Source organism: Actinoplanes philippinensis, assembly GCF_900113015.1.
GTDB lineage: Bacteria > Actinomycetota > Actinomycetes > Mycobacteriales > Micromonosporaceae > Actinoplanes > Actinoplanes philippinensis.
This window is the reverse complement of record NZ_FONV01000023.1, coordinates 1-55,171: the sequence shown is the minus strand read 5'-3', so window position 1 is coordinate 55,171 and position 55,171 is coordinate 1. Positions and strand designations below refer to the sequence as shown.

Annotated in this window: 58 protein-coding genes, 2 pseudogenes and 1 riboswitch; of the genes and pseudogenes, 35 read left to right on the top strand and 25 right to left on the bottom strand. The window is 71.5% G+C overall.

What is annotated here, in order from left to right:
• Positions 1 to 12: 12 nt before the first annotated feature.
• From BM290_RS41880 to BM290_RS50435, 4 genes and pseudogenes are all read left to right on the top strand, one after another.
• On the top strand, positions 13 to 780 hold the full coding sequence (locus tag BM290_RS41880) for a ComEA family DNA-binding protein (RefSeq protein WP_373871143.1): 768 nt from the start codon (positions 13 to 15) through the stop codon (positions 778 to 780).
• Positions 780 to 3,122 carry a ComEC/Rec2 family competence protein gene (locus BM290_RS41875; protein ID WP_093621543.1) on the top strand — a complete coding sequence of 781 codons (2,343 nt, stop codon included), beginning with the start codon at positions 780 to 782 and terminating at the stop codon, positions 3,120 to 3,122. Before BM290_RS41880 ends, BM290_RS41875 begins: the two co-directional genes overlap by 1 nt.
• 220 nt (positions 3,123 to 3,342) lie before the next feature.
• Positions 3,343 to 4,326, top strand: coding sequence for a DNA polymerase III subunit delta (holA, locus tag BM290_RS41870; protein WP_093621583.1), 984 nt, complete (start codon positions 3,343 to 3,345; stop codon positions 4,324 to 4,326).
• Positions 4,323 to 4,565: pseudogene (locus BM290_RS50435) on the top strand (hypothetical protein); the annotation flags it as partial. The gene holA and the pseudogene BM290_RS50435, both read left to right, overlap by 4 nt.
• A 1,369-nt stretch (positions 4,566 to 5,934) precedes the next feature.
• Here BM290_RS50435 and rpsT read toward each other — a convergent pair.
• Both rpsT and BM290_RS41855 read right to left on the bottom strand, forming a co-directional pair.
• The gene (rpsT, locus tag BM290_RS41860) at positions 5,935 to 6,201 is read right to left on the bottom strand and encodes a 30S ribosomal protein S20 (RefSeq protein WP_093621541.1); all 267 of its coding nucleotides are present in this window, start codon (positions 6,199 to 6,201) and stop codon (positions 5,935 to 5,937) included.
• A gap of 164 nt (positions 6,202 to 6,365) precedes the next feature.
• Positions 6,366 to 7,370, bottom strand: coding sequence for a phosphotransferase (locus tag BM290_RS41855; protein ID WP_093621540.1), 1,005 nt, complete (start codon positions 7,368 to 7,370; stop codon positions 6,366 to 6,368).
• Positions 7,371 to 7,423: 53 nt separating this feature from the next.
• On the opposite strand from BM290_RS41855, the gene BM290_RS41850 reads away from it, so the two are divergent.
• The 4 genes from BM290_RS41850 (at position 7,424) to BM290_RS41835 (ending at position 11,328) form a co-directional block, all read left to right on the top strand.
• The gene (locus BM290_RS41850; RefSeq protein ID WP_093621539.1) at positions 7,424 to 7,957 is read left to right on the top strand and encodes a DUF4240 domain-containing protein; all 534 of its coding nucleotides are present in this window, start codon (positions 7,424 to 7,426) and stop codon (positions 7,955 to 7,957) included.
• 88 nt (positions 7,958 to 8,045) lie between these two features.
• On the top strand, positions 8,046 to 8,996 hold the full coding sequence (locus tag BM290_RS41845; protein WP_093621538.1) for an MOSC domain-containing protein: 951 nt from the start codon (positions 8,046 to 8,048) through the stop codon (positions 8,994 to 8,996).
• Between the two features lie 88 nt (positions 8,997 to 9,084).
• A complete protein-coding gene (gene lepA / locus BM290_RS41840; RefSeq protein WP_093621537.1) occupies positions 9,085 to 10,965 on the top strand; it encodes a translation elongation factor 4 in 1,881 nt (626 codons plus the stop codon).
• Positions 10,966 to 11,046: 81 nt separating this feature from the next.
• Positions 11,047 to 11,328 carry a GlsB/YeaQ/YmgE family stress response membrane protein gene (locus tag BM290_RS41835; protein WP_093621536.1) on the top strand — a complete coding sequence of 94 codons (282 nt, stop codon included), beginning with the start codon at positions 11,047 to 11,049 and terminating at the stop codon, positions 11,326 to 11,328.
• A 103-nt stretch (positions 11,329 to 11,431) separates the two neighbouring features.
• Here BM290_RS41835 and BM290_RS41830 read toward each other — a convergent pair whose 3' ends face one another.
• The 3 genes from BM290_RS41830 to BM290_RS41820 all read right to left on the bottom strand — a co-directional run bounded on the left by BM290_RS41830 (position 11,432) and on the right by BM290_RS41820 (position 14,946).
• Positions 11,432 to 13,117 (bottom strand): PAS domain-containing protein, encoded by a 1,686-nt coding sequence (locus BM290_RS41830; RefSeq protein ID WP_093621535.1) that lies wholly within the window; start codon positions 13,115 to 13,117, stop codon positions 11,432 to 11,434.
• Positions 13,118 to 13,230: 113 nt separating this feature from the next.
• Positions 13,231 to 14,097, bottom strand: coding sequence for a hypothetical protein (locus BM290_RS41825; RefSeq protein ID WP_239144067.1), 867 nt, complete (start codon positions 14,095 to 14,097; stop codon positions 13,231 to 13,233).
• A gap of 84 nt (positions 14,098 to 14,181) precedes the next feature.
• Entirely contained in the window at positions 14,182 to 14,946 is a 765-nt protein-coding gene (locus BM290_RS41820) for an enoyl-CoA hydratase-related protein (RefSeq protein WP_093621534.1), read from the bottom strand.
• Positions 14,947 to 14,977: 31 nt separating this feature from the next.
• Here BM290_RS41820 and hemW point away from each other — a divergent pair, with 31 nt between their 5' ends.
• The 4 genes from hemW (at position 14,978) to BM290_RS41800 (ending at position 19,465) form a co-directional block, all read left to right on the top strand.
• Positions 14,978 to 16,177 carry a radical SAM family heme chaperone HemW gene (gene hemW / locus BM290_RS41815; protein ID WP_093621533.1) on the top strand — a complete coding sequence of 400 codons (1,200 nt, stop codon included), beginning with the start codon at positions 14,978 to 14,980 and terminating at the stop codon, positions 16,175 to 16,177.
• A 126-nt stretch (positions 16,178 to 16,303) separates the two neighbouring features.
• The gene (hrcA, locus tag BM290_RS41810) at positions 16,304 to 17,326 is read left to right on the top strand and encodes a heat-inducible transcriptional repressor HrcA (protein ID WP_093621532.1); all 1,023 of its coding nucleotides are present in this window, start codon (positions 16,304 to 16,306) and stop codon (positions 17,324 to 17,326) included.
• A gap of 34 nt (positions 17,327 to 17,360) precedes the next feature.
• Positions 17,361 to 18,497: a molecular chaperone DnaJ gene (gene dnaJ, locus BM290_RS41805; RefSeq protein ID WP_093621531.1), complete on the top strand. Its 1,137-nt coding sequence runs from the start codon at positions 17,361 to 17,363 to the stop codon at positions 18,495 to 18,497.
• 233 nt (positions 18,498 to 18,730) lie between these two features.
• Positions 18,731 to 19,465, top strand: coding sequence for a 16S rRNA (uracil(1498)-N(3))-methyltransferase (locus BM290_RS41800; protein ID WP_093621530.1), 735 nt, complete (start codon positions 18,731 to 18,733; stop codon positions 19,463 to 19,465).
• Positions 19,466 to 19,487: 22 nt separating this feature from the next.
• Here the strand turns inward: BM290_RS41800 and BM290_RS41795 are convergent, their stop codons facing one another.
• Both BM290_RS41795 and BM290_RS41790 read right to left on the bottom strand, forming a co-directional pair.
• On the bottom strand, positions 19,488 to 20,273 hold the full coding sequence (locus BM290_RS41795) for a class I SAM-dependent methyltransferase (protein ID WP_093621529.1): 786 nt from the start codon (positions 20,271 to 20,273) through the stop codon (positions 19,488 to 19,490).
• 51 nt (positions 20,274 to 20,324) lie between these two features.
• Positions 20,325 to 22,730, bottom strand: a complete 2,406-nt coding sequence (locus BM290_RS41790) for a beta-glucosidase (protein WP_093621528.1) — start codon at positions 22,728 to 22,730, stop codon at positions 20,325 to 20,327.
• Positions 22,731 to 22,804: 74 nt separating this feature from the next.
• On the opposite strand from BM290_RS41790, the gene BM290_RS41785 reads away from it, so the two are divergent.
• The 8 genes and pseudogenes from BM290_RS41785 to BM290_RS41750 all read left to right on the top strand — a co-directional run bounded on the left by BM290_RS41785 (position 22,805) and on the right by BM290_RS41750 (position 30,327).
• Complete coding sequence (locus tag BM290_RS41785; protein WP_093621527.1) at positions 22,805 to 23,152, top strand: HIT domain-containing protein; 348 nt, start codon at positions 22,805 to 22,807, stop codon at positions 23,150 to 23,152.
• Positions 23,149 to 24,531, top strand: coding sequence for a serine hydrolase domain-containing protein (locus tag BM290_RS41780; RefSeq protein ID WP_093621526.1), 1,383 nt, complete (start codon positions 23,149 to 23,151; stop codon positions 24,529 to 24,531). Before BM290_RS41785 ends, BM290_RS41780 begins: the two co-directional genes overlap by 4 nt.
• Positions 24,532 to 24,660: 129 nt before the next feature.
• Positions 24,661 to 25,740, top strand: a complete 1,080-nt coding sequence (locus tag BM290_RS41775) for a PhoH family protein (RefSeq protein ID WP_177320122.1) — start codon at positions 24,661 to 24,663, stop codon at positions 25,738 to 25,740.
• A 24-nt stretch (positions 25,741 to 25,764) separates the two neighbouring features.
• Complete coding sequence (gene ybeY / locus BM290_RS41770) at positions 25,765 to 26,235, top strand: rRNA maturation RNase YbeY (RefSeq protein ID WP_093621525.1); 471 nt, start codon at positions 25,765 to 25,767, stop codon at positions 26,233 to 26,235.
• A 32-nt stretch (positions 26,236 to 26,267) separates the two neighbouring features.
• The gene (locus BM290_RS41765) at positions 26,268 to 27,587 is read left to right on the top strand and encodes a hemolysin family protein (RefSeq protein ID WP_373871145.1); all 1,320 of its coding nucleotides are present in this window, start codon (positions 26,268 to 26,270) and stop codon (positions 27,585 to 27,587) included.
• Positions 27,580 to 27,936 carry a cytidine/deoxycytidylate deaminase family protein gene (locus BM290_RS41760; protein WP_093621523.1) on the top strand — a complete coding sequence of 119 codons (357 nt, stop codon included), beginning with the start codon at positions 27,580 to 27,582 and terminating at the stop codon, positions 27,934 to 27,936. The genes BM290_RS41765 and BM290_RS41760 overlap by 8 nt, the downstream gene beginning before the upstream one ends.
• A 380-nt stretch (positions 27,937 to 28,316) precedes the next feature.
• Positions 28,317 to 29,198, top strand: a pseudogene (era, locus tag BM290_RS50430) (GTPase Era); the annotation flags it as partial.
• A gap of 82 nt (positions 29,199 to 29,280) precedes the next feature.
• Complete coding sequence (locus tag BM290_RS41750; RefSeq protein ID WP_093621521.1) at positions 29,281 to 30,327, top strand: acyltransferase family protein; 1,047 nt, start codon at positions 29,281 to 29,283, stop codon at positions 30,325 to 30,327.
• On the opposite strand, the gene BM290_RS41745 is transcribed toward BM290_RS41750, so the two are convergent.
• Entirely contained in the window at positions 30,314 to 31,081 is a 768-nt protein-coding gene (locus BM290_RS41745; RefSeq protein WP_093621520.1) for a DUF4097 family beta strand repeat-containing protein, read from the bottom strand. The two genes, BM290_RS41750 and BM290_RS41745, sit on opposite strands and share 14 nt — an antisense overlap.
• A 107-nt stretch (positions 31,082 to 31,188) precedes the next feature.
• Here BM290_RS41745 and recO point away from each other — a divergent pair, with 107 nt between their 5' ends.
• From recO to BM290_RS41730, 3 genes are read left to right on the top strand one after another with little or no spacing between them, the layout of a single operon-like run.
• Positions 31,189 to 31,965: a DNA repair protein RecO gene (gene recO, locus BM290_RS41740; RefSeq protein ID WP_093621519.1), complete on the top strand. Its 777-nt coding sequence runs from the start codon at positions 31,189 to 31,191 to the stop codon at positions 31,963 to 31,965.
• Positions 31,902 to 32,744 carry an isoprenyl transferase gene (locus tag BM290_RS41735; RefSeq protein ID WP_373871144.1) on the top strand — a complete coding sequence of 281 codons (843 nt, stop codon included), beginning with the start codon at positions 31,902 to 31,904 and terminating at the stop codon, positions 32,742 to 32,744. The genes recO and BM290_RS41735 overlap by 64 nt, the downstream gene beginning before the upstream one ends.
• Positions 32,741 to 33,268 carry a histidine phosphatase family protein gene (locus tag BM290_RS41730; RefSeq protein WP_093621517.1) on the top strand — a complete coding sequence of 176 codons (528 nt, stop codon included), beginning with the start codon at positions 32,741 to 32,743 and terminating at the stop codon, positions 33,266 to 33,268. Before BM290_RS41735 ends, BM290_RS41730 begins: the two co-directional genes overlap by 4 nt.
• Positions 33,269 to 33,469: 201 nt before the next feature.
• Here the strand turns inward: BM290_RS41730 and BM290_RS41725 are convergent, their stop codons facing one another.
• Both BM290_RS41725 and BM290_RS41720 read right to left on the bottom strand, forming a co-directional pair.
• Positions 33,470 to 34,144 carry an HAD family hydrolase gene (locus BM290_RS41725; RefSeq protein ID WP_239144068.1) on the bottom strand — a complete coding sequence of 225 codons (675 nt, stop codon included), beginning with the start codon at positions 34,142 to 34,144 and terminating at the stop codon, positions 33,470 to 33,472.
• Entirely contained in the window at positions 34,141 to 34,434 is a 294-nt protein-coding gene (locus BM290_RS41720) for an MTH1187 family thiamine-binding protein (protein WP_093621579.1), read from the bottom strand. Before BM290_RS41720 ends, BM290_RS41725 begins: the two co-directional genes overlap by 4 nt.
• A gap of 114 nt (positions 34,435 to 34,548) precedes the next feature.
• On the opposite strand from BM290_RS41720, the gene BM290_RS41715 reads away from it, so the two are divergent.
• The 4 genes from BM290_RS41715 to BM290_RS41700 all read left to right on the top strand — a co-directional run bounded on the left by BM290_RS41715 (position 34,549) and on the right by BM290_RS41700 (position 36,381).
• Positions 34,549 to 34,773 carry a DUF2191 domain-containing protein gene (locus BM290_RS41715; protein WP_203779840.1) on the top strand — a complete coding sequence of 75 codons (225 nt, stop codon included), beginning with the start codon at positions 34,549 to 34,551 and terminating at the stop codon, positions 34,771 to 34,773.
• On the top strand, positions 34,770 to 35,192 hold the full coding sequence (locus BM290_RS41710) for a PIN domain nuclease (RefSeq protein ID WP_093621516.1): 423 nt from the start codon (positions 34,770 to 34,772) through the stop codon (positions 35,190 to 35,192). Before BM290_RS41715 ends, BM290_RS41710 begins: the two co-directional genes overlap by 4 nt.
• Complete coding sequence (locus BM290_RS41705; protein WP_093621515.1) at positions 35,193 to 35,387, top strand: hypothetical protein; 195 nt, start codon at positions 35,193 to 35,195, stop codon at positions 35,385 to 35,387.
• 67 nt (positions 35,388 to 35,454) lie between these two features.
• Positions 35,455 to 36,381, top strand: a complete 927-nt coding sequence (locus BM290_RS41700; protein ID WP_239144069.1) for an aldo/keto reductase — start codon at positions 35,455 to 35,457, stop codon at positions 36,379 to 36,381.
• Here the strand turns inward: BM290_RS41700 and BM290_RS41695 are convergent.
• From BM290_RS41695 to BM290_RS41670, 6 genes are all read right to left on the bottom strand, one after another.
• Positions 36,369 to 37,289, bottom strand: coding sequence for a methylenetetrahydrofolate reductase (locus BM290_RS41695; RefSeq protein ID WP_093621514.1), 921 nt, complete (start codon positions 37,287 to 37,289; stop codon positions 36,369 to 36,371). The genes BM290_RS41700 and BM290_RS41695 overlap by 13 nt on opposite strands.
• 425 nt (positions 37,290 to 37,714) lie before the next feature.
• A complete protein-coding gene (locus tag BM290_RS41690) occupies positions 37,715 to 38,404 on the bottom strand; it encodes a hypothetical protein (protein ID WP_239144070.1) in 690 nt (229 codons plus the stop codon).
• Positions 38,401 to 40,116, bottom strand: coding sequence for a CehA/McbA family metallohydrolase domain-containing protein (locus BM290_RS41685; protein WP_093621513.1), 1,716 nt, complete (start codon positions 40,114 to 40,116; stop codon positions 38,401 to 38,403). The genes BM290_RS41690 and BM290_RS41685 overlap by 4 nt, the downstream gene beginning before the upstream one ends.
• 67 nt (positions 40,117 to 40,183) lie before the next feature.
• A complete protein-coding gene (locus tag BM290_RS41680) occupies positions 40,184 to 40,978 on the bottom strand; it encodes an energy-coupling factor transporter transmembrane component T family protein (protein ID WP_093621575.1) in 795 nt (264 codons plus the stop codon).
• 2 nt (positions 40,979 to 40,980) lie between these two features.
• A complete protein-coding gene (locus BM290_RS41675; RefSeq protein ID WP_093621512.1) occupies positions 40,981 to 42,411 on the bottom strand; it encodes an ABC transporter ATP-binding protein in 1,431 nt (476 codons plus the stop codon).
• Between the two features lie 4 nt (positions 42,412 to 42,415).
• On the bottom strand, positions 42,416 to 43,003 hold the full coding sequence (locus BM290_RS41670; RefSeq protein WP_093621511.1) for an ECF transporter S component: 588 nt from the start codon (positions 43,001 to 43,003) through the stop codon (positions 42,416 to 42,418).
• A 74-nt stretch (positions 43,004 to 43,077) separates the two neighbouring features.
• A riboswitch (TPP riboswitch) is annotated at positions 43,078 to 43,181 on the bottom strand.
• A gap of 58 nt (positions 43,182 to 43,239) precedes the next feature.
• Between BM290_RS41670 and BM290_RS41665 the strand changes: the two genes are divergently transcribed.
• Positions 43,240 to 44,055, top strand: a complete 816-nt coding sequence (locus BM290_RS41665) for an alpha/beta fold hydrolase (RefSeq protein WP_177320123.1) — start codon at positions 43,240 to 43,242, stop codon at positions 44,053 to 44,055.
• A gap of 31 nt (positions 44,056 to 44,086) precedes the next feature.
• A complete protein-coding gene (locus tag BM290_RS41660; RefSeq protein ID WP_093621509.1) occupies positions 44,087 to 44,590 on the top strand; it encodes a DUF6328 family protein in 504 nt (167 codons plus the stop codon).
• A gap of 43 nt (positions 44,591 to 44,633) precedes the next feature.
• On the opposite strand, the gene BM290_RS41655 is transcribed toward BM290_RS41660, so the two are convergent.
• From BM290_RS41655 to BM290_RS41625, 7 genes are read right to left on the bottom strand one after another with little or no spacing between them, the layout of a single operon-like run.
• Complete coding sequence (locus BM290_RS41655; protein ID WP_093621508.1) at positions 44,634 to 45,236, bottom strand: hypothetical protein; 603 nt, start codon at positions 45,234 to 45,236, stop codon at positions 44,634 to 44,636.
• A 17-nt stretch (positions 45,237 to 45,253) separates the two neighbouring features.
• Positions 45,254 to 45,655 carry a Fur family transcriptional regulator gene (locus tag BM290_RS41650; RefSeq protein WP_093621507.1) on the bottom strand — a complete coding sequence of 134 codons (402 nt, stop codon included), beginning with the start codon at positions 45,653 to 45,655 and terminating at the stop codon, positions 45,254 to 45,256.
• A complete protein-coding gene (locus BM290_RS41645; protein WP_093621506.1) occupies positions 45,652 to 45,954 on the bottom strand; it encodes an ArsR/SmtB family transcription factor in 303 nt (100 codons plus the stop codon). The genes BM290_RS41650 and BM290_RS41645 overlap by 4 nt, the downstream gene beginning before the upstream one ends.
• A 30-nt stretch (positions 45,955 to 45,984) precedes the next feature.
• Positions 45,985 to 46,851, bottom strand: coding sequence for a metal ABC transporter permease (locus tag BM290_RS41640; RefSeq protein ID WP_093621574.1), 867 nt, complete (start codon positions 46,849 to 46,851; stop codon positions 45,985 to 45,987).
• Positions 46,851 to 47,633, bottom strand: a complete 783-nt coding sequence (locus BM290_RS41635; protein ID WP_177320121.1) for a metal ABC transporter ATP-binding protein — start codon at positions 47,631 to 47,633, stop codon at positions 46,851 to 46,853. Before BM290_RS41635 ends, BM290_RS41640 begins: the two co-directional genes overlap by 1 nt.
• Complete coding sequence (locus BM290_RS41630; RefSeq protein ID WP_093621504.1) at positions 47,630 to 48,547, bottom strand: metal ABC transporter substrate-binding protein; 918 nt, start codon at positions 48,545 to 48,547, stop codon at positions 47,630 to 47,632. Before BM290_RS41630 ends, BM290_RS41635 begins: the two co-directional genes overlap by 4 nt.
• Positions 48,548 to 48,596: 49 nt before the next feature.
• Positions 48,597 to 48,845, bottom strand: coding sequence for a DUF6703 family protein (locus BM290_RS41625; RefSeq protein WP_093621503.1), 249 nt, complete (start codon positions 48,843 to 48,845; stop codon positions 48,597 to 48,599).
• A gap of 35 nt (positions 48,846 to 48,880) precedes the next feature.
• Between BM290_RS41625 and BM290_RS41620 the strand changes: the two genes are divergently transcribed.
• The 4 genes from BM290_RS41620 (at position 48,881) to BM290_RS41605 (ending at position 51,945) form a co-directional block, all read left to right on the top strand.
• Positions 48,881 to 49,222: an antibiotic biosynthesis monooxygenase family protein gene (locus BM290_RS41620; RefSeq protein ID WP_093621502.1), complete on the top strand. Its 342-nt coding sequence runs from the start codon at positions 48,881 to 48,883 to the stop codon at positions 49,220 to 49,222.
• A gap of 16 nt (positions 49,223 to 49,238) precedes the next feature.
• A complete protein-coding gene (locus BM290_RS41615) occupies positions 49,239 to 49,730 on the top strand; it encodes a hypothetical protein (protein WP_093621501.1) in 492 nt (163 codons plus the stop codon).
• 70 nt (positions 49,731 to 49,800) lie between these two features.
• A complete protein-coding gene (locus tag BM290_RS41610; RefSeq protein WP_093621500.1) occupies positions 49,801 to 51,180 on the top strand; it encodes a glycine--tRNA ligase in 1,380 nt (459 codons plus the stop codon).
• 75 nt (positions 51,181 to 51,255) lie between these two features.
• Positions 51,256 to 51,945, top strand: a complete 690-nt coding sequence (locus BM290_RS41605; RefSeq protein WP_143134133.1) for a hypothetical protein — start codon at positions 51,256 to 51,258, stop codon at positions 51,943 to 51,945.
• A gap of 170 nt (positions 51,946 to 52,115) precedes the next feature.
• On the opposite strand, the gene BM290_RS41600 is transcribed toward BM290_RS41605, so the two are convergent.
• The gene (locus BM290_RS41600; protein WP_093621498.1) at positions 52,116 to 52,598 is read right to left on the bottom strand and encodes an XdhC family protein; all 483 of its coding nucleotides are present in this window, start codon (positions 52,596 to 52,598) and stop codon (positions 52,116 to 52,118) included.
• A 213-nt stretch (positions 52,599 to 52,811) separates the two neighbouring features.
• On the opposite strand from BM290_RS41600, the gene BM290_RS41595 reads away from it, so the two are divergent.
• Entirely contained in the window at positions 52,812 to 53,198 is a 387-nt protein-coding gene (locus BM290_RS41595) for a hypothetical protein (protein WP_093621497.1), read from the top strand.
• Between the two features lie 64 nt (positions 53,199 to 53,262).
• A complete protein-coding gene (gene dusB, locus BM290_RS41590) occupies positions 53,263 to 54,381 on the top strand; it encodes a tRNA dihydrouridine synthase DusB (RefSeq protein WP_093621496.1) in 1,119 nt (372 codons plus the stop codon).
• 257 nt (positions 54,382 to 54,638) lie between these two features.
• Here dusB and BM290_RS41585 read toward each other — a convergent pair.
• Positions 54,639 to 55,171, bottom strand: a 533-nt coding sequence (locus BM290_RS41585) for an RICIN domain-containing protein (RefSeq protein ID WP_143134132.1), incomplete at its 5' end; no start/stop codon positions are given.

Sequence of the window (55,171 nt, the reverse complement as noted above, 5' to 3'; positions counted from 1 at the left end):
GACTGGGCGGACATCGTTCCCGCGTGGTCGGATGAGGAGGACGATGTCTCCCCTTTAGGGGACGGCGCCCCCTCCGGTCGGGGCGGCGGCGGTTCGCGGGCGTCTTCGGTGCGGCCGCCGGAGGCCGGGCTCAGCGGGGACGGGGCGTTCGCGGACGGGCGGCGGCAGTGGCTGCACGCCTTCGATCCGGGGCGGCCGGGGGTCCGGGCGATGGCCGCGGTGGCGGTCGTGGTCGTGCTGGTGGCCGGGTTCCTCGCCTGGAAGTCCCGGCCAAAGGTCGACGAGGTCGTGACCCCGGCCGCGCCGGTGTCCACGACCGGCGTGGTCACCGGCCGGGTCCCGGCCTCCGCGGCGGGTGACCTCGTCGTCGCGGTCGGCGGCAAGGTGCGCAAACCAGGGCTGGTGCGGCTCGCCTCGGGGGCTCGCGTGGCCGACGCGCTGGACGCGGCCGGGGGAGCGGAGCCCGGCGTGGACGTGGCGATGCTCAACCTCGCCCGGAAGGTCGTCGACGGCGAGCTGATCATGGTGGGGGTCACGCCGCCGCCCGGAGCGATCGCCGGGCCGGCCACCCCCGGCGCGACAGCGGGCGGGCTGATCAACCTCAACACGGCGACTCTCGGGCAGCTGGACTCGCTGCCGGGGGTGGGGCCGGTGCTCGCCCAGCGGATCCTCGACGCGCGGGACGCGCAGGGCGGCTTCCGGGCCGTCACCGATCTGCGCAAGGTCGACGGGATCGGGGAGTCGCGGTACGAGCAGCTGAAAGACCTGGTGACGGTCTGATGGCCGGGGCGCCCGATCTGCGGCTGGCGGGATTCACGGTGGGGCTCTGGCTGGCGGCTCTCGGCGCTCTCCATCTGTCGGCCGGGTGGGGTCTCGCGGTCGGTCTCGGGGGACTGGCGGTCGCCGGGGTCCTCGGCGGGCTCCTGCGGGCCGGGCCCGTCGGCCCGTGGTGGGGTGAGGCGGCGCTGTGGATCGGGGTGGCCGTGGCGCTGGGGGCCGGGTGCGGGGCGGTGGCCACGGCGGCCCGGATCTCGGTGCGGGAGGCTCCCGCGCTGGCGGCGCTGGTCGGTGCGGACGCGGCCGTACGGGTGGAGGTGGTGGTCCGGGACGATCCGCGGCCACTGGCGAAGTCGTCCGGGCCGCCCACCTATCTGGTCGCGGTTGACCTGGAGTCGGTGACACCCGAGGACGCCGCCACGATCCGTCTGTCGGCACGGGCGCTCGTGCTCGGCGCTGATCCGGCCTGGCGGGGGCTGCTCCCGGGCCAGCGGGTGGCGACCACCGGACGGCTCCTGCCGCCACGACCGGGTGACCTGCGGGCCGCCGTCGTGTCGGCGCGGACACCACCCCGGCTGCTCGGGGAGCCGTCCTGGGCGCAGCAGGGTGCGGGCGTGCTGCGCACCGGTCTGCAACGGGCCTGCGATCCGCTCCCGGACGACTCCGGCGGCCTGCTCCCCGGCCTGGTCGTGGGCGACACCAGCCGTCTCGACCCGGCGCTGGACGAGGACTTCCGCACCACCGGGCTCACGCATCTGACCGCGGTGTCGGGCACCAACGTCGCGATCGTCCTGGGGGTGGTGCTCTTCGTGGTGCGGCGTGCCCGGGCCGGGCCGCTGGTCTGCGCGGTGCTGTGCGCGGTGGCGCTGGCCGGGTTCATCATCCTGGCCCGCCCGTCGCCGAGCGTGATCCGGGCCGGGGCGATGGGCGCCATCGGGCTGCTTGGGCTGGCCACCGGGCGCAGCCGGGCGGCGGTTCCGGCGCTGGCGGCGGGTGCGGCGGCGCTGCTGGTCGCCGATCCGGAGCTCGCCGCCGACGCCGGGTTCGCGCTGTCGGTGATGGCCACGGCCGGTCTGCTGCTGATCGCCCCGGTCTGGCGGGACGGGCTGCGCCGCCGCGGCTGCCCGGCCGGGGTGGCCGAGGCGCTCGCCGTGCCGGCCGCCGCCCACGTCGCCTGCGGGCCGGTGGTCGCGGCCATCTCCGGGACGGTCAGCCTGGTCGCGGTCCCGGCCAACCTGGTCGCGGTCCCGGCGATCGCCCCGGCCACGCTGTGCGGCGTCGCGGCGGCCGTGCTGTCGCCGTTCTGGCCGGCGGGCGCCGAGTTCGCGGCGTGGGCCGGGCACTGGCCCACCGAGTGGCTGGTGCTGGTCGCGCACACCGGGGCGCGGGTGCCGGCCGGCGCGCTGCCCTGGCCGGGCGGCGCCTTCGGCGGGGTGCTGCTCGCGGTGCTGACCGTCGCCTTCCTGGTCGCCGCGCGGCGGGTCGTCGTGCGCCGCCTGGCCACCGTGGTCGCCCTCGGCGCGATCCTCGGGGCCCTGCCGGTCCGGCTGCTCGCGCCCGGCTGGCCGCCGCCGGACTGGCTCGTGGTGGCGTGCGCCGTCGGTCAGGGCGACGCCGTGGTGCTCGCCGCCGGTCCGGGGCGGGCCGTGGTCGTCGACGCCGGGCCCGAGCCGGACGCGGTGGACCGGTGCCTGCGGCGTCTCGGCGTCGAGCAGGTCGCCGTGCTGGTGGTCAGCCACTTCCACGCCGACCACGTCGGCGGCGTCGCCGGAGTCTTCCGCGGGCGGGAGGTGGCCGCCGTCATCGGGCCGGACTGGCCGGAGCCGGCGAGCGGGCGCTCCGCGGTGGAGGACGCCGCAGCCGCCGCCGGGACTGTCGTGCAGCCGGTCGGGCCGGGCTGGTCCCATCCGGTCGGCGGCCTGAGCCTCGAGGTGCTCGGGCCGATCACCCCGATGCGAGGCACCAACTCCGACCCCAACAACAACTCACTGATCGTACGGGCCGTCACCGGGGGCCGGTCGGTGCTGCTGCTCGGCGACGCGGAGACCGAGGAGCAGGAGGACCTGGTGAGCGTGCTCGGCGCGCCGGCGCTGCGGGCGGACGTGCTGAAGGTGGCCCACCACGGGAGCGCGCTGCAGGCGACGTCACTGCTGGATGCGGCACGGCCGGCGGTGGCGCTGGTGTCGGTCGGGCGGGACAACGACTACGGGCACCCGAACGCGATGCTGCTGCGGCGGATCGCCGGGAACGGGGCACGGGTCCTGCGCACCGACGAGTCGGGGGACGTGGCCGTCATGGTGGTCGACGGGGGGCTCGCGGTCGCGGCGCGCGGGGCGGAATCGTGACACGCCCGGGTGAGGCATGAGGGTTGGCGAATCTTATGCCTATCGCCCTCAATTAGATGCGAAACGCGCAAATCGGATGGGTGGCATGTTGGGCCTGGGTTCAGCGACTGTACGGCGGTCAGGGCATGTTCGGTCGCCGATATGTCTGGTTTCGCGTTCGGTGATCAGCGGCCTGCGCTAACGAGTGAGGCTCGCGGAACTGTCGGTCCTCCGTGCGACGATGTTGCACGTGAATGCCGCGCCACCCCCCTCGTTGCTGCTCGTCCAAGGCGACGAGGAGCTTCTCGCCGCCCGTGCCGTCGCCGAGGCGGTCGAGGCCGCGCGAGCCGCCGATCCGGGCGCCGACGTCCGGGAGTATGAGGGCGGGGCGCTCGCCGCCGGTGAGGTCGCCGAGATGCTGAGCCCGTCACTCTTCGGCGGCCGGCGCGTTCTGGTGATCAGGAGTGGCCAGGATGCGCGAAAGGACCTCACCGCCGCGCTCCTGGCCTACGCGAAGAGTCCCGACCCCGAGGTCACCCTCGTCGTCACCCACGTCGGCGGGGCCAAGGGCAAGGCGTTCGCCGACGGGCTGCGTGCCGCCGGGGCCACCGTCGTGCCCGTGATGAAGCTCAAGAAGGACTCCGAGCGGATCGCGTTCGTCCGCAACGAGTTCCGCCGCCACGGCGCCCGGTGCGACGACTCCGCCGCGGCCGCCCTGCTCCAGGCCGTCGGCACCGACCTGCGCGAGATCGCCGCCGCCTGCTCCCAGCTGCTCGCCGACACCGACGGCAAGATCACCGAGGCGGTGGTCGCGCGGTACTACAAGGGCCGCGCCGAGGTCACCGGCTTCGCCGTCGCGGACGCCGCCATGGTCGGTGACCTGCCCGGCGCGCTGGAGGCGCTGCGGTGGGCGCTGCACGTCGGCGTCGACCCGGTGCCGATCGCGGACGCGCTGGCCGACGGGGTGCGGACGGTGGCGAAGGTCGCGTCGGCGGGGCGCGGCAACCCGTACCAGCTGGCGAGCAGCCTCGGCATGCCCGCCTGGAAGATCGAGAAGGCGCAGGCCCGCAGCCGCGGCTGGACCCCGGAGGGCCTGGTCGACGCGATGCGCGCGGCCGCCGACTGCAACGCCGCGGTCAAGGGCGGCGCCGAGGACCGGGGCTACGCGCTCGAACAGACGGTGTTCGCGATCGCCGCCGCCCGCCGGGACGGAGGGGCACGATGACGCGGACCAACCGGGCGGGCCGATCCGGGCCGGCGCATCAGCCGCTGTACGCGCGCATGCTGCGCCTTCGCCACCTCGCGCCCAGCGGGCTGCTCTGCTTCGTCTTCCTCGAGGGCGCCGTGGTCCTCGGGATCCTGCTGGCCCTTGCCGAGCTGGTCAGCTGGTGGGGTGTGGTCGTCCTGCCGGTGACCGTTGCGTTGATGGTCAAGTTCAACGATCTGGTCGCGGGGGCTGTCGTGCCCCGTCCGGTCGCCACCGAGGCGGCGCCGGGGCGGACCGCTGTGTTGCGGCCGGCCGCCATGCCGGCCGCCATGCCGGCGGCTTCTGCCGATGGCTTCACCTCCGCGGGCGGGGCGCGGATGCCTTCGGCCGAAGGGGCCGGGGTTTACGGGTCGGTCTCTGCCGGGCGTGGCCACCACGGCGGGCAGGGGGGCTTCACCTCGGGTTTTCATGGTGGGTCCTCCGCCGAGCGGCCGGGTTTCGAGGGGGAGCGACCACACGGCTATGGCGCCTACGGGTCTTCTGCCGGGCGGGGTGATGGCTTGGGCGTGCGTTCCGCGGGGGCGGGGCGGATGGCCGACGATCGGTTCGCTTCCTACGGGCCGGCCCGGCACGCCGAGGTGGGGCAGCCCGGTGAGTACACGCCGAGCCCCGCGCCGGTGACCGGCGGGTTCACGCCTGCGGTCATGCCGCTCGGGGGCGGCTGTGCGCCGATCGTCTCGCCGGAGCCGTCTGCGCTCGGGTATGACCCGGCCACCTCGCTAGACGGCATGTCCGAGGTGCCGGCGGTGGGGTATCCGGGGTCTTATTCGCGAGGCCTGTCCGGGACCGGTTCATCGGCCGGATCGTCGCCGAGCTCCTCGTCCAGCGCTGGATGGCACGGGGACGAGGGGCAGCGGCAGGTGCGCTCGGCTGCGGAACCAGTGGTGGAGGAACACCGGGGCAATCACGCGCCGATTCGACGGGCGTGGACTGACGAGCGGGACGTTCGGCAGCAGATGGCTCGGCAGGCGGCGTCTCGCCGCTACGAGTGACCTTGGCCGTTGTGCGAAGGCTGGGGTGTCGCCATCGGCTGTGGGCTGTCGCTCCAGGGATACTGCTCGGCCGCATCGGCTGCCCCAATGTCTTGCCTGCTTGAGCGGCTGACGCTGCCGGGAAGCCGACTTGATCTGGTGCTGCGGTCCGGTCGCATGGTGGCGTCCGTGAGGCGTGATCTCACGGGTAGAGACCTTCGACACGCCGTGCGAAAAAGCTGAGTGGGCGGCGTGCCGGTGGCCGGTGGCCTCCGGGCGGCGGTAGCGGTGGCCGGTGAGCCTCTGGGCGGCATAGCGAGGGCCGTGTGCGGGGTTGGGCGCTGCGGGGGCGTGTGTCGGGCGGGGCGGCGTGCCGCACGGGGCGGTGCGATGGCGGCGTGCCGGTGGCCGGTGGCTTTGGGGACCGCTTCGGGCGTACCGGATTAAGGAAAACGTCTGGGAAAACGAAACCGGGCACCGTCGCGAACCGTGAGGTCCGGCGGTGCCCGGGTTTGTCCGAGCCGACCCGCCTCAGAGGCGGGCGCGGGTCATCGGCCGCGTCCGTGCGGCCATGACCTGATCCAGAACGAGCGGATCAGGCGGACAGCGAGGCGATCTTCTTGGCGATGGCCGACTTGCGGTTGGCCGCCTGGTTCTTGTGAATGACGCCCTTGCTGACGGCCTTGTCCAGCTGGCGCGAAGCGTCACGCAGCAGCGCGGTGGCCGACTCGACGTTGCCCGAGTCACTCGCCTCGTGCAGCTTGCGGATCACGGTCTTCAGCGAAGACTTGACCGACTTGTTGCGCAGACGGGCCTTCTCGTTCTGCCGGTTGCGCTTGATCTGGGACTTGATGTTCGCCACGCGACAGCCTTGTCCTGACTAGTTCGGAAAAATGGTCTCAACGAGTGGTCACCGCGCGGCCGTCTCGGATCCCGGCGAGGCCGGTGCAGGAAACAACAGCGTGTCACCACACGCGAGGAACCAGGTTACCAGCACGCCAACGAGCCGCCAAAACGGCTCCGGTCTCAACGACGGAACCAGCGGCGTCTGCCCGGCTCGCCGTCCCAGCCGCGGCGGTCGGCCAGCCAGGCCAGCGCCTGCTCACCACTGAACCGCTGGTGCTGCCGGCTGTGCGGCGACGCGCTGCTCGGACCGTCGCCGGCGCGTGTCAGCCAGTATCCGGCCAGTGCGGCCAGCGCCCCGTCCACCCCCTCGTCGGGAGCGCCCCACGCGCGCAGCACGGCGTCGGTGTCCAGGCCGCTGGCGTAGGCGCTGACCAGCAGCGTCACCGTGTCGAACCAGGGCGCGCCGAGGCACGGCCACGTCCAGTCACACAGCCAGGCCCGGCCGTCCCGGTCGACCAGCACGTTGTCGACCCGCAGGTCGCCGTGGCACATCCCGTCGCCGGCGGCCAGCGGGGGCAGCGCGCGTTCGAGTCTCGCCAGGTCGGCGAGCCGTTGCGGGGCGATCGTGGCGAGGGCCGGCTCGGGCATCGGCGCGCGGCGGGCGGCGATCAGCGACCACCAGGACATCTCGTCGCGCAGGATCTCCGGGAGCGACGGCATGCCGATCTCCAGTAGCTGCGGCGACGGGTGGGCCAGCGCGGTCGCCGCCGCCGACCAGGTCCGCAGCGTGGTGTCCAGATCCTCCGGTGACCAGGGCAACGCCGGGATCCGCCCGTCGATCGCGGGCAGGCACAGCACGAACCAATCGGAATCGGTCATCGTCCAGAGCGGGCGGGCGGCGGTCACCTCCGGGGGCAATGCCGTGGTGAGGGCTGCCTCGCGGGCGTACCACTGGGACACTGGGTCGCTCAGGGGCGCTGCCTTCGCGAACACACTGGTCCCGGCCTCGGTGTCGAGCACCGCGGCGAAGGATCGGGTGAAACCGCCGCCGGCGCTGCGCGCGGCCGAGACCGGCGATCCGAGACGCAGGCTGATCGCTTTCCGCAAACCGTCCGGCAGGTCAGACCAGTGCGGGCGTACGGCGGTCGCGTCGTACGGAACGTCGGGCAGAGTGATCGGCCGCATGACACCATCCTGCCGCCCGCGAAAACGTCGTACCCCACTGGCAGGATCGCAGCATGCGAACCGACGATTTCTGGGCGGTCATCGACCGCGCGACCGCCGACCGGCCGGCCTCGCCCGCCGAGGTGGCCGAGCGCGCCGTCGCCGAGCTGGCCTCGCGCGATCCGGAGGAGATCGTCGCGTGGGGCCGTCACCTCGACAAGGTGATGGCCGCCTCCGGGACGGAGGATCTCTGGGCGGCGGCCTATCTGATCAACAGTGGCGCCGACGAGGCGGGTTTCGACGCCTTCCGGGGCTGGCTCATCGCGCACGGGCGCAAGGCCGTGGCCGCCGCCGTGCAGAAACCGGACGTGCTGGCCAACGTGGTGGTGATCAAGGAGGCGGCGGACACCGGCGCGGTCTTCGAGGCCGAGGAGGTGCTCGGCATCGCCGCCCGGGCCTACGAGGAGGCGACCGGTCAGCCGCTGCCGGCGGAGGATCAGCCACCACACCGGCCTCCGGTGGCCGATCTGTGGGACTTCGACAACGAGGACGAGATGCGCCGTCGTCTGCCCCGGCTGTCCGCCCTGTTCCTGGAGCCACCCGACTGACCCTCCTGGCGTCAGGTTCTTCGCCGAGGGCGGCCGCCTGCTGGGAAACGGGTCGAGGCGGGGTGGCCGGGCTGGCCAGAATCGGGTCATGAGTGATGAATCGGGGACGGTCGTCGCGGTCAGCCGGAACGATGCCTTCACCTTCACCAAGCCCAACCGGGACGAGATCGTGCTCGTGGCGGGCCTCGGCGTCGAGGGTGACGTGCATGCGGGGGTGAACGTGCGGCACCGCAGCCGGGTTCGGGCGGATCCGGCCCAGCCGAATCTCCGGCAGGTGCATCTCATCCAGGCGGAGCTCTTCGCGGAGGTGGCCGAGAAGGGCTTCGACGTGCCGGCCGGCGGGCTCGGGGAGAACGTGACGACCCGCGGCCTCGACCTGCTCGCCTTGTCGCCGGGCACGATTCTGCGCTTCGGCGCGCGGGACAGCGAGTCGGGCGGCGGGAGCGACGGACCGGGCGTTGGGAGCGGCGGACCGGGCGGCGGGAGCGGCGGACCGGGCGGCGGGAGCGGCGGGAACGGCGGACCGGGCGTGGGGAGCGGCGGGAACAGCGGGCCGGGCGGCGGCGGGGACTTCGAGTCGAGCGGCGGCGGGAGCGGCGGGAACAGCGAGGCGGGCGGCGGCGGGGACGGCAAGGCGGGCGGCGGCGGGGACGGCAAGTCGGGCGGCGGCGGGGACGGCAAGTCGGGCGGCGGCGGCGGGCGGGCGGCTCTCGCCGGGGTGCTGGCGGCGGCGGAGGCGGCCACCCTCGACGAGGCCACGGCGCGGGCCGCGGCGGCGGTGGCGGCGGCCGCCGGGCGGGACGGCGGTGACGATCCGCGGCCGGCGATCGTGCTGGCCGGGCTGCGTAATCCGTGTGTGCAGATCGACAGGTTCCGGAGTGGGCTGTTGAAGGAGGTTCTCGGGCGGGACGCCGGTGGTGACGTGGTTCGCCGGGCCGGGGTGATGGCGGTCGTGCTGCGGGGTGGGGTGATTCGCCCGGGGGATCCGGTTGTGGCCGAGCCGCCGCCGGGTTCGCCCGTGCCGCTGGAACGGGTGTGATCGGACCTGCCCTTCCGGGCGTGGGACGATAGGGGACGCCGGCGGTTGAGCCGGCGTCCGCAGCCAAGCCCGAGAAGAACGGAAGACCGTGCCTGGACCGCTCGACCCCGGCGTGAACGTGATCGGATCGACCGATCCCAGCCGCATCCGCAACTTCTGCATCATCGCCCACATCGACCACGGCAAGTCGACGCTGGCCGACCGGATGCTGCAGATCACCGGGGTGGTCGACCCGCGCCAGATGCGTGCGCAGTATCTCGACCGGATGGACATCGAACGTGAGCGCGGCATCACCATCAAGTCGCAGGCCGTGCGCATGCCGTGGGTCGTCCGGGAGGGCGACAAGCAGGGCGAGTCCGCGGTCCTCAACATGATCGACACCCCGGGGCACGTCGACTTCACCTATGAGGTCTCCCGCAGCCTGGCGGCCTGTGAGGGTGCGATCCTGCTGGTCGACGCCGCGCAGGGGATCGAGGCGCAGACCCTCGCCAACCTGTATCTGGCGATGGAGAACGACCTGCACATCATCCCGGTGCTCAACAAGATCGACCTGCCGGCGGCGCAGCCCGAGAAGTATGCCGAGGAGCTGGCCAAGCTCATCGGTGTCGAGCCGACCGACGTGCTGCGGGTCTCCGGCAAGACCGGTGTGGGTGTGGACCATCTGCTCGACGAGATCGTCCGGCAGTTCCAGCCGCCGGTCGGTGACCCGGCCGCCCCGGCCCGCGCGATGATCTTCGACTCGGTCTACGACGTGTATCGCGGTGTGGTCACCTACGTCCGGGTCGTCGACGGCCGGATCGAGGCCCGCGACCGGATCAAGATGATGTCCACCGGGGCCGTGCACGAGCTTCTGGAGCTGGGTGTCGCCTCGCCGGAGATGGAGAAGGCGGGAGCGCTCGGCGTCGGTGAGGTCGGTTACCTGATCACCGGGGTGAAGGACGTCCGCCAGTCGAAGGTCGGCGACACCGTCACCGGCAACAACCGGCCGGCGAAGGACGCGCTCGGCGGCTACAAGGACCCCAAGCCGATGGTCTACTCGGGTCTCTACCCGATCGACGGCTCGGACTATCCGGCGCTGCGTGACGCCCTCGACAAGCTGAAGCTGAACGACGCGGCGCTCACCTACGAGCCGGAGACGTCGGCGGCGCTCGGTTTCGGGTTCCGCGTCGGCTACCTGGGCCTGCTGCACCTGGAGATCATCGGCGAGCGGCTGGAGCGCGAGTTCGGCCTGGACCTGATCTCCACCGCGCCGAACGTGGTCTACCAGGTGATCACCGAGGACGCGAAGGAGACGGTGGTCACCAATCCGAGCGAATTCCCGAGCGGGAAGATCGCCGAGATCCACGAGCCGGTGGTCCGGGCCACGGTTCTGGTGCCGAACGAGTACGTGGGCGCCGTCATGGAGCTGTGCCAGAGCCGCCGGGGCAGCCTGCTCGGCATGGAGTACCTGTCCTCCGAACGGGTGGAGCTGCGCTACACGCTCCCGCTCGCGGAGATCATCTTCGACTTCTTCGACCAGCTCAAGAGCAAGACCAAGGGGTACGCGTCACTCGACTACGAGCCCTCCGGCGAGCAGGCGGCCGACCTGGTGAAGGTGGACATCCTGCTGCACGGCGAGCCGGTCGACGCCTTCAGTGCGATCGTGCACAAGGACAAGGCGTACAGCTATGGCACCACCATCGCGGCCAAGCTGCAGAAACTGATCCCGCGGCAGCAGTTCGAGGTGCCGATCCAGGCGGCCATCGGCAGCCGGATCATCGCCCGCGAGACCATCCGGGCGATTCGCAAGGACGTGCTCGCGAAGTGCTACGGCGGTGACATCAGCCGGAAGCGGAAGCTCCTGGAGAAGCAGAAGGAAGGCAAGAAGCGGATGAAGATGGTCGGTCGTGTGGAGGTGCCGCAGGAGGCCTTCATCGCCGCGCTGTCGACGTCGGACAGCGCTGACACCAAGGGGACGACCAAAAAATAGGGCGGTTTGAGTTCTCGGGGGGTCGGGAAATCAGGGGCTCGACGGACGCAACCAACAAGCTCCACCCCCGAGGAGGATTCGATGGAATTCACGCTCACCGGCATCATCGTCGCCCTGATCGTCGGTCTCATCATCGGTGCGCTCGGCCGCCTCGTCGTGCCGGGCAAGCAGAACATCCCGCTGTGGCTGACCATGGTCGTCGGTGTTGTCGCCGCGCTGCTGGGCACGGTGCTTGCCCGGGCGCTGGGCGTCGCTGACACCCGTGGCTTCGACTGGATCGAGTTCTTCTTCCAGGTCGTTCTGGCCGCCATCGGTGTCGCGCTGGTCGCGGGTACCCGTGGCCGTCGCCACCTGACCCGCTGACACGCGGTCTGACCCAAAACGCGAGAAGCCGGCCCCAACGGTGGGGCCGGCTTCTCGCGTTCCCTGGTGAAAGGGCCTCGGTGAAAGGGCCGGGCGAACGGTCTCAGTAGCGGAACTTGTCGCGGGCGCTGCGCCGGTTGACCCAGGCGGGCAACTCGCCCTGGTGCTCGTGGTGCGGGGCGGGGTCGGTCACGGCGCCGCTGTTGCCGACCGGCCGCAACGTGACGACCAGACCCTGCACGAGCCGATCGTGGCGTAGATCACGGTAGGACATGGCGACGAAGACGTGGGTGCCGTCCGGCCGGGGCAGCGCGCAATACACCGTGCCGTCGCCCTCGGCGCGCAGGGCACGGCGTACCGCCTCCTGGTCGTCGGAGTGAATGAGATCGTCGAGGGCGGTGAGCGGCGGCAGGTCGCCGCCGCCGATCAGACGTCGCAGGCCCGGGCTCGCATAGCGGATCCGGTGGTCGGAGTCGACGACGGCCATGATCTCCGCGGTGTTGCCGGTGACGGCCCGCAGGTAGAGATCGCTGTCCCGGCGCCCGACCGCCTCGACCAGGGTGATCCGGTCCAGGGCCAGGGCGGTCTCGCCGGCCAGCACCTCGAGCGCGTCGCGGCCGGCCGTGAGGGCCTCCCGCCGCCCGGTGATGACGAGGGCGCCGCCGCTGGGCCGGGCCACCGCGAGCGGTTCGAGGCGGAGCGGGCAGATCAGCGTGCGCTCGTCACCGCCGGCCGTGCCGGTCCACCAGCTGTGCGTTCCGGCTTCGGAGGGCGTGGCCGTGCCGGTCCACCAGCTGTGTGTCCCGGCGTCGGAGGGTGCGGCCGGCAGGCCTTCGAGGGACAACCGCCCGTCGTCGGTGGCGAGGATCACCCGGCGGACGCTGCCGGGCGGCAACAGCCGGGTGACAGCGGCGCGGACCGCCCGCTCGACGGCCGGCGCGTCGGCGGCGGCGACGAGCGCGGTGTTGGCGGCCCGCAGGCCACGCTCCCGGCTCAGGGCCTGACTGTGCTGGTGTACGGCGTCCGCGAGCCGGGTGATGGTGAGCAGCAGCGTGATCGCCCCGGTGACCGCGATCACCAACCCGTTGCGAACCGGCCCGGAGACGGCCTCGATGATCAGCACGCACGGCGGGGTGGCGGCGGAGAGCGCGAGCAGGACGGTGTCGCGGAAGCGCCACGGCGACATCCGGGCCGGCCGAGGCTCGGTCAGCCGGATCATCGACGGGTGCAGCGCGGACAGCCCCCACGCGAGGTAGAGCAGCACATACGCGGACTCGGCGGCCGGGCTCTCGCCGCTGAGCGGATAGAACACGTCGCCGGTCAGCATCCCCGCCGAGCCGGCGACCAGCAGGATCGCGGCGACATTGGTGCGGTCGGCGGCAACCAGGCGCACGGCGACGCCGAGCAGCAGCAGGTCACCGATCACGTCGGCGGGGGAGACGAGGTCGAACCGGCTGTCCACGCTGATCACGAAGACCCAGACGACGAGCATGCCGGAGCAGGCGAACGCCACCAGATCGATCAGGCGGGCCCGGTCGACCAGCAACGCGCCACCCCGGGTGAACTGCAGCAGGCTCAGCGCGACGAGGGCGAACATCGCCAGGTAGGCGGTGTCGGCGACGGCCATGCGCTGGTACGCGTAGAAGACGTCCCCGATCGCCAGGGTGGCGACCGCCCCGGCCAGCAGCAGCCAGGGCGCACGCCGGGCGGGGCGGTGCCGGTGAACGCCCCAGAGAATGGCGCCGACGCTGCCCGATCCCAGCAGGATCCATTCGATCGCCCTCAGCACGACCTACTTAGTACCAGCGTGGTTGCGCACTGTCCATGTGGATGTATACGCAGCGCAACCGTTATCCGGCAAGCGAGACATTACGGCTAGTCACCGATACTTCCGGCGTTGTCTCAATGAAAGACCTCCGCGACGACCTGCGCCGGGCCGGCCCCACCGCCGTCGGTTACCGGCTGCCACTTTCCCTCCGGCGCGTGCCACTCCAGGCCACCGAAACGTACCCGTTCGAGACCGGTCGCCGAGGCGTGCGAGACCAGCCAGTGCGCGAACCGCCATCCGACGCTCGCGTCGGCGACCTCGACGGTGAGCCCGGCCGCCTCGGCGCTGCGAGCCTGACCGGTGAGTTTCTTGCCCCAGTCGAGCTGGAGACTGCTCAGCAGCGCGGCGGCCGCCTCGGCGCCACGCACCGCCGGGATGTCCGGCACGACGCACTCGACGGCGCCGGTGGCCCGGCCGGTCAGCGCGGCGGCCAGCACTTTCGACTCGTCGGCCCACTTCTCGTAGGCCTCCGGGTAGGCCGACCGCTGCACCCGCTGGGCGGCGTCGGTGACCCGCATCTCCTCCCAGCCCTTGACCTTCTTCAGGGCCGCGTAGAACTTGCCGGCCGCATAGCGCGGGTCGCTGATCTGCTCGACCGTGCCCCACCCCTGGCTGGGCCGCTGCTGGAAGAGGCCGACCGAGTCGCGGTCGCCACTGTCCAGATTCTCCAGTTTCGACTCCTGGAAGGCGGTGGCGAGCGCCACGACGATCGCCTGCTCCGGCATGTTGCGCCGGACCCCGACCGCGGCGATGGTCGCCGCGTTGGCCATCTGCGCGGTGTCCAGCGTGACCTGTCCGTCGGCCCGGACCGTGCACTCGGGACCGAGTTGCGGCAGCTTGATGGTGCCGGCCAGGGTGTTGACCAGGACGACCACACCGGCCATCACGGCGACGGACAGCAGGGCGATCAGGCCCACGATCGGCTTCGCGCGCACCCACACCTCCTCTGACGCCGGACGCCAAGCCTAGACAACGAGCGCTTGCGACCCGGCGTCACTGTGCGCCGTGGCACCCGACCGGGGCGATCATCGGATCCAGCTCGGGTCACGCTTCTCCCGCGCCGCGGCCACGCCCTCCCGCCCCTCGGCGGACTTGAAGTATCCGGCCGAGCGGTGCGCGAGATCGGCCAGGTCGGCCCGGATCGAGTCGGCACGCGTACGCCGCAGAAGTTGTTTGGTGCCGGCGAGCGCGAGCGGACCGCCCCGGACCAGCGAGTCGCAGTAACGCCGTACCGCGTCGTCCAGATCGTCCTCCGCGACGGCCGCGGTGACCAGGCCGATCTCGGCCGCCCGGGCCCCGTCGAAGACGTCACCGGTCAGATAGAGATCGGCGGCGGCCCGGGGCGCCAGCCGCGGCAGCACGGTCGAGCTGATCACCGCCGGGATCACGCCGAGCCGGACCTCGGTGAAGGCGAAGGTGGCCGATCGCACACAGACCGCGATGTCGGCGGCGCCGATCAGGCCGAGGCCGCCGGCCCGGGCCGGCCCGGCGATCCGGGCGACCACCGGCTTGCCGAACTCCCAGAGCACGGCCAGCACGTCGGCGAGCATCTCGGCGGGCAGCCGGTCGCCGGGACCGGCCGCGGCGGTCTCCTTCAGGTCGACGCCGGAGGAGAAGACCGGGCCCTCGTGGGTGAGCACCACCACACGGCTGTCCGGGTCGGCGGCCGAGGCGGCGAGCGCGTCCAGCAGCTGCCCGAGCAGGGCGGTGGAGAGCGCGTTGCGGTTGGCGGGATTGTCGATTGTCATCGTGGTCACGCCGGCGGCGGTGACGGTACGGACCAGATCCATCCCGGAACTGTAAGACGTGCACACTTGACGCATGGCCGGCGCACTCCCCGATGGCGAACCCGTACCCACCGACGGGTCGCTCCCCGACGACGCCACCCGTGAGGTCGGCAAGAACGGGTTCGCCGTCTACGTGCACGTCCCGTTCTGCGCCAGCCGCTGCGGGTACTGCGACTTCAACACCTACACGGCGGCTGAGCTGGGCGGCGGGGCGAGCCGCGACGAGTACGCGGAGACCGTCCTGGCCGAGCTGGCCCTCGCGGCCCGGGTGATCGAGCCCGGCCCGGTCGGCACCGTCTTCGTCGGCGGCGGCACACCCACCCTGCTCAGCGCCGGTGACCTGGGCCGGGTCCTGGAGGGCATCGACCGTACGTGGGGGCTGGCCCCGGGCGCCGAGGTGACCACCGAGGCCAACCCGGAGTCGGTCGACCCGGCCTACCTGCGGCAGCTGCGCGCGGCCGGGTTCACCCGGATCTCGCTGGGCATGCAGTCGGCCGCCGACAACGTGCTGCGGGTCCTCGACCGCAAACACACCGCGGGTCGCGCCCCGCAGGCCGCGACCGAGGCGCGCGAGGCCGGCTTCGAGCACGTCAACCTGGATCTGATCTACGGCACGCCGGGGGAGAGCGCGGACGACTTCGCGCGCTCCCTGCGGACCGTCGTCGACGCCGGCGTGGACCACGTGAGCGCCTACGCGCTGATCGTCGAGGACGGCACCCGGATGGCCGGGCGGATGCGGCGGGGCGAGCTGCCCTACCCGTCCGACGACGTGGCCGCCGACCGGTATCTGGCCGCCGAGGCGGCGCTGACCGAGGCCGGCTTCGGGTGGTATGAGGTGTCCAACTGGGCACGGCCGGGCGGGGAGTGCCGGCACAACCTGCTCTACTGGACCGGCGCCGACTGGTGGGGTCTCGGGCCGGGCGCGCACAGCCACGTCGGCGGGGTGCGCTGGTGGAACGTCAAACACCCTTCGGCGTACGCCGGACGCCTTGCCGCGGGGGCGTCCCCGGGACACGCGCGGGAGCTGCTCACCGACGCCGACCGGCACCTGGAGGACGTGATGCTCCGGGTGCGGCTGCGCGAGGGCATCCCCCTGGACCGGGTCGACGCCACCGGCGCGGCGCAGGCCCTGGCGGACGGGCTGCTCGAGCCGGACGCCTACGAGCGGGGGCGGCTCGTGCTCACCCTGCGGGGCCGCCTGCTGGCCGACGCGGTCGTCCGCGACGTGCTGTAACAGCCGGTCTGACGCCTCCGGGCCCAATATCCGAGCCCGGTACGTACTTTCGATCATCGCGTTGTGACCGCCCGCGACGTAGACTGGCACTCTATTAGCGGGAGTGCCAGCAGGGGGAGGGGTCATATGAGTCTGGATGACCGCAAGCTCGAGGTGCTCCGGGCGATCGTCGAGGACTACGTCGAGACCCAGGAGCCGGTGGGCAGCAAGGCGCTGGTCGACCGGCACAAGCTCGGCGTCTCCCCGGCCACCGTGCGCAACGACATGGCGGTGCTGGAGGAGGAGGGCTACATCCGGCAGCCGCACACCAGCGCCGGCCGGGTGCCCACCGACGCCGGCTACCGGCTCTTCGTCGACCGGCTCACCAAGATAAAACCGCTGAGCCCGGCCGAGCGCCGCGCCATCGAGCGGTTCATGGTCGGCGCGGTCGACCTCGACGACGTGGTGCACCGCACCGTCCGGCTCCTGGCCCAGCTCACCCGCCAGGTCGCCGTCGTGCAATATCCGAGCCTGTCCCGCTCCGCGGTCCGCCATCTGGAGCTGGTGCCGATCTCCACCACCCGCCTGATGCTGGTGATGATCACCGACACCGGCCGGGTCGAGCAGCGCCTCGTGGAGATGCCCGGCCCGGTCGGCGACGGCGAGGTGTGGGAGCTGCGGCTCCGGGTCAACGAGAAACTGGCCGGTCAGCGGCTCTCCGACGCCCCGCCCCTCGTGCAGAAACTGGTCGAGGAGTCGGTCCCCGAGAGGCGCGCGGCGATGACCTGTTTGGCGTCGGTTCTGCTGGAGACTCTGGTCGAGCGGAGTGAGGAGCGCCTCGCCCTCGCGGGTACGGCCAACTTGACACGCGGGGGTGTGCTGGACTTCCAGGGCACGCTGCGGCCCGTCCTCGAGGCTCTCGAGGAGGAGGTCATCCTTCTGAAGCTCATCGGCGATCTGGAGCCCCGGACCACCCGGGTCCTGATCGGCGACGAGAATCAGATCGACAACCTGCGATCGGCGTCCGTGGTGAGCAGCGGTTACGGGCCGGGCACCACGATCGTTGGGGGGCTCGGCGTGCTGGGCCCCACCCGGATGGACTACCCCGGCACTATCGCTACCGTTCGTGCAGTGGCACGCTACGTTGGCGACCTGTTGGCACAGAATTGACGGATTCGCGCAGACATTGAGGACTCCAAACCCCGTGGCCAAGGACTATTACGGAATTCTCGGTGTGAGCCGGGAGGCAACCGACGACGAGATCAAGCGCGCCTACCGCAAACTGGCACGGCAGTACCATCCGGACGTCAATCCGGACCCGGAGGCGCACGACAAGTTCAAAGAGATCAACGCGGCGTATGAGGTCCTCTCCGACGACCAGAAGCGGCAGATCGTCGACCTCGGTGGCGACCCGCTCGCGCCGGGCGGCGGCATGCCCGGTGGAGCCGGTGGCGCCGGCCCGTTCGTCGGCTTCCAGGACATCATGGACGCGTTCTTCGGCACGGCGGCCGGTGGCGGCTCCCGTGGCCCGCGCCCGCGCACGCGTCCCGGCGCCGACGCGATCCTCCGGCTCGAGCTCGACCTGGTCGAGACCGCCTTCGGGGTGGAAGCGCCGATCACCGTCGACACCGCGGTCCTCTGCACCCAGTGCTCCGGCGCCGGCACCGCGCCCGGCACCCACCTGTCGACGTGCGAGGTCTGCTCCGGCCGTGGCGAGGTCCAGTCGGTGCAGCGCACCTTCCTCGGCCAGGTCGTCTCGTCCCGTCCGTGTCAGAACTGCCAGGGTCACGGCACGGTCATCCCCAGCCCGTGCCCGACCTGCGCCGGTGACGGCCGGATAAGGACTCGCCGCTCGCTGACCGTCAAGATCCCGGCGGGCGTCGAGGACGGCATGCGGATCCGTCTGGCCCAGCAGGGTGAGGTCGGCCCGGGCGGCGGCACCGCCGGCGACCTGTATGTGGAGATTCACGAGCGGCCGCACGACGTCTACTCCCGCAAGGGCGACGACCTGCACTGCCGGGTCACCCTGCCGATGACGGCGGCGGCCCTCGGCACCAGGATGACCATCAAGACCCTCGACGGCGAGGAGAACATCGAGGTCAAGCCGGGCACCCAGCCGGCCAGCACGCTGCGTATCCGGGGCAAGGGCGTCCCGCACCTGCGCGGCCAGGGCCGTGGCGAGCTGTTCGTGCACCTCGACGTCAAGACGCCGACCAAGCTCACCGCCGACCAGGAGCGGATGCTCCGCGAGTTCGCCAAGACCCGCGGGGAGGACGTCGCCGAGCTGAGCAAGCAGGGCGGGTTCTTCAGCCGGATGCGGGACGCCTTCAACGGCCACTGATCCGGTCCGTGACGAAACGCCGGGTGTGCCCTCTCGCGCACCCGGCGTCTTTTTGTGCCCGATCCGGGACGGGGAAGCGTCCGGTCCGGGACGGGGAGCGTCCGGTCCGGGACGGGGAGCGTCCGGTCCGGGACGGGGAGCGTCCGGCCCGGCAAGGGGCGCGCGGACGGCCCGCCGGCTGCTCCAGCGGCGCGCTGCAACGGTGCGGGCCGTGGTTCGGTAGCGTTCCGGGAATGTCCGCGCCGCTGTTCCTGGTCGAGAGCCTGCCCACCGGATCGTCGTTCACTCTCGACGGGCCGGAGGGGCACCACGCCGCCACCGTGCAGCGGCTGCGCGCCGGTGAGGCGCTGATCCTCGCCGACGGGCGCGGCGGCACCGCCCGGGCCGAGGTGACCGCGGTCGGCCGGGGCAGCGTCGAGGTGGCCGTTCTGAGCGTCGCCGAGGAGCCGTCCGCCGACCCGCGCCTGGTCGTCGTGCAGGGCATCGCCAAAGGTGACCGGGGTGAGCTGGCCGTGCAGGCGATGACCGAGGTCGGCGTCGACGAGATCGTGCCGTGGGCGGCGTCCCGATCGGTGGCCCAGTGGCGGGGTGACCGCGGGGCCAAGGCGCGCGACAAGTGGGCGGCGACCGCCCGGGAGGCCGCCAAGCAGGCGCGGCGCTCCTGGCTGCCGGCCGTCGCCGGTGACCCGGACTGCTCGACGAAGCAGGTCGCGGCCCGGCTGGCGGGGGCCGCTGCGGCGTTCGTGCTGCACGAGGAGGCCACCGAGCGGCTGACCGTGGCGGAGCTGCCCGCCTCCGGGGAGGTGGTGCTGGTCGTCGGCCCGGAGGGCGGTGTCAGCGACGCGGAGCTGGCGGTCTTCCGGGCGGCCGGCGCGGTGCCGGTGCGTCTGGGGACCGAGGTGTTGCGTACCTCCACCGCCGGCGTCGCCGCCCTGTCGGTGCTCGCCACCCGCCTCGGCCGCTGGTGACGGTGGGATCCGGCAGCGGGCCTCAGGACGGGCGGCGGGCCAGGGCCACGTAGGTGTGGAGGGCGAAGTCGATCGTGGCGCCGTGGGCCTCGACGACGGCGACGGTCTCGTCGATCACGGTGTGGCGGCGGGGCTCGTCGAGCATCCGGTACAGGGAGATCGAGTGCAGGTGGGCACGGTACTCGGCGGGGGTGTAGGAGCGGGCCGAGCGGTAGCGCAGGGTGCGCAGATCGGTGAACAGCTCCTCGATGCCGCCCAACTCCGGCCACTGCTCGGCGAACGGGCGCGGGGTGTCCGGAAGGTCGTCGGCGTGCAGTGAGTGCGGGGACTGCTCACCGGTCAGGCCGTGCCGGGCGTCGACCTCGGCCAGGGCGGTGTACAGCTCGCGGTCGGGGAGCAGGAAGACGTTCCAGAACGGGGCCAGCAGGCCGCCGGGGGCCAGCGCCTCGAACGCCAGCGCGTGGCGGTGTGCCCGATCGACCCAGTGCCAGGCCTGAGCGCTGATCACCAGCTGGTAGGGGCGGTCCGGGCACCACTGCTCGAACGTGGACTCGACCACCGGCACGCCGGGAACGGTGCGCCGCAGCACGGCCGCCATCCGAGGATCCGGTTCCAGGCAGGTGAGGTCGATGTCGTGGGCCGCGAACAGCGCCGACGCCTTGCCGGTGCCGGCGCCCACCTCCAGCACCGGTCCGGGACCGGCCAGCTCCAGGATCTCGGTGGCCAGGTCGGCCGGGTAGCTCGGGCGGACCCGGTCGTACTCCTCGGCCAGTTCCCCGAAGACCTGTGCCCGTTCACGCGTCGTCATGACCGCCAACCTAGCCGGGACGGGACCGGACGGCCCCGCCCCGGGGACGGGTCAGATCGTGATCTCGACGGACCGGCGGGGGTCGTCCAGGGCGTGGGCGGCGATCACCGTGTAGGCGCCGGGGACCGTCTGCCAGCCGTCGTTCCACACCTGGAAGGCACGCTCCGGAATCGGGATCGTCACGGTGACGGACTCGCCCGGCTCGGCGTCGACCGTCGCGAAACCGGCCAGCCAGCGCTCCGGCCGCTCCACCGGCGAGTCGCCGTCCGGGTCGGGGGAGGCGGTCAGGGTGTCGGCGCCGGGCGCCAGGTAGACCTGCACGACCTCACGGCCGGCGCGCCAGCCGGTGTTCGTGACGGTCACCCGCACCTCGGACCCGGAGTGCGCCAGATGGTCGTACGACCAATCGGTGTATCCGAAGCCGTGACCGAAGGCGAACAGTGGCTCGGTCGCCTGCCGCAACCACCCGCGGTAGCCGATGAAGATGCCCTCGTCGTAACCGAGCGTGCCGTCCGAGGGCTGGACCTCGAGCACCGGGCAGTCCTTCTCGCTGCGCGGCCAGGTGGTCGGCAGCCGTCCGCCCGGCTCGGCGACCCCGAGCAGCACGTCGGCGAGCGCGGCGCCCGCCTCCTGGCCGGGGAACCAGGTCAGCAGCACCGCCGCCACCTCCCCGGACCACGGCAGCAGCACCGGCGAACCGGCGTTGACCACGACGATCGTCCGCGGGTTGGCCGCCGCGACCCGGGACACCAGCTCGTCCTGACGACCGGGCAGAGCCAGCGAGGTACGGTCGAAGCCCTCCGACTCGACCTGCTCGGTGGTGCCGACCACGACCACCGCGACATCCGACCGGGCGGCCAGCTCGACCGCCTCGGCGATCAGCCCCTCCTCGTCCGGCCCCGGCGCCCGGTGACCCAGCGTGGTCGACACCGAGTGGGCGGCACCCGGCTCGAAGGTCTGCCGCAGCAGCACCGGAACCGGCACGCCGGCCTCCAGCGTGACCGTGAATCGCTGCTCCCGCGGGTGCAGCAGCAGGTCGGCGCGGCCGGTGCCGGGCGGGTGCAGCGAGCCCTGGTAGAGCTTCTCCCCGCCGACGATCAGCTCGAACGCGCCGAATCCGGAGACGGCCAGGACGTGCTCGCCGCCGGCCTCGGGCGTCAGCTCGGTGCGCAGCTCCAGGGTGGTGATCCCGGCCACGTCGAGCCCGGCGGGCGGGTCGCCGATCCAGCGGATGGTGGCCGTCTCGACCGGCACGTCGTGCTCGTGGATCACGAACCGGAACGGCGCCCAGCCGGGGCCCTGCGCGGCCGGCAGGAACGGGCGCGGGTCGGCGCCGATCGCGTACGCCACGTCGACCCCGGGCAGGTCGTGACGCAGCCCGTCGAGCGGGGAGATCACGTGCCGCGGGGTGACCTGGGCGCTGCCGCCGCCGAGCACCCGGGCGTCGGTGGCCAGGGCGCCGATCACCGCGACCCGGGTCAGTTCGGCCGGCTCCAGCGGGAGCGCGCCGTCGACGTTGCGGGCCAGCACGAACGAGCCCACGGCCACGTCGTGCGCCACGTCGTCGCCGTCCTCGTCGAGGGGGAGGGCGGGCGTCTCCAGCAGGTCCAGCGCGCCGGTCCGCGCGGCGAGGAGCAGCACACGGCGTACCTTCTCGTCGATCACGTCCTCATCGACGGCGCCGGACCGGACCGCCTCGACCAGCGCCGGGCCCCACGGGTTGTCCATCGCGGGCATGGCGATGTCGAGGCCGCCGAGCGCGGAGGCCACCGTGTCGCGGGCCGCCCGCCAGTCGGAGACGACGACCCCGTCGAAGCCCCACTCACGCTTGAGGATCTCGTCCTGGATGCGCCCGTTGGCGGCCATCGACGCGCCGTTGACCCCGTTGTACGCGCTCATCACGCCCCACCCGCCGGACGCCGCGACCCGCTCGAACGGCGCCAGGTACAGCTCGCGCAGGGCCCGCTCCGGGATCCGCACGTCCACGGTCATCCGGTCGGTCTCGAAGTCGTTGCCGACCAGGTGTTTCACCGTGGTGCCGACGTGGTGCTGCTGGACGCCCTCGACGAAGCCGACGGCGATCTCGCCGGTCAGCAGCGGGTCCTCGGAGTAGCACTCGAAGTGCCGGCCGCCGAGCGGGGTGCGGTGCAGGTTGACGGTCGGGCCGAGCAGCACGTGCACGCCCTTGCGCCGGGACTCCTGGCCGAGCAGCCGGCCGGCCCGGCGGGCCAGCGCCACGTCCCACGTGGCGGCGAGCGCGGTGGGGCTGGGCAGGGCGACCGACGGGTCGTCCGGGGTGTACCCGGTGCCGCGGACGCCGACCGGGCCGTCCGACATGACGAGCGAGCTCAGCCCGATCCGGGGGATCGCCGGCAGCGACCAGAAGTCCTGTCCGGTCAGCAGCGAGACCTTCTCCTCCAGGCTGAGCTGCCGGAGCAACGGGTCGAGGTCGATCATGAGAGCGCTCCCAGGGGTGTGTCGGAGGATCCGTCGACCATCTAAGCCCACGTCCGGCCCATAAGATCCATCAGGTGGAAAACTCCTGCCTGTTCTGCCGGATCGTGGCCGGCGAGATCCCCGCGAGCATCGTGCATCGGACCGGGACGACGGTGGCGTTCCGGGACATCGACCCCAAGGCGCCCACCCACGTCCTGGTGATCCCGGTCGCCCACCACGCGAACGTGGTCGAGCTCGCCGCCGATCCCGCCGCGGCCGCCGACGTGCTGGCCACCGCCGCGAGGGTCGCCGAGATCGAGGGGCTGGACGACGGCTTCCGGGTCATCTTCAACACCGGGGCCCACGGCGGCCAGGAGGTCTTCCACGTGCACGCGCACGTCGTCGGCGGCGCGCCGCTCGGCCCGATGCTGGCCGGACAGTGAGCACGCCCGCCCCGCGCTACGAGCGGGCCGCACGCCAGGCCCAGGCCGACGGCCGGATCCCCGCGCTCTCCGTCGCGCTGCACCGCGCCGACCGGGAGCCGTGGGTCTTCACCGTCGGCGACTCCGGCAACCCGGAGCACCCGCTCGGGCCGGACACCCGGTTCCGGATCGGCTCGGTCACCAAGACCTTCACCGCGGCGCTGGTCATGCAGGCGCGCGACGATCGCCTGCTCGACCTGGACCGGCCCCTCTCGGCGTACCTCGACGTGCCGGCGCACGGCGACGCCACGATCCGGCGGCTGCTGTCGCACACGGCCGGGTTCCAGCGGGAGCCGTACGGCGACGTCTGGGACAGCCTGCTCGCCCCCGACGCCGGCCGGATGCTCGCCGAGCTGGACCGGGCCGAGCGGGTGCTGCCGAACGCCCGCCGCTTCCACTACTCCAACCTGGGCCTCGCCGTCCTCGGGCAGCTCGTCGCCAAGCTGCGCGGCGGCACCTGGGCGGAGATCGTCGCGGAACGGATCCTCGGCCCGCTCGGGCTGGCCGCCACCACCGTCGCCCGGCCGGCCCAGGCCGCGGTCGGCTACCTGGTCGACGCGTACTCCGACGCGGCCCGCCCGGAGCCCCCGGTGGACGTGGCCGGGCTCGCGCCCGCGGCCCAGATCTGGAGCACCGCCGGCGACATGGCGCGGTGGGCGGCGTTCCTGGCGAGCCCGGAGATCGTCGACCCGGACGGCCGGGTGCTCGCCGCCGCGACCGTCGACGAGATGCGCTGGCCGGCGACCACCACCGACGAGAACCTGTGGGCGCTCGGGTTCGGTCTCGGCCTGATCCTGGCCCCGGAGGGCAAGCGCGTCATGCACGTCGGCCACGACGGGGCGATGCCCGGCTTCCTGGCCGGCGTCTACGGCCGGCGCGGCGGCGACGGCAACCCGGGAGCGCTGGGCTGCGCGGTGCTCGGCTCCTCCGGGACCGCCGGGCAGACCAACGAGCTGGTGCACGAGCTGCTGCGGATCGCGGTCGAGTCGGACCCGGCGGACATCCGCCCGTGGCGCCCGGCGCCGCCCGCCCCGGCCGCCTACCGCCCGGTGCTGGGCCGCTGGTGGAGCGAGGGGATGGAGTTCGTCTTCGCCTGGCACGACGGGCAGTTGCAGGCGCGCCTGGTGGAGGCGCCGGCGAGCCGCCCGCCGGCGATCTTCGAGCCGCTGCCGGACGAGGTCGACGTGCTCCGGACGATCTCCGGGCGGGAGGCGGGCGAGCTGCTGCGGCTGACCCGCGACGACCGGGGCGGGGTGGCCCGCATGCACTGGGCGACCTACCGCTTCACCAGGGCCCAGGAGGCCTTCGACGGCGGTCGCGCGTCGGACGGCCCCGAATAGCGGACCGGCGATAATGGCATCGGCGGGCGGGCGGGCGAGCGGATAGGATGGCACGATCCTTGAGCGAGCCGCCCGACCCGGACGGCGATGAAGAAGAGAGCAGGTGGCGGAGGCCCTTCGGGCCACCCTATGACCGGTACGCCGAACGAATCCAGCACTGGCTCGACCAGCCCGGTGCGGGCGCAGACCAAGATCTCGGTGAGCGATCCGAAGATCATGGTGAACCTGCTCGGCGCCAAGGACGAGATCCTCCGGCTCATCGAGCGCACCCTCGACAGTGACGTGCACGTCCGCGGCAACGAGATCACCATCACCGGCGATCCCGCCGAGAACGCGACCGCGGAGCGTCTCTTCTCCGAGCTGATCGAGCTGATCGAGAAAGGCGAGACGCTCAGCGTCGACGCCGTCCGCCGCACCCTCCGGATGCTCGAGGAGAACACCTCCGAGCGGCCGGCCGAGGTGCTCACCCTCAACATCCTGTCCCGCCGCGGGCGCACCATCCGGCCCAAGACGCTGGGGCAGAAACACTATGTCGACGCCATCGACAAGAACACGATCGTCTTCGGCATCGGCCCCGCCGGCACCGGTAAGACGTATCTGGCGATGGCCAAGGCCGTGCAGGCGCTGCAGGCCAAGCAGATCAACCGGATCATCCTGACCCGGCCGGCCGTCGAGGCGGGGGAGCGGCTCGGCTTCCTGCCCGGCACGCTGACCGAGAAGATCGACCCGTATCTGCGGCCGCTCTACGACGCCCTGCACGACATGCTCGACCCGGAGACCATCCCGCGCCTGATGGCGGCCGGGACGATCGAGGTCGCGCCGTTGGCGTACATGCGTGGCCGTACTCTCAACGACGCCTTCATCATCCTGGACGAGGCGCAGAACACCACGCCCGAGCAGATGAAGATGTTCCTGACCCGTCTCGGGTTCGGGGCGAAGATCGTGGTCACCGGCGACGTCACCCAGGTCGACCTGCCCGGCGGCACCACCAGCGGCCTCCGGGTCGTGCGGGAGATCCTGCGCGACGTCGAGGACGTGCACTTCGCGGAGCTGTCCAGCTCCGACGTGGTGCGTCACCGCCTGGTCGCCGAGATCGTCGACGCCTACGCCCGGTTCGACGCGGCGCAGGAGCAGCAGGCCGCACAATCCGTCCACGCCGTGCCGGGCCGGGCCGCCAGCGGTGGCCGGACACCGGGCCGACGGCGCTGATACACAAGGGGTAATCGCACCACTATGTCCATCGAGATCGCCAACGAGTCGGGAGTCGAGGTCGACACCGACGCGATTCTCGCGGTTGCCCGGCACGCCCTGGACGAGATGGGGGTCAACCCCCTCGCCGAGCTGTCGATCCTGCTCGTCGACATCGACTACATGGCCGAGCTGAACCATCGGTGGATGGGCAGCGACGGCCCGACCGACGTGCTCGCGTTCCCGATGGACGAGGGCAGCGTCGACCACGGCCCGGGCGAGTCCGGGGCCGGGGAGCCAGCGCTGCTCGGCGACATCGTGCTCTCCCCGGAGGTGGCCGCCAAGCAGGCGACCGTCGCCGGGCACGCCGCCGCCGACGAGCTGCACCTGCTCACCGTGCACGGCGCGCTGCACCTGCTCGGCTACGACCACGCCGAGCCGGAGGAGGAGCGGGAGATGTTCGCTCTGCAGAACAAGCTTCTGCAGAGCTGGCGTGCCGGACGTAAAGCCGGCTGATCGTGGACCCCGCGTCGGCCGGCCTACCGGATCTGCAACTGATCACTCTCGCGGTCGTGCTGGTGCTCCTCGCCGGCCTGGCCTCGATGACGGATGCCGCGCTGGCGACCGTCTCCCACGCCCGCGCCACCGAGCTGGCCCGGGAGGGGAAACGGGGCGCCGGCGCGCTGGCCGCGGTCGCCTCCGACGTGGTGCGCTACGTCAACCTGCTGCTCCTGCTGCGCCTGCTCTGCGAGCTGACCGCAACCACGCTGGTGGCGCTGGTGGCCGTCGACACGTACGGCATCGGCTGGCAGGCCGCGCTGGTGTCGGCGGGCGCGATGACGCTGGTCAGCTTCGTCGTGGTGGGGGTGGCCCCGCGTACTCTGGGGCGCCAGCACGCGTATGCGGTGGGCCGGGCGACCGCCCCGCTGGTGCGCTGGCTGGGCAAGGTCCTCAACCCGCTCGCCAAGCTGCTGATCCTGATCGGTAACGCGGTGACCCCCGGCAAGGGGTTCCCCGAGGGGCCGTTCGGCAGCCAGGTGGAGCTGCGCGAACTGGTCGACCTGGCCGAGCAGCGCGGCGTGGTGGAGCACGGCGAGCGCGAGATGATCCACTCGGTGTTCACGCTGGGTGACACGATCGCCCGCGAGGTGATGGTCCCGCGGACCGAGATGGTGTGGATCGAGGCGCCCAAGACCCTGCAGCAGGCGCTCTACCTGTTCCTGCGGTCCGGGTTCTCCCGGATCCCGGTGATCGGCGAGAGCGTCGACGACGTGCTGGGCGTGCTCTATCTCAAGGACGTGATCCGGCGCACGCAGAACGGCGATCCCGCCGCTACCGCGCAGCCGGTCGCCGACGCGATGCGCCCGGCGAACTTCGTGCCCGAGTCGAAACCGGTCGACGACCTCCTCTCCGAGATGCAGGCCGCCCGCAACCACCTGGTCATCGTGGTCGACGAGTACGGTGGCACCGCCGGCCTGGTCACCATCGAGGACATCCTGGAGGAGATCGTCGGTGAGATCACCGACGAGTACGACGTCGAGCGGCCACCGATCGAGCACCTCGACGACGGGGCGGTCCGGGTGACCGCACGCCTGCCGATCGAGGACCTCGGCGACGTCTTCGGCGTCGAGTTGCCCGCCGAGGAGGTCGAGACGGTGGGTGGCCTGCTCGCGCAGACACTGGGCCGGGTGCCGATCCCCGGCGCGAAGGCCGAGGTCAGGGGCCTGCACCTGACCGCTGAGGGGACCACCGGCCGGCGGAACCGGATCGATTCGGTGCTGGTGCGCCGGATCCGTCCGGAGCCCGGGGCCGAGCAGACCGATGAGAACGTTGCCGAGAACGAGGAAAGACAACCCGCCGATGCCTGATCAGACCGTTGCCGACAATGCGCTGAGCGCCGAGGACGCCAAGCTGGTGACCCTCGCGCGTCACTCCCGGACCCGGGTGGGTGCGGCCGAGGGCGCGGCGGTCCGCGACCAGGACGGCCGCACCTACGCGGCCGCTTCGGTGAGCCTGCCCAGCCTGACCGTGACGGCGCTGCAGCTCGCCGTGGCGCAGGCGGTGTCGTCCGGCGCCACGAAACTGGAGGCGGCCGCGGTCGTCACCGAGGCGTCCGCACTGGAGAGCGCGGGCCTCGCGGCGGTCCGTGACCTCGCGGCCGACGCGCCGGTGCACCTGGCGGGCCCGGACGGCTCGCTGTCCGGCACGGTTCTCTGATGGCCGAGAACGATCAGCAGCGGCCCGCGCCGGGTGAGCGGCGTCTCACCGCCGGGGAGCGCAACGAGCAGCGGCGGCAGGAACGCAGGGCGGCCCGGCGGGCCGAGGAGCAGCAGGGCACGGGTCAGGGCGGACGCAAACCCGGCGGGCCCGCCGGCGGCAGAGCAAACCCCTCATCCGGTACGCGCAATGGCGGCGCCGCCACGGGCCGAGGCGGACCGGCGCCCCGTGGAAACGGATCACCGGCCGGGCCTACGGGTAAGGCCGGCGGCACGGGCGGCTTCCGGGAACGGGGTGGTGCTTCGGGGGACGGCGACGTCCGTACCCCGCAAAGGGTCAAGAAGCACCGGCACAAAGCCGCACGCGCTGTCGCACCGCAAGACGACGTCTACCGTGCGGGTTTCGCCTGTTTCGTCGGCCGGCCGAACGCCGGCAAGTCGACCCTGACCAACGCCATCGTCGGGCAGAAGATCGCGATCACCTCGAACAAGCCGCAGACCACCCGGCACGTGATCCGCGGCATCCTGCACCGGCCGGACGCGCAGCTCGTGCTGGTCGACACGCCGGGTCTGCACCGGCCCCGGACCCTGCTCGGCGAGCGGCTGAACGACCTGGTCCGCGAGGTGTGGAGCGAGGTCGACGTGATCGGGGTCTGCTTCCCGGCGGACGAGCCGATCGGGCGTGGCGACCGGTTCATCTCCTCGGAGATCAGCGAGCTCAAGGCCAAGGTCATCGCCGTGGTGACCAAGGTGGACCTGGTCGACCCGCAGACCCTGGCGCAGCGGCTGCTCGCCGTCGCCGAGCTGTACGACTTCGCCGACATCGTCCCGGTCAGCGCGGTCTCCGGGCACCAGGTGGAGATCCTGACCGACGTCATGGTCAAGCACATGCCGGAGTCGCCGCAGCTCTACCCGGACGACGTGCTCACCGACGAGCCGGAGCAGGTGCTGATCGGCGAGCTGATCCGTGAGGCCGCGCTGGAGGGCGTCCGCGACGAGCTGCCGCACTCGATCGCGGTGCTCGTCGAGGAGATGCTGGTCGAGGGCAACCTCACCCGGATCTTCGCGGACATCTACGTGGAACGTGACAGCCAGAAGTCGATCGTGATCGGCGCCCGGGGCGCGCGACTCAAGGAGGTCGGCACCCGGGCCCGCACGGAGATCGAACAGTTGCTCGGTCGCCGGGTCTACCTGGACCTGCACGTTCGAGTGGCGAAGGAATGGCAGCGAGACCCCAAACAGCTGCGTAAGCTCGGTTTTTGATCGAAACTTGGACATTCTCTGACTATGGTGAACTTCACCATAGTTTGCACAGGTTGACTCGGCGCGGGTAACACCTTGGTCCATGCGAAATCGGTACCTGGACCTGCTGCGTGCCGTGGCGACCGTCCGGGTCGTGATCTATCACATCACCGGCTGGGCCGCGCTCACCGTGGTCCTGCCGGCGATGTCGCTGATGTTCGCACTGGCGGGGTCGCTCATGGCGGCCTCGCTGGACCGGTTCGGGGTGTGGGCGGTCGAGCGCCGGATCCGTCGCCTGCTGCCGTCGCTGTGGGTGATCGCCGCGGTCGCGGTCACCGTCATGCTGGCCACCGGCACCTCCCACGGAAACCCGAGGCTGCTGCTCTGGGGCTTCCCGATCGACACGCCGGAGGCCACCGGCTGGTGGATCCAGGGGCTCGGCCACACCTGGTACCTGCGTGACTTCCTCTGGATGGTGCTGCTGTCGCCGCTGGCGCTGCCCGTCTACCGCCGGTTTCCCCTGGCGACGGTCCTCACGCCGTACCTCGCCCTGATCGTGATCACGGTGGCCGGGCTGACCGTGCCGCCGGTCGCGCAAAGCCTCGCCCTCTACGGCGGGGCGTGGCTGCTCGGCTTCGCCCACCACGACGGCCACCTGGACCGCCTCGGCCGCCGCAGGCTCCTCGGCATCGCCGCCGCCGTCGCCGTCCCGGCCGTCGCGTGGATCGTCACCCACCCCGGCCCGCGTGGCTGGGACCTCAACGACATCCCGCTCGGCAACGCCCTCTGGTCGGCCGCCTTCATCCTGGTGGCGCTCGGCTGCGTGCGGCCGGTGATCAGCGGGAACCGCGTCCTCACCGTGCTCAACGCCCGCGCCCTCACGATCTACCTGTGGCACGTGCCGGTGGTCGTGGCGGTCACCCAGTTCGCCGAACGGCACGGCCTGCCACTCATCGGCTGGGTCGGCGTCAGCTGGCGGCTCGTCGTCGTCACCGTCCTGCTGGCCGGGGTGATCGCCGCCGTCGGCTGGATCGAGGACGTGGCCGCCGGCCGGCCCCCGGTGCTGCTGCCCGGCCGGCGGATCCCCGTCCCCGTTTCGCCCGCTCCGGCCGGCAGACGCGAGCCGGAGCCGGCCGTCAGCCTCCGTTGACCCGCACGTCGCCGCTGCCGGTCCGCAACTCCAGGACCTTGTCGGAAGTCGGGTTGTCGGTGATCCCGAAGACCTCGTGATCGCCGGAGCCGCTCACGGCGCGCACCCGGTAGTCCCCGGAGGGCACCATCAGGTCGATGTCACCGCTGCTCGCCGAGGCGGTCACCGACGCCGCCCCGGACAGCTTGAGATTGATGTCGCCGGACGAGGCCTTGGCCGTCACCGGGCCGGTCACGTCCAGCACCGACAGGTCGCCGTCATGCGCCTCGAGGCTCACCTCGGAGCCGCCGATCACGCTGAGGTCACCCGAGGTCGCCCGCACCTTCACCGGACCCGACCCGTTCTCCACCATCACGTCGCCGGACGTCACCTTCAGATCCACCGGGCCCGTCCCGCGCAGCATCACGTCGCCGGACCGCAGCTCACCTTTCACCGCCACCCCCGGGGGCGCGGTGATCACGAAGTCGACCCGGCAGTCGCGGCCGCAGTCGCCGTCCAGAGTGAGCACGCCACCGGTCAGCTGGTAGGAGCCGCCCGGATCGGTGCCGCCGTAGATCACCCGCCGGATCCGGGTCTCGGTCGCCGACGCGTCGGTCTCCACGGAGACGTTGCTCGCGCCACCGGCCAGTGTGATCTCGGTGACCTTGGCCTTCTCGGTGTCATCGAACGTCATCCGAGCTCCCACCACGCCGTCACAGCCGGCCAGGGCGCCCACCGAGACGGCGGCGAGGATCAGGGCAACTCTGCGGGTCATGCCCTGACGCTATTTCCGCCGGGCATCGGTTGGCCATCGGTCCCGTCCCCTAGACGACCCTGAGATCCGGGTCAGGGTCTGTCGTAGGCAGGGGGCAGAATGGCGGGGTGCCCGCCGGATACCGCCGCCAGCTCTACCGCGACGACGCGGTGGTCCTGCGTGTGCAGAAACTCGGCGAGAGCGACCGGATCGTCACGCTGCTGACCCGCCGCCACGGCCGGCTCCGAGCGGTGGCCCGCGGCGTGCGGCGGACCAGCTCGCGTTTCGGCGCCCGGCTCGAGCCGTTCGGCCACATCGACCTGCAGCTCGCCGGCTCCCCCGAGGGGCTGGGCAGCTCACTGCACTCGGTCAGCCAGGTCGAGGCGGTCACCCTCTACGGCAAGAGCTTCCTCACCGACTATCCCCGCTACACCGCGGCCAGCGCCATCTGCGAGACCGCCGAGCGGCTCACCCCGGTCGAGCGGGAGCCCGCGCTGCGCCTCTTCCAGCTCACCCTCGGGGCGCTCAAGGCGCTCTCCGCCGGCGAGCACGCGGGGAGCCTGGTGCTCGACGCCTACCTGCTGCGCGCGATGGCCTTCGCCGGCTGGGCGCCCGCGATCACCGAGTGCGCGGTCTGCGGCACCGCCGGGCAGCACGCGGCGTTCTCGGTGCCGGCCGGCGGCTCGGTCTGCCCCGACTGCCGGCCACCCGGCTCCGCCCACCCCAGCCCCGACACCCTCGGCCTGATGTCCGCCCTCACCTCCGGCGACTGGGCGGTGGCGGACGCGTCCGCGCCGTCGGTGCGCCGTGAGTGCAGCGGGCTCGTCGCCGCCCACCTGCAATGGCACATGGAGCGGGCACTGCGCTCGCTCCCGCTTGTCGATCGACGGGAGTTGAACCTGTGAGCCCGCGTCCGCCCACCCCGCACATCTCCGGCGCCCGGCCACCCCAGCTGCCCGCCGCGGCGCTGCCCAAACACGTGGCGATCGTCATGGACGGCAACGGCCGCTGGGCCAAGGACCGCGGGCTCTCCCGGACCAAGGGGCACGAGCAGGGGGAGCACTCGCTCTTCGACACCATCGAGGGCGCCATCGAGATCGGCATCCCCTACCTCTCGGCGTACGCGTTCTCCACCGAGAACTGGAAGCGCTCGCCCGAGGAGGTGCGCTTCCTGATGGGCTTCAACCGCGACGTCATCCGCCGCCGCCGTGACCAGCTCGTCGACCTCGGTGTGCGGGTCGTCTGGTCCGGGCGGGCCGGCCGGCTGTGGAAGAGCGTCATCTCCGAGCTGCAGACCGCCGAGGAGATGAGCCGCCACAACACGAAGCTGACCCTGCAGTTCTGCGTCAACTACGGCGGCCAGGCGGAGATCGCCGACGCGGCCGCGGCCATCGCGCGGGACGTGGCGGCCGGCAAGCTCAAAGCCGACAAGATCACCGAGAAGACCATCGCGAAATACCTGTACCACCCGGAGATCCCCGAGGTGGACATGTTCCTGCGGCCGTCCGGCGAGCAGCGTACGTCGAACTTCCTGCTCTGGCAGTCGGCGTACGCCGAGATGGTCTATCTGGACACTCTCTGGCCCGACTTCGACCGGCGCCACCTGTGGTATGCGTGCGAGCTCTTCGCCCAGCGGGACCGGCGCTTCGGCGGCGCCCTGCCCAACCCGGTCAGCCCCACGTGAGCGGCGTCCGTCACCTCTGGATCGCCCGCCACGCCGAGGCCACCGACGACGAGACCGGGCTCAGCGCCACCGGTGAGCAGCAGGCGGCGCTCCTCGGTGAACGGCTGAGCGGCGTCCCTCTCACGGCGATCAGCCACAGCCCGCAGGCCCGCGCGGTGCGTACCGCCGCGATCGTCTCCGGCCACCTGCCGGGCGTGCCGGTGCGGGTCGCCGACGAGCTCGACGACCGCTTCCCGGCCGACGAGCCGGCCGCGTCCGCCGCGATGATCGCCCGCTTCACCGGTCCGGCTCCCACGGAGACCCACGAGCTGGTCGTCACGCATGCCTTCCAGGTCGCGTGGTTCGTCCGGGACGCGCTGGAGACACCCGAGTCACGCTGGCGGGACGTCATTCCGGCCAACACCGGGCTCACGGTGATCCGCTACTTTCCGGGCGGGCGTACCCGGGTGATCGTCTTCAATGACCTGTCGCATCTGCCTGAGGCGTTGCGGTGGACCGGGTCGCCGCCGGAGCTCCGCCTTTGACGCCTGCCGCCTCGGCTCCGCCTTTGGCGCCCTCCGCCTGGGCTCGGCCTTTGGCGCCCGCCGTCTGAGTTCAGGCTTTGGCGCCCGCCGCTTGGGCTCCGCCTTTGAAGCCCGTCGTCTGAGTTCAGGCTTTGGCGCCCGCTGCCGGAGATCCGCCTGCGGCGCCGCCGCCGGTCTGGTCCGGCGGCTGTGCCGGGGATCTCAGGTGGTCAGGGCCGTTATCGCGGCGTCCAGGTCGCTCAGGTCCGGGAGCACCACGTGGGCGCCCGCGGCGGTCAGGTCGGCAGCCGTCGGCGCGCCCGTCGCCACCGCGATCGCCTGTGCGCCGTTGGCCAGCGCGGCGGTCACGTCGTGCTCGGTGTCGCCGATCACCACCGGGTGGAAGTCCTCGCCGTACTTCGCGCGGGCCCGCTCCATGCAGCGGCGCACCAGCGTGGCCCGCACGCTGTCGTCGGTGCCGTAACCACCGATCTCCGCGTCGAACGAGCCCTCCAGACCGAACGCCGCCACCTTGATCGCCGCCACCTCCGGATGGTTGCCCGTCACCAGCGTCTGCACCACCTGAGGGTCGGCGTCCAGACGGGCCAGCACCTCGCGGACCCCCGGCATCAGATATCCGTGCACCGCGAACTCGTGCTTGATCTCGTGGATCGCCTCCACATAGCGGGCGAAGAACCGCTCGTGCGTGCAGTCGGTCACCCCGTGCACGGCGAACACCTCGGTGCAGATGTCGGTGTCGGTGCGCCCGCCGAAGTTCGGCGTGGCCCGCCACTCCACCCCGGTCACCTCGGTGAACGCCGCCTTCCACGCCTTGGTGGTCACCCCGCCGCCGCGCAGCAGGGTGTAGTCGATGTCCCACATCACCAGCCGCCTCACTCGGCCAGCACCCGCTCGATGTGCTCGACCTTGGCGGTCAGCGCGCCGGTGACACCCGGCCGGACATCTGCCTTCAACGACAGGCTGACCCGAGGGGAGACCCGCGCGACGGCATCGACGGCCTGCTTGACCACGGCCATCACCTCGTCCCACTCGCCCTCGATCGTGGTGAACATGGCATCGGTCCGGTTCGGCAGACCGGAGGCCCGGACGACCCGGACCGCCTCGGCGACGGCGTCCCCCACGGACTCACCGGCCCCGATGGGCGTGACGGAGAAGGCAACCAGCATGACCTCATCCTCCCAGCCCGACCCCACTTGAGTCGATCAACGCTCATGACTAGACTTGTCGCATGCGCACCTGGTGTGAGACTAGGGGCATAGTCTGGAGAGGCTGGTGACCGTATGGGGGTGCTGATGCGCGAGGGCAGCATCGTGGAGATCGACGAGGAGGCGTTCGCCGACGCGGCCGCGCTCCTCGGGACGTCCGGGTGGAGCGACACGATAAATGCGGCGTTGTGGGAGATCGGCAAGATCCGGCGGCGTCTGGCGGCTTTCGAGCTTCTGGGTGAGATGGGAGCCGCGGGCGACTTCGACGAGTTCCTGGACAAGCGGAGCTATCGCCGGTGAGCGCCACCTATCTCGTGGACACGAGCGCCTTCATACGTCTGTCGTCCCAGCCACACCTGAAACAGGAGTGGATTTCCCAGATGGCCGCGGGGCGGTTGGCCCTCTGCCCTCTGACCGAATTGGAGATCCTCTACACGGCGCAATCCATGGAGCATCGGCGCCGGTTGGAGCAGACTTTTGCGGCCTTCTACGTCTGGGTGCCGATCTCCGACCGTGCCATCGATCGAGCGGCGGTCGTTCAGGCCGACATGACGAAACTGGGGATGCAGCGCTCCGCCGGGGTCGTCGATCTCCTCGTTGCAGCCACAGCGGAAGAGCACCACATGACGGTTCTGCATTACGACCGTGACTTTGCGAATCTCGCCAGAGTCACCGGTCAGTCGGTCGAGTGGGTCACGACGCCAGGGACGGTGAGTTGAATGGTCAAGCGACTGGTGGAGGTCGACAGGGAGGCTCTCGCCGAGGCCGCAGCGATTCTGGGCACGAACGGCGTTCAGGAGACGGTGGCCGCGGCCTTGGCCGAGATGGCCACTCTTCACCGGCGAGTGCGGGAGCACGACGACGAGTTGGCGCGGCGACGAGGCGATCACCCTATGCCTGAAAACTATCAGTGATCGGCGTTTGTCGGTATCGGGTCGGCGGGGGAGTGCGGCCGGCGGGAGGGCTGCGTAGGTTCGCCGGGTGGCAGTGGAGCGAATCGATGCGTCAGTGGCGGGGCGGTGGCGGCTCGGGGATCGGGTCGTCAACCGGATGGGGTTCGGGTCGATGCGGCTCACCGTTCGGAACGATCGGGAACGTGCCGTTGCGGTTCTGCGGCGGGCCGTTGAGCTGGGGGTCGATCACATCGACACGGCGGCCTTCTACTTTTCGCCGGGTGGGATTCTGGATGGGGAGGCAGGGGAAACCCGGTATGCGGCCGAACTGATTCGGGACGGGCTCCGGCCGTACCCGGAAGGGCTTTTGATCGCGACCAAAGTCGGACCGGATCGCCTGCCGGATGGCAGCTGGGGGGAAGCGGTCACCGCGGGGCGGCTACGTCATCAGGTGGAGGACAATCTGTGCCGGCTCGGTGTGGAGGCACTCGACCTGGTCAATCTTCGGATCGTGCGGCCGGTCGGGCCGGAAGAGGTCGCCGAACGATTCGGGGCGCTCGCTGACATGCGGGCCGAAGGGCTGATCCGTCATCTCGGACTTTCCAATGTGCGCTGGGAGCACGTCGAAGCGGCGCGGCGGATCGCGCCGGTCGTATGTGTGCAGAATGCGTTCGCCACGGACCTTCGCCGGCATTTCGACCTACTGCGGAAATGCGGTGAGGAGGGGATCGCCTTCGTGCCGTTCTTCGCGATCGCCGGCACCGCGCGCGAAGACGGCCCGGACTCCTCGAAAACGCCGACGGAATACGACGGCGAGAACGGGCCGGAATGGCGAATCGCCGCCGCGCGCGGGGTCACCGGGCATCAGGTGCGGCTGGCCTGGACCTTGCAGCAGGGCGCGCACGTGCTCGCGATCCCGGGCACCGGCGACGTCGCTCACCTGGAGGAGAACATCGCCGCCGGCGCGCTACGGCTGACCGCTGACGAGATGGCCGCAATCGATCAGCGCCGGTAGCGGAGCATCCCGGACACCTCGGCCGCGAGATCGATGCTGGCCTCGATCTCGGCCTTACGGATCGACACGCTCTCGATGTTGAAGCCGTAGGGCAGGCCCAGGTGCTCGCAGAAATCGATCAGGTCGCGGGCGATCGCCACACACTGCCGGTACGACTCGGCGAGCGGGTCGACCGCGTGCCTGATCGAGTTCTCCAGCCAGCGCGGAACGTCCACACCCAGCCAGCGGACGAACTCGAGCGTCTTCAGCGAACCGCACAACGACAGGGTGAAGATCACCGTCCGGGGGTCGGCGCCGCGGGCCAGGCACTCGTAGTAATAGTCGCTGAGCAGGTTCTTCGTCTCGTTGGCGTGATAGACGACCTGGCTCACGAAGAACGACGCGCCCCGCTCCTGCTTCGCCAGCATCCGCAGGTGCTCGTCCGGGCGCTCACCGATCGCGACGGCGCCGAGCGGGAGATCCGGCCGCACCTCGGCGCGCAACTCCTGGGCGCGGCGCAACCCGGTGCGGACCTCCTTGCCACCCGACGACGCACCGACGAAAACGGTCAGAACCCGCGAGTCGGCCCCGGACATCCAGTCGCGTAGCTCGTCCTCGGAGTACTTGCCGACACAGCGGTAGATGATCACCGGCTGCCGCCAGCCGGTCAGGTGCTCGGCGTAGTAGCGACCAGGGTCGAGCGTCGGCAGATACGGGAACGGCCGATCATCCGGATTCCGGTCCGACTCGTCGTCGATGTCGTACAAGATCAGGCCATCAAGGTCGAGCGCGGCAAGCCGGTCCAAAGTGACCTCGGCGATCTCCTTGATCCGCTCCTCGGGGGCGCTGCGCCGCGGCGGCGTGATGCTGAACACCAGCACACCGCTCCGCGACTCCGCCAGAAGCTGCGGCAGGGGGTGACGAGACATCCGACAACCTTATGGCCCGGCAATGCGGCCCGGTCACCGCACACACCCCATCCCGAAGAGCGAGCTTCGACGGTACGCCCGACAGGCCCCACCCAGCGCAAGAGGCATCCTCCCGCCCCCGGTGCTTGTCCCTGCCTCAGCGTCGTCGCCCTCCCCCAGCGCCACGATGATCATCGCCCCAGCCCCGGCCGGCCCTCAGCGTCGTATGAGCGCCCGGGAAGCAGCGCTGTGTTTCTGGCTGGGGCCCGGCTGGCGCTCAGCCCTGTATCGGTGGCTGCGAGACGTCGCTGAGGTCTGGCTGTGTGGGTTCGGCCAGCGGCCGGCGCTGTATCCGCGGCCCGGACACAGCGCTGGGGTCTGGCCGGGACTGGCGCGTCTGTGAGCTTGCAGCTACGGATGTCGGGTGCGAGGGGTTACGGCGAGGGTCAGTGGTCGGCGCAGCACGGGGTGGGGGTGCGGGTCTCGAAGGGAACCAGGGTTCCGCCGGCGGCCGGGGTGGTGATCAGGATCAGTTCGCCGTCGCGGAACTGGGGGCGGACGAAATCGCCGGTCTCGACGACGGTGTCCGGGGTGGCCTGGCCGCCGCCGAGGATTTCGACCCGGGCTATCGAGCTGCGCTGCAGGATCTCGCTGACGGTGAGGGCGCCGGTCAGACGTTCGACGCCGGGGAAGCGGACCGCCCGCCCGGACTTCCCGGCTTCGGCCGTGGCGACGGCGGTCGCGAGCTCCGGATCCGTCTCGAACGTGTGCGCGGTGAGCAGGCTGATCGCGACGTGCGGGAACGGTTCGCTGATCAGGTGGGTGCAAGCCAGCACCGGCGCCGGGGTCAGCGCCTGGATCCAGTGGTCCGCCTCGGCCAGCGTGGCGTGCCCCCGGCTGACGCCGACGATCCGCGCGGCCCCGGCGGACGAAGCCGGCCGGGTGCCGTCCGGGTAGGAGGAGCCGGGGGCGCGGTCGGAAGAAGCGGCTGAGTAGGGGGAGCCGGAGGCGCCGGCGGGCGACGAGGTCGGGTAGGGGGAGCCGGGGGCGCCGGCGGAAGAGGCGGCCGGGTGGGAGGGGGCGGGGGCGCCGGCCGCGTCAGCGGCCGGCGCTCCGGTTGCCAGGTGTGGCGTCATCGGGGCAGGACCCAGATGGGGTTGGTGTAGAACCACAGATCGCCCCACGGGTCGGCGGCGCCGACGACGTCGAGCTGCGGGCCGTACGGGTCGACGGAGGAGCCGAGCAGGCCGGGCTGGGTGCGGTTCCCGTCGGTGCCGCGGACCCGCAGGTAGAACGGCTTGTCCAGGCGGCCGAGCTGGTAGGTGAACGACACCCGCCCGCTGGTCCGGGACACCTCGAACGACTTGACCACCCGGGTGTTCGGGGTGGTGTAGGTGTCCTTGTCGGCGACCGGGCCGGTGACCGTGCCGACGATCACGTCGACGCGCTTGAGGGCGGCCACGAAACCGGCCCAGTTCGGCACGTCCTGCAGGTCGATGTCGAGGACCAGTTCGGTGGAGGTGCCGCGTTTGACCTGGAGGACGCCGCCGAGCGGGGTTCCGGTGTGGTCGCGGCGGTCGCCGGTGACGCGTACCCGGGCGTCCAGGTTCTTGATCAGGCGGCCGTGGTCGACCCAGATCCGGCCGGCGCGCAGCCCGTCCATGACCGCCTTGTACGAGAACGACGACGCGCCCACGTTGGTCCGGCCGTAGTAGCCGGGCCAGAAGTCGCCGGCCGACGTGTTGACGGTGCCGGTGTAGACCGGGTCGTTGTACTTGCCGTTGGCGTCGAAGTTGCTGTCCGGGCCGCGGCCGGTCTGGTCGAGGTAGTTGACGTGGCTGTCCGAGTTGACGGTGATCCACCACGCCTTGCCCTCGGCGAGAAGGCTGTCCCAGAGGCCGCCGACGGTGGCGGTCATCCAGTCGAAGCCGCCCCACGTGCGGTAGCTCTCCAGCGGGTAGCCGGGGAACGACGCCGCCGACGGGTTGTTGTCGTAGTAGCCGCGGGCGCCGCCGCGGCCGTTCGGGGCGGGGATGCCGGCGGCCTGGTGGCCGGGCGCGCCCTCGAAGCCGACGGCGACAGTGGGGTCGGCGTCGCGCCAGTTGCGGATCTCGTGCGGGGAGTCGATGCCGCGCCGGGCCGGGTGGTTGGCGAAGAACAGCGCGCCGTCGATCTTGCGCTTGCGGACCTGCTCGCCGAGGAACTGGATGCCGGCGATGGCCATGGCCTCGTTCTGGGCGGCGGTGTTGGTGGCGGGCAGCAGCGAGCCGTCGTACGCGTTCTCGAACCGTTTGAGGACGTCGACCTCGTTGCGGCCCGGGTGCACGAACACGGTGGCGTGCTCGGCGGCCGGGATGTTCCACTCCAGACCCTGGAAGGTCAGCAGGCCGGGCAGCTCGGAGCGCGTCTTGACGATGTCCGGGTTGACCTTGTCCACACCGATCTTGGCGTGGGTGGCGCTGCCGTGGTCGGTGATGACCAGCCAGTCGAGGCCGTAGGCGTGGCCCTTCAGCGCCTGGTCGAGGACCCGGTACTGGCCGTCGGAGCTGTACTGGGTGTGGATGTGGTGGTCGCCGGCGAGCCAGCGGAAGCCGCCCTTGGCGGTGCCGCCGCCCACCGGGTCGTGGGTGTGCGGGAGCCCGGCGGCCTCGGCGGCGCCCGGCTGGGCGAGCACGGAGGCGGCCGCTCCGGCGCCGAGCAGGCCCGCGCCGAGCAGGAAGCGGCGGCGGGACGCGTCGGACGACGACAGTTCGGCGGTGGGGATCGAGAGATCGAGAGCCTCGGGGAGGTCGTCCCCGGCGGCTGTGGCGTGCGAGTGGTCGTGAAGATGATCGTGGCCGTGACCCATGGCGGACACCCTCGTCCGAACAGGACAACACCCGCTGTCACCACAGTTACCTGAAAGCGAAGAGTATTCAGACGACCGGGCGGAAGAAGCCGAGAGCGGCCGACGCGGCGAGGATGAGCAGCGCCACCAGCAGGGACAGGACGAGCAGGGCGGTGTCAGCGGCGGTGAAATGCTGCCGCCGGGCGTACGTCCGGGGGGTGTCCGCGTCGAAGCCGCGCGCGTCCATCGCGACCGCCAGCCGCACCCCGCGCCGCAGCGCCCCGACCAGCAACGCGAACGCCGTCGACGCGAAGAGCCGTACCTTGGCGACCGGGTTGCGGCCGGCGTCGATCCCGCGGGCGCGGCGGGCCAGGCTGAGCGACCGCCACTCGTCGCCGAGCAGCGGCACCAGACGGAGTGCGGCGAGCGCCCCGATCGCGAACCGGGCCGGCGCCTTCGCATTTTGCACCAGCGCGTCGGCCAGGTCGGTCGGGTCGGTGGTGGCGAACACCACGATGCCGGGCAGCGCCACCGCGAAGATCCGCAGGACCAGCGCGCCCGCCGTGGACAGCACGCCGGTGGTGACGTCGACCGGCCCGAGCGAGAACAGCAGCGCGCCGCTCCGGTCGGCGGCGAACAGCACCATCGTGATCAGCACGCCGACGGCGGCGAGCAGCAGCGGCGCGGCCCGCCGGGCGAGCACCCCGAGCCGGACCCCGAAGAACGGCAGCACGATCAGCTCGACGGCCAGCGCGACGGCCGGGGTGAACGGATCCATCGTGGCGATCAGCGGCAGCGAGAAGAGCAGCGCGGCGCCGGCCTTGGCGACCGGGTTGCGGCGGGCGAGCGGCGCCGACGGGTCGGCGACCGGCGCGAAGGACAGGGTCACGGTCGCGACCTCCGCGGCAGCGGGTCCGGTTCCGGCGAGCCGAGGGGCACGGTCCGATCAGCGAGGGTACGCACGAACGCGTCATCATGCGTGACGGCGACGATCCCGTGCCCTTCGTCACGCAGGCCGGCGAGCAGGTCGACGAGTTCCCGCCAGGTGCGCCGGTCCTGGCCGAAGGTCGGCTCGTCGAGCACGAGCAGCCGGGGCGCGGTCGCCAGCGCGGTGGCCACGCTCAGCCGCCGGGCCTCCCCGCCGGACAGGGTGTACGGGTTGGCGTCCGCGAGACGGTCCAGCCGCAGTCGCCCGAGCAGCTCGGTGACGATCCGGTCGACCTCGGCGGGGGAGCGGCGGGCGCGTCGCGGGCCGAGCGCCAGCTCGTCGCGGACCCGGGAGGTGACGAACTGGTGCTCCGGGTTCTGGAAGACCGACCCGATCCGGCCGGCCAGGGTCGTGGCCCGCCACCGGTGCGGCGGCCGTCGGTCACCGAACGCCTCGACCCGGCCCGACGTGGGCGCGAGCAGCCCGCCGAGCAGCAGAGCCAGGGTGGACTTGCCGGCCCCGTTCGGCCCGGTCACGGCCAGCACCTCGCCCGCTCCGACAGCTATCGAGACGGGGCGCAGGCGTCCGGTCACGGCGGCGCACGTAGCGCGTACCACATCGTTTCGGGCTTTTGATCCGGCTTTGAGCGGCGGGGCGTGGAAACCCGGCACCCAGACGCCCTCGTCAGCGAGTTTGTCGCCGTAGGCGGCGAAGATCACCTCGGGCGCGCCGTCGGCGCGGACGCCGCCGCCCGGCTCCAGGACCACCACCCGATCGACCAGCGGAAGGGCCTCGGCGACCCGGTGTTCCACGATGATCAGCGTGGTCTCCGGGCCGGTGGCCCGGCCCACCGCCTCCCGGATGAGCGCGGCGCCCGGCGGGTCCAGGTTGGCGGTCGGCTCGTCGAGCAGCAGCAGACCGGGCCGCAACGCGAGGACCCCGGCGAGGGCGAGGCGTTGCGCCTCGCCGCCGGAGAGGGCCGAGGTCGGGCGATTGATGGGGTACGGGAAACCGACGCGATCCAGCACATCGGACACCCGTGGCCAGATCTCACCGGCCGGCACGCCCCGGTTCTCCGGGCCGAACGCCACGTCGTCGCCGCTGCGGGCCATCACGATCTGGGTCTGCGGGTCCTGGAAGAGGATGCCGACGCGCTCGCGGGCCTTGCGCGGCTCGAGCCCGTCGATGCGGATCGTGCCCTCGGACTCGCCGGAGTCCTCGGGCAGCAGCCCGGCGAGCGCCGCCAGCAGGGTGCTCTTGCCGGCCCCCGAGGGACCCAGCAGGAGCACCCGCTCGCCGTGCCGGACCTCCAGGTCCAGCCCGCGGACCGCCCAGGCGCGCCGACCGGCGTGCCGCCACCCGAACCCGCGGAGCTGAACGTCACTCATGTCGTCAGACGGATGCCCGTTCCCGGCCCGCTTCGAACCGGTCCAGCACGCCGGTCGGAGCGAGCGCCCGGACCAGCGCCCACGAGCCGATCCCGGCCAGCACCGCGCCACTGATCACGGTGATCAGCGCGTACGGGATGCGGTACGACCACAGGTCGGTCCCGGCGGTGTACCGGACGAAGTCGTAGATCGCCGCGCCGACGCCGGTCAGGGCGCCGGCCAGGATCGCGACCGGGAGCTTGAAGTTGCGGTAGAACAGCGCCGCGAACACCAGCTCCGCGCCGAGCCCCTGGATCAGGCCCTGCAGGATGACCGGGGCGCCCCACTGGCTGCCGAGCAGCGCGGACACGACGGCGGCGACCGTCTCGGTGTAGAGCGCGGCGCCCGGCTTACGGATGATCAGGCCACCGAGGACGGCCGGGATCAGCCAGACGCCGTAGATCACGGTCTGTGCCGGGGGGAAGAAGGCGAAGGCAGCCTCGGTGGTCGCCCAGACCGTGTTCCAGGCCCAGAAGATCACGCCGAACGCGACGGCGATGACGGAGGCGATGACGATGTCTATCGTCCGCCAGCGGTGGGTGGTGGATGTCATGAACTGCCTCCCAGTGGGCACCGGGAGGAGACGCACGCCGTGCATCCCCGGGCGACGGTGCCCAGGGCACGACGCGGCTGGAGAGACCGAGCTTCCTGCGCTGGCATTACCCAGATCAGGTACTAGGGTCTGCGGAAATCCCGCACTCTCAGCGCTGTGCGCTCCCCTGTCGGATTGGATGTGCTTCGATGACCGTAACACCTGGTAGCGGGGCAGCACAGGGAGGGGAACACGTGATCGAGGTCAAAGCTCGGGGACTGACGTTCGACGTGCACGAAGGAGGCCCGGAGGACGGTGAGCCGGTCCTGCTGCTGCACGGATTCCCCCAGGACTCCCGGGAGTTCGACCTGATCCTGCCCCGGCTGCACGAGGCCGGGCTCCGGACGTACGCAATGGACCAGCGCGGATGTTCCCCCGGCGCCCGGCCGGCCGACGTCTCCGCCTACACCCTGACCGCGGTGGCCGCCGACGCGATCGCCGTCCTCGACGCGCTCGGCGTCGACAGCGCCCACCTCGTCGGCCACGACTGGGGCGCGCAGGTCGGCTGGCAGCTGGCCGCCCGCCACCCGGACCGGGTCCGCACCCTCACCGCGATCTCCGTGCCGCACCCGCGGGCCCTGATGCTCGCCCTCCGGGTCCGGCCCAGCCAGAAGGCCCGGCTCGCCTACTTCGAGGTGTTCCGCCGCCCGTTCGCCGAGCGGATGCTGCTCGCCCAGCACGCCCTCGCGCTGCGGCTGATGCTGCGGCCGATCGGCATGCGCGCCGAGCAGTACGTGGCGGCGATGCGCGAGCCGGGCCGGCTCACCGGGGGCCTCAACTGGTACCGCGCCTACGACAGCTCGCAGGTCGCGAGCCTGGGTGTGGTCACGGTGCCGACCACCTACGTGTGGAGCGACAAGGACGGGGTGGTCGGGCTGACCGCGGCACTGCGTACCCGGGACTGGGTGCGGGCCGACTACCAGCTGGTGGCGATGCGCGGAGTCAGCCACTGGGTGCCCGAACAGGCGCCCCGCGAGCTGGCCGACGCGGTCCTGGCACGTATCGGCGTTTGATCAAGGGTCCCGACGGGGAAATCGGCGCGGCATGGCGGTCGATACACACACTCCCCGAGAAACCGAGAAGCAGCGCTGGGACCGCAACTTCGCGGACCTGCTCCAGGAGCTGCGGGTCGCGCAGACCGGCGTGCAGATCCTCTTCGCGTTCCTGCTGACCCTGCCGTTCAGCAGCGGCTTCCCGAACACCAGCGACTTCCAGAAGGACACCTATGTGGTCGCGCTGATCAGTGCGGCCTTCGCCACCGCGATGATCATCTCGCCGGTCGCTTTCCACCGTGCGCTGTTCCGGCAGGGCCGCAAACCCGAGCTGGTCCGGTACGCCCACAAGATGGCCACCGGCGGCCTGGTGTTCATGCTGATCGCGATGACGGCCAGCGTCCTGCTGATCACCGACTACCTGCTGGACTGGAAGTGGGCGATCCCGCTGACCGTCGTCACCGGCGGCTGGTTCCTCACCTACTGGGCGATCCTGCCGTTCGCCCACCGGGAGTGGGGCGAGGACGACGAGGACTCGGCGTCCGCCACCGACTGACAGCGCCGCCGCCTCTCCGGGTGGTCACCCGGTCCGGCTGGGCCTAACGCCGTCTCAGGCCCAGCCGGCGCAGCTCCAGGCCGGCCAGGGCGGCGACCGCGTCCGGGTCGCCGGCCCGCCAGCTCTGCGCGATGTCCGGGCCCAGCTTCGCCAGCTCGGTCAGCGGTTGGGAGGCCAGCGCCCGCAGCGCCAGCAGATCCTGACCGGCCGGGTCGGCACGGACCGCCGCGGCGACCCCGGCCCGGCGCACCCAGCGCAGCCGCAGCGGCAGCCAGAGGAAGAGCACCAGGGCCAGCGGCACCGACAGAGCCAGCGCGGGCAGGATCAGCGCCAGCTGCGCCACGAACTCCTGCTGCTGGTGGCCGGCGTCGGCGATCGACCGGGCGGCGTCGGCGGCGCCGTTGAACGGCTGCGTCAGCTCGTCGCCGACGAGCGGGACCCGGCCCACCTTGCCGCCCGCGTCGGCCAGATTGTCGGCGATGCCGCTGCCGGCGCTCTCCAGTTTCTGCCCGGGGACGGCGAGTTTCTCCACCACGTCGTGGATCCACAGGGCCACCTTGATCCACAGGTAGACCCAGATGACGACGAGGATGTCGGTGACGAGTTGGCGAAGGGCGACGGGGACACGGTCCGCATAGAGCTTCACACCCCGAAGGGTCGCACTCAGCCCTTCGCGGCGCACTCCGGGCATGTCCCGAAGATCTCCAGGGTGTGCGCGACGTCGACGAAGCCGTGCTCCCCGGCCACCCGGTCGGCCCACGACTCGACGGCCGGGCCCAGCACCTCGACGGTCCGCCCGCACGACCGGCACACCAGATGGTGGTGGTGGCCCTGGCTGCACCGGCGGTAGAGGTGCTCCCCGCCCGGCGGCCGCATGACATCGATCTCGCCGGCGTCGGCGAGCCCCTGCAACGTCCGGTACACCGTGGTCAGGCCCACCCGCTCGCCGCGGTCACGCAGCATCGCATGCAGGTCCTGGGCGCTGTGGAAACCCTCGGTCTGGGCGAGGACGGCGCTGACCGCGCTGCGCTGCTTGGTGTTGCGGATCTGGCTCTCGGGGTTCACTGTCGGCTCTCCCTGGCGTGGCTCACGGCGTCGGCGACGATGTGGGCGACGTGTTCGTCCACCAGGGAGTATGCGATCTCCCGGCCCCGGCGCACCCCGCGCACCACGCCGGCGCCGCGCAGCACGCGCAGGTGCTGCGACACCAGTGGCTGCGGGGCGCCGAGCTTCTCCACGAGATCGTGCACACAGCGCTCGCCCACGCCCAGCTCGACCACGATGGCGACACGGATCGGCGCGGAGAGGGCACGCAGCAGCGCCCCCGCCGATTCGTACGCTTCGTAACCGGTGGTCGTCGTCATCGTTGCGACAACGGTACAGGCAGGCCGGGGTCAGCCATGCAACACGACATCCGGGGGTTCCGACGCCACCGGCTGCGGCGCGGCCCGGCGCAGCCGATGACGAGCCGCAGCGAACACCGCGGTGGCCACGAAGACCGCCAGCGCCAGCAGCACCGTGGTCGCGCCGGGAGCGGTGTTCGCCTCGGCCGAGACGAGGATGCCCCCGCCGGCCGCGCTCACGCCGATCACCACGGCCAGCGTCATCGTGGTGACGAAACCGCGGGTCACCTGCTGCGCGGCGGCGACCGGGACGACCATCATCGCGGACACCAGCAGCAGGCCGACGGTACGCATGGCGATCGTCACGGTCACCGCTGTCGTCACCGCCAGCAGGATGTTGAGGGTCCGCACCGGCAGGCCGCTGACCCGCGCATACTCCTCGTCGTTGCAGAGCGCGAACAGGGCCGGGCGGAAGAAGAACATCACGGCCAGCACTGCCGCGCCCAGCCCGCCGATCACTGCCAGGTCCTCCGGCGAGGTGGTCAGCGGCGAGCCGAACAGGTACTTCATGAGGCTGCTGTTGCCGCTGCCGTCGGAGAGCCCGACCAGCAGCACACCACCGGCGATCCCGCCGTAGAAGAGCATGGCCAGGGCCAGATCCCCGGAGGTACGGCCACGCTCACGGATCAGCTCGACACCGACCGCGCCGAGCGCCGACACGATGACCGCCGTGTAGACCGGGTCGTTGCCGGTGAGCAGGCCCAGGCCGACGCCGGTGAGCGCCACGTGCCCGATCCCGTCGCCGATCAGCGACAGGCGGCGCTGCACCAGGTAGATGCCGAGCGACGGGGCGGCCAGCCCGATGATCATCGCGGCGATCAGGGCCCGCTGCATGAACGGCTGGGTGAGCAGTTCCATCAGTACGCCTTCGTCCCGTCGGTCGGCGCCCACTCGCAGATGCCGGCCTTGACCTCGTCGGCGTGCGGGTGCAGATGCTCGTGGTCCGGCTCGGCGTGGTGCCCGGCCGGCTCGGGAGGCGTCCCCTCATACGCGATCCGCCCGTCGTGCACCACCACGGCCCGCCCGATCAGCGGCCGCAGCGGGCCCAGCTCGTGCAGGACCAGCAGGATCGTCCCGCCGTCACCGGCGAACCGGGTCAGCGCCGCGGCGAACGCCTCCTGGCTCGTCGCGTCCACCCCGGCGTTCGGCTCGTCCAGCACCAGCAGGCCCGGTTTGCCGGCCAGCGCACGGGCGATCAGGGTGCGCTGCTGCTGACCGCCGGAGAGCGTCGACACCGGGTCGCCGATCCGGTCCAGCAGGCCGACAGCGGTCAGCGCGTCCCGTACCGCCGCCTTGTCGCTCCGCCCGGGGAAACGGAGAACGCCGCGCCGGGCCAGCAACCCGGACGCGACGACCTCGCCGACCGTGGCCGGCACGCCGCTGCCGGCGCCCAGCCGCTGCGGCACATACCCGATCCGGTCCCAGTGCCGGAACCGCTGCTGCGGCGTCCCGAACAGCCGGATCTCGCCCCGCCGGGCCGGCACCAGGCCGAGGATCGTCCGGATCAGCGTCGACTTGCCGGACCCGTTGGCGCCGAGGATCGCGACGACGTCACCGGCCGCCACGCTCAGCGAGACGTCCCGCAGGACCTCCCGCCCGTCATACCCGGTCGCGAGGTGACTGACCTCCACAACGCTCATGAACACTCCAGGCCCAGTTTCAATGCGGTCAGGTTGGCGCGCATCACCGAGAAGTAGTCTGCCGAGTCGTCGGTGAGGCCCTCGATCGGGTCCAGCACCGCGGTCTTGGCGCCGACCTCCTTGGCGATCGTCTCGGCCACCTTGGGGCTGACCAGCGTCTCGAAGAAGATCGTGGTGGTGCCGTGCTCCTTGGCCTCGGCGGCCACGGCGGCGAGGCGCTGCGGCGACGGCTCGGTCTCCGGGTCGATGCCGGTGATGCCGATCTGGGCCAGGTCGTAGCGGTTCGCCAGGTAGCCGAACGCGGTGTGGCTGGTCACCAGCTCGCGGCGGGCGCAGTTGGCCAGGCCCGCCCGGTACTCGCCGTCCAGAGCGGTCAGCTCGGCACGCAACGTGGCCGCGCGCGCGGTGAAGTCGGCGGCGTGGGCCGGGTCGGCCTTGCCGAGGCGCTCGGCCACCTTGTCGGCGATGGCCGCGAGACGGACCGGGTCGAGCCAGACGTGCGGGTCGGTGCCGCCGTGCTCCTCCTCGGCGTGCGCGTCGCCCTCCCCGGCGTGGTCGTCGGCCTCCTGCGCGCTGAGCGTCTCGACCGCGGTGGTGGCGTCGAGGGCCCGGTCCCCGCCGTTCTGCTTCACGGCGTCGTCCACGGCCGGCTGGAAGCCACCCAGGTAGACGATCACGCCGGCGCCGGAGACCTCACCGACCTGGCGGGCGGTCAGCTCGACGTCGTGCGGCTCGGCGCCCGGCTTGGTCAGGGTGGAGACGCTGACCGCGTCGCCGCCGACCCGCTCGCTGACGAACTGCAGCGGGTAGAAGGCGGTGACGACGGAGAGCTTCCCGTCGGCGCCGGCGGAGTCTCCTCCGCAGCCGGTCAGGGCGGGCAGCAGGAGCAGGGCGGGGAGCAGGCGGCGCATCATGACAGCAACTCTGGTCGATAATGACAATGATTGTCAAAGCCGCATGGGTTCACAGGGTCTTCGACACCGCGGCCACCACGAGCAGAGTGAGCAGCACCACCCGCACCACCCGGGTCACCGGCGCCTGCACCGGCCAGGTCGTCGCGGTCAGACCGGCCAGGCCGGCCGCCAGCAGACCGAGCAGCAGCGCGCCCACGATGCCCGGCAGGAACAGGCCCGCCAGCAGCACGGCGAGCGTCCCGGCGAACGCCGCGGTCGGATTCACCCGGGCCAGCCGGTGCAGGAATGTGCGCGTCACCTGTCGCTCCTGTCGCGTGTGCGTACCCTCGTCACATGCTCGTGCTCAACCGCTTCACGGTGCCCACCGAAACACAGGACGGATTCCGGGATCAGGCGCACGCCGCGCTCGCCGCCCTGGCGCGCACCCCCGGATACCGCTCCGGCCGCCTCACCCGGGCCATCGAGGACCCGGCCGGCTGGATCCTGGTGACCGAGTGGGAGTCGGTGGGAGCCTACCGGCGCGCGCTCGGCGCCTTCGACGTCAAGGTGCACGCCACGCCGCTGCTCGCGCTCTCCCTCGACGAGCCGTCGGCCTTCGAGACGCTCGCCTCCGCCGAGCCGGGCGCCGATGTCGTGGTGACCGCGAGCGACCGGGCGGCCGAACCCTGGCGCTGAGCACTAGGCTGAAATCATGAGTCTTCCTCCGCCCCCGCCGCCACCGGGCCCGGGTGTGCACCCGCCGTTCCCGGCTCCCCCGTTCGAGGGGCGCGGCAAGCGGATCGGGACGAGCGTGGGCATCGCCGCCGGCATCGTCGCGCTGGTCTGCGGCGTCGGCGCGGTCGCCGGCATCGGGTTCGCGACCTCGGTCGGCAGCGCGCTCGACGAGCAGGCCGACGTGGTGGTCAGCCGCTACCTCGACGAGCTGCGCGAGCGAGACTTCGACGGGGCGTACGGGTTGCTCTGCCAGGACGCGCAGGACACCGAGTCACTCGCCGACTTCACCGCCCGGATGGCCGACACCGAGCCCTTCGAGTCGTACCGTGTGGGTGATCTGTCCATGGGGGTGCGGTTGACGGTCCCGGTGGTGATCGTCTATCCCGACGGCGACTCGACGCGGCTGCGGGCCGACCTCGTGCAGAACAGGTCGACGGGCAAGTTCGAGGTCTGTGACCTCGGGGAGTAATCTCGCTTTTCGTCCTGTAACTCTCTGATTTCCCCGCCGACACCCAGCCGGCGTAGGAGGAAAACCGCACATGCCTGCCGACCGTATCGACAGCGTCGTCAGCCTGGCCAAGCGCCGGGGCTTCGTCTTCCCTTCCAGCGAGATCTACGGAGGGACCCGTTCGGCCTGGGACTACGGTCCGCTCGGCGTGGAGCTCAAGGAGAACGTCCGCCGGCAGTGGTGGAGGACCATGGTCCAGCAGCGCGACGACATCGTCGGCCTGGACTCGGCGGTCATCCTGTCGCGTGACGTGTGGGCCGCCTCCGGTCACCTCGACGCGTTCGTCGACCCGCTGACCGAGTGCCAGTCCTGCCACAAGCGCTTCCGGGCCGACCACCTGGAGGAGGCGTTCGAGGCCAAGCACGGCAAGCTCCCGGAGTCGCTGCAGGAGTTGAACTGCCCGAACTGCGGCAACAAGGGCACCTTCACCGAGCCGAAGATGTTCAACGGCCTGATGAAGACCTACCTCGGCCCGACCGAGAGCGCCGACGGCCTGCACTACCTGCGCCCGGAGACCGCCCAGGGCATCTTCGTCAACTACAACAACGTGGCCACGGCGGCCCGCAAGAAGCCGCCGTTCGGCATCGCGCAGGTCGGCAAGAGCTTCCGCAACGAGATCACCCCGGGCAACTTCATCTTCCGTACGCGTGAGTTCGAGCAGATGGAGATGGAGTTCTTCGTCCCGCCGGGCGCCGACGAGGAGTGGCACGAGTACTGGCTGCAGGAGCGCTGGAACTGGTACCGCGACCTGGGCCTGTCGGAGAGCAACCTGCGGTTCTACGAGCACCCCCAGGAGAAGCTCTCGCACTACTCGAAGCGGACCGTCGACATCGAGTATCGCTTCCAGTTCGGCGGCACCGAGTTCGCCGAGCTCGAGGGTGTCGCCAACCGCACCGACTTCGACCTGACCACGCACTCGAAGCACTCCGGTGTGGACCTGTCCTTCTTCGACCAGGAGAAGGGCGAGCGCTGGGTGCCCTACGTCATCGAGCCGGCCGCCGGCCTCACCCGCGCGGTGCTGGCCTTCCTGCTCGAGGCCTACGACGAGGACGAGGCGCCGAACACCAAGGGCGGCGTCGACAAGCGCACCGTCATGCGGTTCGACCCCCGGCTCGCGCCGGTCAAGGTCGCCGTCCTGCCGCTGTCGCGTAACCCGGAGCTGTCGCCCAAGGCGCGCGAGCTCTCCGCGACCCTGCGCAAGCGCTGGATCGTCGAGTTCGACGACTCGCAGGCGATCGGCCGCCGCTACCGCCGCCAGGACGAGATCGGCACGCCGTTCTGCGTCACTGTGGACTTCGACACCCTCACCGACAATGCGGTGACCGTCCGCGACCGCGACACCATGAAACAGGAGCGGGTCTCCCTCGACCAGATCGAGGACTACCTGATCAAGCGGCTGCCCGGCTGCTGAGCCCCCGTGACACGAACCGCCGGGTCGCCCGCTCGGGCGCCCGGCGGTTTACACGAGGGCCTATGCTCGCCGATCATGGCACGACGGGGAGCTATCGCACTGACGATGGTGAGCGTGGCCGCCCTCACCGGTGGTTGCGCCACAGAGGACAAACCACGGATCCCGGTGGGCGAGGCCAGGCCCCTGACACCGGTCACCCTGGCGGCGCCGGACCGGTCCGGGATGGTGCCGTTCACCGCATGGCCGGCCGCCTGCGACCTGCTTCCCGAGCCGACGGTCCGGGAGGTGCTGCCGGCCGCCACCACGATCGTGATCAACCGGCTCGCGCCGACCGGCGATTTCGCCGAGAAGGAGCTGGTCCTCCCTGGTGACGCGGAGTGCCAGATCGGCGTCGACCTCGCCGACGCGAAACCCGCCGCCTCGGGCAAGGTGCCGGTCCGGATCCAGCTCACACTCTGGATGGTCGGCACGCCGGAGCTGGCCCGGAAGACCTACGACGAGAACATCGCGGTGACCGCCGGCGACAAGCGGACGACCTGCCCGCCCGAGCTCGTCACCGCGTCCGGGATGGACGCCTGCACCGACGACGGCAACGCGTGGACGTTCCTGAAGAACGGCGTCGCGGGCGAACTGCGCGGCCGGGCGCCGGTCCTGCGGGACGGCTTCAACTTCGAGGGCCGCAAGAAGGGCGTCTCCAACGGGAAGATCTGGCACGGCACCGTCCACGCCAGACTGCTCCAGGCCGTCGTCACCCGCCTTCCCTGACGGCTGGCGGCGGTTGCGCGGGCGTTGCCTGGCGGCTGGCGGCGGTTGCGCGGGCCTTGCCTGACGCTTGAGGCGGTTGCGTGGGCCTTGCCTGACGCTTGAGGCGGTTGCGCGGGCCTTGCCTGCGGCTCGCGGCGGTCGCGCCCACCTTCTCTGACGCCTGACGGCGGTCAGAAGACGAAACCGCCGGGGCGGTCGTTGCGGTCGGCGATCAGTCCGGCCAGCACCGCCACGGCGATCTCGGCGGGCGTACGGCTACCGATGTTCAACCCGACCGGACGACGCACGCGGCCGATCTCGTTCTCGCCCACGCCCCGCTCCCGCAACGCCGCCACGTGCGGCCCCTCGGCGCGCGGGTTGCCGAGGATGCCGATCCAGCGGGACCGCCCGGTCAGCGCCTCCTCGAGCAGGGCGCCGATCTCCGGCCGGTGATGGTCGGTCAGCAGGATGTCGGTGTGCTCGTCGGGCGCGGCCGCGGCCAGGTCGCCGACGAAGGTGTCGCCGTGCGGCCGGGGCGCTCCGGCCAGGCGGCCCGGGTCGGGCTCGACGAGCACGGTGCGGAAACCGAGTTCCACCCCGAACCGGAACAGCATCTCCGACACCGGCGACTCGAAGACGGCGATCAGACGCCGTGGGCTCTGCTCATCACTCACCCCGCCGACACTGTCAGAAAATCCCTCGCCGGGCACTCGATCGGGTGTCGCACATCTACTAGGTCAAGGACTATAGTTACAGGGCAAGAGCAAAGCCCTGCGCCGGCGCTTCTGACCGGCTACCCTTCACCCCTGGAGGCACCGTTGCCAACCCTCGAAGAACGTGTCACCCGACTGGAGCAACGCGTGGATGACGAAGCGAGACTCCGTGCCATGCTGGACCGAGACTTGGCCGACTTCGGCGAGAAACTTCGGGCCCAGACCGGTTCTATTCAAGCCATCGCTCAGACGCAGGCCGAACACACCGCGACGCTCGCGAAACACACCGCGACGCTCGACCAGCACACCGCGACGCTCGACCGGCACACCGCGATCCTCGACCGGCACACCGCGATCCTCGACCGGCACACCGCGATCCTCGACCGGCACACCGCGACGCTCGACCGGCACACCGCGATCCTCGACAGGCACACGGCGATGCACAAGGAGACCGCGGGAGGTCTCGCGAAGCTCACCCTCGACATCTTCGGTCTGAAGAACAGCATGGAGCAGATCGTCGGGATGCTGGACACGTTGATCGCGCGGGGCGGCGAGCAGTAGGGAGCGGGCGATTCGGGGTCGCCGGGCCTGGCGTGTCACGCTAGAGCGCGTGACTGCACCGCTCATGTTCGGCGACCATGCCGTTAATCCGCCCGTCGTGCTCGCGCCGATGGCCGGCATCACCAATGTGGCGTTTCGGCGGCTTTGTCGGGAGCAGGGTGGTGGCGTCTACGTCTGCGAGATGATCACGACGCGGGCGCTGGTGGAGCGGATCCCGAAGACGCTGAAGATGATCGCGTTCGCTGAGGACGAGGGTTTCCGCAGCCTGCAGCTCTACGGCGTGGATCCGGACGTGACAGCGGCCGCGGTGCGGATGGTCGGCGAGGACAATCTGGCCGATCACATCGACCTCAACTTCGGGTGCCCGGTCCCCAAGGTGACCCGTCGGGGCGGTGGTTCGGCCCTGCCGTGGCGGCGTCGCCTGTTCGGGCGGATCGTGAGTCAGGCGGTGGCGGCGGCGAAGCCCTTCGGGATTCCGCTGACGATCAAGATGCGTAAGGGCATCGACGACGACCATCTGACGTACGTGGAGGCCGGCCTCGCCGCCCAGGAGGCCGGAGTCACCGCGGTGGCCCTGCACGCCCGGACCGCCGAGCAGCGCTACTCCGGCCAGGCTGACTGGGATGCGATCGCCACCCTGAAGCAGGCGCTGGACGTGCCGGTGCTCGGCAACGGCGACATCTGGGAGGGGTCGGACGCTCTGCGCATGGTCGAGCACACCGGCTGTGACGGTGTCGTGGTGGGCCGTGGCTGCCTGGGCCGTCCGTGGCTCTTCGCCGATCTGGAGGCGGCGTTCACGCAGGGCGCGGACTATCGGCCGGTGCTGCCGACCCTCGGCGAGGTCTCCAAGATCATCGCCCGGCACGCGCAGCTGCTGGTCGAGGCGCTGGAGGACGAGCGGCACGGCTGCGCCGACTTCCGCAAGCACGTGGCGTGGTATCTGAAGGGCTTCCCGGTCGGGGGCGAGCTGCGCCGCAGCTTGGCGATGATCTCCTCGCTGGCCGAGCTGGACGATCTGCTGGCCAAGCTCGACCCGGCGGTGCCGTTCCCGGTGGAGGCGCTGGGTCAGCCCCGCGGCCGGGTCAACGCCCCCGGCAAGGTGTCGCTGCCGCACGGCTGGCTGGACAGCCGCGACGACGAGACGGTGCCGGAGGGTGCCGAGACCGACGATTCCGGCGGCTGACCGCGGCGTTCGCGAGGGCGGGCCGCAGGGTTGCGGCGGCGGGTCGCGGGTTTGCGGCGGCTGACTGCGGCGTTCGCGAGGGCGGGTCGCGGGTTTGCGGCGGCGGGTCGCGGGTTAGCGGCGGCTGACTGCGGCGTTCGCGAGTGCGGGTCGCGGGGTTGCGGGGGTGGGTCGCGGGGTTGCGGGGGTGGGCCGCGGGGTTGCGGGGGCGGCTGACCCCGGCCGCTCGGCGCGACCGGGGCCGTGACCCGGAGCCGTCAGGCGGTGATCTTCCACTGCTGGCAGGTGTTGCCCAGCGCCGTCCACTGGCGGACCGCCACACCGTCGGCGGCGCCGCAGTCGGTGACGTCGAGGACCATGCCGTTGCCCCGGTTGGCGATCAGGTATCCGCCACCGACCGGGGTGAGGCTCCACTCCTGGCAGAAGTTGCCGAGCGACGCCCACAGGTGGACCGCCGTGCCGTTGCCGGTGCCGCAGTTGACCGAGTCGAGGACGGTCCCGGAGTTGACGTTGGTGATCCGGTAGTAGTTGCTCGTCGTCCTGGTGAACGTCCACTGCTGGCAGGCGTTGCCCAGCGAGGACCACTGCCGGATCGCGGTGCCGTCGGACGTGCCGCAGTCCTTCGCGTCGAGCGCCTTGCCGGTGGCCTGGCTGACCAGCCGGTATCTCGTGCCGCCCACCGGGAAGGTGACCGCGCCGCCCGGGTCGCCCGACGGGGCGGTCAGGGTGGTGGCGAGCTTGTCGGGCGTACCCAGATCGGGGGTGTCGTCGCTGTTGAAGGTGACCTTCT

Excerpts from the sequence above, each read along its gene's own strand:
- dusB (WP_093621496.1), top strand. The coding sequence starts at position 53,263 with ATGTTCGGCGACCATGCCGTTAATCCGCCCGTCGTGCTCGCGCCGATG.
- BM290_RS41670 (WP_093621511.1), bottom strand. The coding sequence starts at position 43,003 with ATGACATCCACCACCCACCGCTGGCGGACGATAGACATCGTCATCGCC.
- BM290_RS41610 (WP_093621500.1), top strand. The coding sequence starts at position 49,801 with ATGCCTGCCGACCGTATCGACAGCGTCGTCAGCCTGGCCAAGCGCCGG.
- BM290_RS41760 (WP_093621523.1), top strand. The coding sequence starts at position 27,580 with ATGCCTGATCAGACCGTTGCCGACAATGCGCTGAGCGCCGAGGACGCC.
- ybeY (WP_093621525.1), top strand. The coding sequence starts at position 25,765 with ATGTCCATCGAGATCGCCAACGAGTCGGGAGTCGAGGTCGACACCGAC.
- BM290_RS41720 (WP_093621579.1), bottom strand. The coding sequence starts at position 34,434 with ATGCTGGTTGCCTTCTCCGTCACGCCCATCGGGGCCGGTGAGTCCGTG.
- BM290_RS41620 (WP_093621502.1), top strand. The coding sequence starts at position 48,881 with ATGCTCGTGCTCAACCGCTTCACGGTGCCCACCGAAACACAGGACGGA.
- hrcA (WP_093621532.1), top strand. The coding sequence starts at position 16,304 with ATGAGTCTGGATGACCGCAAGCTCGAGGTGCTCCGGGCGATCGTCGAG.
- BM290_RS41695 (WP_093621514.1), bottom strand. The coding sequence starts at position 37,289 with ATGTCTCGTCACCCCCTGCCGCAGCTTCTGGCGGAGTCGCGGAGCGGT.
- BM290_RS41705 (WP_093621515.1), top strand. The coding sequence starts at position 35,193 with ATGGTCAAGCGACTGGTGGAGGTCGACAGGGAGGCTCTCGCCGAGGCC.
- BM290_RS41820 (WP_093621534.1), bottom strand. The coding sequence starts at position 14,946 with ATGGATCTGGTCCGTACCGTCACCGCCGCCGGCGTGACCACGATGACA.
- BM290_RS41795 (WP_093621529.1), bottom strand. The coding sequence starts at position 20,273 with ATGACGACGCGTGAACGGGCACAGGTCTTCGGGGAACTGGCCGAGGAG.
- BM290_RS41745 (WP_093621520.1), bottom strand. The coding sequence starts at position 31,081 with ATGACCCGCAGAGTTGCCCTGATCCTCGCCGCCGTCTCGGTGGGCGCC.
- holA (WP_093621583.1), top strand. The coding sequence starts at position 3,343 with ATGTTGCACGTGAATGCCGCGCCACCCCCCTCGTTGCTGCTCGTCCAA.
- BM290_RS41855 (WP_093621540.1), bottom strand. The coding sequence starts at position 7,370 with ATGCGGCCGATCACTCTGCCCGACGTTCCGTACGACGCGACCGCCGTA.
- BM290_RS41790 (WP_093621528.1), bottom strand. The coding sequence starts at position 22,730 with ATGATCGACCTCGACCCGTTGCTCCGGCAGCTCAGCCTGGAGGAGAAG.
- BM290_RS41690 (WP_239144070.1), bottom strand. The coding sequence starts at position 38,404 with ATGACGCCACACCTGGCAACCGGAGCGCCGGCCGCTGACGCGGCCGGC.
- BM290_RS41775 (WP_177320122.1), top strand. The coding sequence starts at position 24,661 with ATGACCGGTACGCCGAACGAATCCAGCACTGGCTCGACCAGCCCGGTG.
- BM290_RS41595 (WP_093621497.1), top strand. The coding sequence starts at position 52,812 with ATGCTGGACCGAGACTTGGCCGACTTCGGCGAGAAACTTCGGGCCCAG.
- BM290_RS41630 (WP_093621504.1), bottom strand. The coding sequence starts at position 48,547 with ATGATGCGCCGCCTGCTCCCCGCCCTGCTCCTGCTGCCCGCCCTGACC.
- BM290_RS41800 (WP_093621530.1), top strand. The coding sequence starts at position 18,731 with ATGTCCGCGCCGCTGTTCCTGGTCGAGAGCCTGCCCACCGGATCGTCG.
- BM290_RS41615 (WP_093621501.1), top strand. The coding sequence starts at position 49,239 with ATGAGTCTTCCTCCGCCCCCGCCGCCACCGGGCCCGGGTGTGCACCCG.
- hemW (WP_093621533.1), top strand. The coding sequence starts at position 14,978 with ATGGCCGGCGCACTCCCCGATGGCGAACCCGTACCCACCGACGGGTCG.
- BM290_RS41675 (WP_093621512.1), bottom strand. The coding sequence starts at position 42,411 with ATGAGTGACGTTCAGCTCCGCGGGTTCGGGTGGCGGCACGCCGGTCGG.
- BM290_RS41645 (WP_093621506.1), bottom strand. The coding sequence starts at position 45,954 with ATGACGACGACCACCGGTTACGAAGCGTACGAATCGGCGGGGGCGCTG.
- BM290_RS41715 (WP_203779840.1), top strand. The coding sequence starts at position 34,549 with ATGGGGGTGCTGATGCGCGAGGGCAGCATCGTGGAGATCGACGAGGAG.
- BM290_RS41685 (WP_093621513.1), bottom strand. The coding sequence starts at position 40,116 with ATGGGTCACGGCCACGATCATCTTCACGACCACTCGCACGCCACAGCC.
- BM290_RS41835 (WP_093621536.1), top strand. The coding sequence starts at position 11,047 with ATGGAATTCACGCTCACCGGCATCATCGTCGCCCTGATCGTCGGTCTC.
- BM290_RS41605 (WP_143134133.1), top strand. The coding sequence starts at position 51,256 with ATGGCACGACGGGGAGCTATCGCACTGACGATGGTGAGCGTGGCCGCC.
- BM290_RS41735 (WP_373871144.1), top strand. The coding sequence starts at position 31,902 with ATGGCACATGGAGCGGGCACTGCGCTCGCTCCCGCTTGTCGATCGACG.
- BM290_RS41845 (WP_093621538.1), top strand. The coding sequence starts at position 8,046 with ATGAGTGATGAATCGGGGACGGTCGTCGCGGTCAGCCGGAACGATGCC.
- BM290_RS41635 (WP_177320121.1), bottom strand. The coding sequence starts at position 47,633 with ATGAGCGTTGTGGAGGTCAGTCACCTCGCGACCGGGTATGACGGGCGG.
- BM290_RS41660 (WP_093621509.1), top strand. The coding sequence starts at position 44,087 with ATGGCGGTCGATACACACACTCCCCGAGAAACCGAGAAGCAGCGCTGG.
- BM290_RS41850 (WP_093621539.1), top strand. The coding sequence starts at position 7,424 with ATGCGAACCGACGATTTCTGGGCGGTCATCGACCGCGCGACCGCCGAC.
- BM290_RS41750 (WP_093621521.1), top strand. The coding sequence starts at position 29,281 with ATGCGAAATCGGTACCTGGACCTGCTGCGTGCCGTGGCGACCGTCCGG.
- BM290_RS41640 (WP_093621574.1), bottom strand. The coding sequence starts at position 46,851 with ATGGAACTGCTCACCCAGCCGTTCATGCAGCGGGCCCTGATCGCCGCG.
- BM290_RS41875 (WP_093621543.1), top strand. The coding sequence starts at position 780 with ATGGCCGGGGCGCCCGATCTGCGGCTGGCGGGATTCACGGTGGGGCTC.